General features: G+C 65.1%; 45 protein-coding genes (1 of these 45 running past the window's edge). 23 read left to right on the forward strand and 22 right to left on the reverse strand.

Going from position 1 to position 57,671, the window contains the following annotated elements; genetic code table 11:
* Positions 1-353: the 5' portion of a hypothetical protein gene (locus K9F62_01780; protein ID UJX41456.1), read on the reverse strand. Its footprint begins 289 nt before the window's first position; the window shows 353 of its 642 coding nt (coding positions 1-353); it begins with the start codon at positions 351-353; its stop codon lies off the left edge, out of view.
* A gap of 101 nt (positions 354-454) precedes the next feature.
* Positions 455-1,552 (reverse strand): SPASM domain-containing protein, encoded by a 1,098-nt coding sequence (locus K9F62_01785; GenBank protein UJX41457.1) that lies wholly within the window; start codon positions 1,550-1,552, stop codon positions 455-457.
* Positions 1,553-1,807: 255 nt separating this feature from the next.
* On the opposite strand from K9F62_01785, the gene K9F62_01790 reads away from it, so the two are divergent.
* Entirely contained in the window at positions 1,808-3,256 is a 1,449-nt protein-coding gene (locus K9F62_01790; protein UJX41458.1) for an anion permease, read from the forward strand.
* A gap of 181 nt (positions 3,257-3,437) precedes the next feature.
* Here K9F62_01790 and K9F62_01795 read toward each other — a convergent pair whose 3' ends face one another.
* A complete protein-coding gene (locus tag K9F62_01795; protein ID UJX41459.1) occupies positions 3,438-4,262 on the reverse strand; it encodes a TatD family hydrolase in 825 nt (274 codons plus the stop codon).
* A gap of 141 nt (positions 4,263-4,403) precedes the next feature.
* On the opposite strand from K9F62_01795, the gene K9F62_01800 reads away from it, so the two are divergent.
* From K9F62_01800 to K9F62_01810, 3 genes are all read left to right on the forward strand, one after another.
* A complete protein-coding gene (locus tag K9F62_01800) occupies positions 4,404-5,846 on the forward strand; it encodes a mechanosensitive ion channel (protein UJX41460.1) in 1,443 nt (480 codons plus the stop codon).
* Positions 5,843-6,949, forward strand: coding sequence for a hypothetical protein (locus tag K9F62_01805; GenBank protein ID UJX41461.1), 1,107 nt, complete (start codon positions 5,843-5,845; stop codon positions 6,947-6,949). Before K9F62_01800 ends, K9F62_01805 begins: the two co-directional genes overlap by 4 nt.
* 78 nt (positions 6,950-7,027) lie before the next feature.
* The gene (locus tag K9F62_01810; protein ID UJX41462.1) at positions 7,028-8,122 is read left to right on the forward strand and encodes an NADH:flavin oxidoreductase/NADH oxidase; all 1,095 of its coding nucleotides are present in this window, start codon (positions 7,028-7,030) and stop codon (positions 8,120-8,122) included.
* 85 nt (positions 8,123-8,207) lie between these two features.
* Here K9F62_01810 and K9F62_01815 read toward each other — a convergent pair whose 3' ends face one another.
* Positions 8,208-8,888 (reverse strand): class I SAM-dependent methyltransferase, encoded by a 681-nt coding sequence (locus K9F62_01815; protein UJX41463.1) that lies wholly within the window; start codon positions 8,886-8,888, stop codon positions 8,208-8,210.
* Between the two features lie 185 nt (positions 8,889-9,073).
* Here K9F62_01815 and K9F62_01820 point away from each other — a divergent pair, with 185 nt between their 5' ends.
* The 3 genes from K9F62_01820 to thpR are packed head-to-tail and all read left to right on the forward strand — an operon-like array spanning position 9,074 to position 12,319.
* Positions 9,074-10,531 carry an MBOAT family protein gene (locus K9F62_01820; GenBank protein ID UJX41464.1) on the forward strand — a complete coding sequence of 486 codons (1,458 nt, stop codon included), beginning with the start codon at positions 9,074-9,076 and terminating at the stop codon, positions 10,529-10,531.
* Positions 10,532-10,539: 8 nt separating this feature from the next.
* The gene (locus K9F62_01825; protein ID UJX41465.1) at positions 10,540-11,718 is read left to right on the forward strand and encodes a hypothetical protein; all 1,179 of its coding nucleotides are present in this window, start codon (positions 10,540-10,542) and stop codon (positions 11,716-11,718) included.
* A 22-nt stretch (positions 11,719-11,740) separates the two neighbouring features.
* Entirely contained in the window at positions 11,741-12,319 is a 579-nt protein-coding gene (thpR, locus tag K9F62_01830) for an RNA 2',3'-cyclic phosphodiesterase (GenBank protein UJX41466.1), read from the forward strand.
* 145 nt (positions 12,320-12,464) lie between these two features.
* On the opposite strand, the gene K9F62_01835 is transcribed toward thpR, so the two are convergent.
* Complete coding sequence (locus tag K9F62_01835; protein ID UJX41467.1) at positions 12,465-12,953, reverse strand: hypothetical protein; 489 nt, start codon at positions 12,951-12,953, stop codon at positions 12,465-12,467.
* Positions 12,954-13,246: 293 nt separating this feature from the next.
* Between K9F62_01835 and K9F62_01840 the strand changes: the two genes are divergently transcribed.
* The 4 genes from K9F62_01840 (at position 13,247) to K9F62_01855 (ending at position 16,960) form a co-directional block, all read left to right on the forward strand.
* Positions 13,247-13,696 (forward strand): universal stress protein, encoded by a 450-nt coding sequence (locus K9F62_01840; GenBank protein ID UJX41468.1) that lies wholly within the window; start codon positions 13,247-13,249, stop codon positions 13,694-13,696.
* A gap of 121 nt (positions 13,697-13,817) precedes the next feature.
* A complete protein-coding gene (gene hisC, locus K9F62_01845; protein ID UJX41469.1) occupies positions 13,818-14,927 on the forward strand; it encodes a histidinol-phosphate transaminase in 1,110 nt (369 codons plus the stop codon).
* Positions 14,917-15,585 carry a (d)CMP kinase gene (gene cmk, locus K9F62_01850; protein ID UJX41470.1) on the forward strand — a complete coding sequence of 223 codons (669 nt, stop codon included), beginning with the start codon at positions 14,917-14,919 and terminating at the stop codon, positions 15,583-15,585. The genes hisC and cmk overlap by 11 nt, the downstream gene beginning before the upstream one ends.
* Positions 15,586-15,700: 115 nt before the next feature.
* Positions 15,701-16,960: a DUF362 domain-containing protein gene (locus tag K9F62_01855; GenBank protein ID UJX41471.1), complete on the forward strand. Its 1,260-nt coding sequence runs from the start codon at positions 15,701-15,703 to the stop codon at positions 16,958-16,960.
* Positions 16,961-17,149: 189 nt separating this feature from the next.
* Here the strand turns inward: K9F62_01855 and K9F62_01860 are convergent, their stop codons facing one another.
* The 3 genes from K9F62_01860 to K9F62_01870 form a co-directional block, all read right to left on the reverse strand.
* Complete coding sequence (locus K9F62_01860; GenBank protein UJX43100.1) at positions 17,150-19,180, reverse strand: cache domain-containing protein; 2,031 nt, start codon at positions 19,178-19,180, stop codon at positions 17,150-17,152.
* Positions 19,181-19,795: 615 nt separating this feature from the next.
* Complete coding sequence (locus tag K9F62_01865; protein ID UJX41472.1) at positions 19,796-20,095, reverse strand: peptide-binding protein; 300 nt, start codon at positions 20,093-20,095, stop codon at positions 19,796-19,798.
* 271 nt (positions 20,096-20,366) lie between these two features.
* A complete protein-coding gene (locus tag K9F62_01870) occupies positions 20,367-20,732 on the reverse strand; it encodes a hypothetical protein (GenBank protein ID UJX41473.1) in 366 nt (121 codons plus the stop codon).
* 182 nt (positions 20,733-20,914) lie between these two features.
* Between K9F62_01870 and K9F62_01875 the strand changes: the two genes are divergently transcribed.
* Positions 20,915-21,565: a redoxin domain-containing protein gene (locus K9F62_01875; protein UJX41474.1), complete on the forward strand. Its 651-nt coding sequence runs from the start codon at positions 20,915-20,917 to the stop codon at positions 21,563-21,565.
* 287 nt (positions 21,566-21,852) lie between these two features.
* Entirely contained in the window at positions 21,853-22,872 is a 1,020-nt protein-coding gene (locus K9F62_01880) for an acyltransferase family protein (protein UJX43101.1), read from the forward strand.
* 192 nt (positions 22,873-23,064) lie between these two features.
* Here K9F62_01880 and K9F62_01885 read toward each other — a convergent pair whose 3' ends face one another.
* The gene (locus tag K9F62_01885; protein ID UJX41475.1) at positions 23,065-24,795 is read right to left on the reverse strand and encodes a thiamine pyrophosphate-binding protein; all 1,731 of its coding nucleotides are present in this window, start codon (positions 24,793-24,795) and stop codon (positions 23,065-23,067) included.
* 197 nt (positions 24,796-24,992) lie between these two features.
* On the opposite strand from K9F62_01885, the gene K9F62_01890 reads away from it, so the two are divergent.
* Positions 24,993-25,202, forward strand: coding sequence for a hypothetical protein (locus K9F62_01890; protein ID UJX41476.1), 210 nt, complete (start codon positions 24,993-24,995; stop codon positions 25,200-25,202).
* A gap of 244 nt (positions 25,203-25,446) precedes the next feature.
* The gene (murI, locus tag K9F62_01895; protein ID UJX41477.1) at positions 25,447-26,268 is read left to right on the forward strand and encodes a glutamate racemase; all 822 of its coding nucleotides are present in this window, start codon (positions 25,447-25,449) and stop codon (positions 26,266-26,268) included.
* A 10-nt stretch (positions 26,269-26,278) separates the two neighbouring features.
* Here the strand turns inward: murI and K9F62_01900 are convergent, their stop codons facing one another.
* Positions 26,279-27,097, reverse strand: a complete 819-nt coding sequence (locus K9F62_01900) for a tetratricopeptide repeat protein (GenBank protein ID UJX41478.1) — start codon at positions 27,095-27,097, stop codon at positions 26,279-26,281.
* Between the two features lie 353 nt (positions 27,098-27,450).
* On the opposite strand from K9F62_01900, the gene K9F62_01905 reads away from it, so the two are divergent.
* Positions 27,451-30,738, forward strand: coding sequence for a PAS domain S-box protein (locus K9F62_01905; GenBank protein ID UJX43102.1), 3,288 nt, complete (start codon positions 27,451-27,453; stop codon positions 30,736-30,738).
* Positions 30,735-32,018 (forward strand): diguanylate cyclase, encoded by a 1,284-nt coding sequence (locus tag K9F62_01910; protein UJX41479.1) that lies wholly within the window; start codon positions 30,735-30,737, stop codon positions 32,016-32,018. Before K9F62_01905 ends, K9F62_01910 begins: the two co-directional genes overlap by 4 nt.
* Before the next feature lie 40 nt (positions 32,019-32,058).
* On the opposite strand, the gene K9F62_01915 is transcribed toward K9F62_01910, so the two are convergent.
* From K9F62_01915 to K9F62_01940, 6 genes are all read right to left on the reverse strand, one after another.
* Complete coding sequence (locus K9F62_01915) at positions 32,059-32,421, reverse strand: hypothetical protein (protein UJX41480.1); 363 nt, start codon at positions 32,419-32,421, stop codon at positions 32,059-32,061.
* Positions 32,422-32,525: 104 nt separating this feature from the next.
* Positions 32,526-33,155 (reverse strand): protein RhiA, encoded by a 630-nt coding sequence (locus tag K9F62_01920; protein ID UJX41481.1) that lies wholly within the window; start codon positions 33,153-33,155, stop codon positions 32,526-32,528.
* A gap of 165 nt (positions 33,156-33,320) precedes the next feature.
* Entirely contained in the window at positions 33,321-33,773 is a 453-nt protein-coding gene (locus K9F62_01925) for a hypothetical protein (GenBank protein ID UJX41482.1), read from the reverse strand.
* A 703-nt stretch (positions 33,774-34,476) separates the two neighbouring features.
* Positions 34,477-37,485 carry a glycosyltransferase family 39 protein gene (locus K9F62_01930; GenBank protein UJX41483.1) on the reverse strand — a complete coding sequence of 1,003 codons (3,009 nt, stop codon included), beginning with the start codon at positions 37,483-37,485 and terminating at the stop codon, positions 34,477-34,479.
* Between the two features lie 133 nt (positions 37,486-37,618).
* A complete protein-coding gene (locus K9F62_01935) occupies positions 37,619-38,269 on the reverse strand; it encodes a cyclase family protein (GenBank protein UJX43103.1) in 651 nt (216 codons plus the stop codon).
* Positions 38,270-38,372: 103 nt separating this feature from the next.
* Complete coding sequence (locus tag K9F62_01940; GenBank protein ID UJX41484.1) at positions 38,373-39,323, reverse strand: IS1595 family transposase; 951 nt, start codon at positions 39,321-39,323, stop codon at positions 38,373-38,375.
* A 281-nt stretch (positions 39,324-39,604) separates the two neighbouring features.
* Here K9F62_01940 and purT point away from each other — a divergent pair, with 281 nt between their 5' ends.
* Both purT and K9F62_01950 read left to right on the forward strand, forming a co-directional pair.
* Positions 39,605-40,786, forward strand: a complete 1,182-nt coding sequence (gene purT, locus K9F62_01945; GenBank protein UJX41485.1) for a formate-dependent phosphoribosylglycinamide formyltransferase — start codon at positions 39,605-39,607, stop codon at positions 40,784-40,786.
* Between the two features lie 48 nt (positions 40,787-40,834).
* Positions 40,835-42,046 (forward strand): GGDEF domain-containing protein, encoded by a 1,212-nt coding sequence (locus tag K9F62_01950; GenBank protein ID UJX41486.1) that lies wholly within the window; start codon positions 40,835-40,837, stop codon positions 42,044-42,046.
* A gap of 170 nt (positions 42,047-42,216) precedes the next feature.
* On the opposite strand, the gene K9F62_01955 is transcribed toward K9F62_01950, so the two are convergent.
* Positions 42,217-42,906 carry a Crp/Fnr family transcriptional regulator gene (locus K9F62_01955; protein UJX41487.1) on the reverse strand — a complete coding sequence of 230 codons (690 nt, stop codon included), beginning with the start codon at positions 42,904-42,906 and terminating at the stop codon, positions 42,217-42,219.
* A gap of 174 nt (positions 42,907-43,080) precedes the next feature.
* Between K9F62_01955 and K9F62_01960 the strand changes: the two genes are divergently transcribed.
* Complete coding sequence (locus tag K9F62_01960) at positions 43,081-44,376, forward strand: 4Fe-4S binding protein (protein UJX43104.1); 1,296 nt, start codon at positions 43,081-43,083, stop codon at positions 44,374-44,376.
* On the opposite strand, the gene K9F62_01965 is transcribed toward K9F62_01960, so the two are convergent.
* The 4 genes from K9F62_01965 to K9F62_01980 form a co-directional block, all read right to left on the reverse strand.
* Positions 44,373-44,534, reverse strand: a complete 162-nt coding sequence (locus tag K9F62_01965) for a hypothetical protein (GenBank protein UJX41488.1) — start codon at positions 44,532-44,534, stop codon at positions 44,373-44,375. The two genes, K9F62_01960 and K9F62_01965, sit on opposite strands and share 4 nt — an antisense overlap.
* Complete coding sequence (locus K9F62_01970; GenBank protein ID UJX41489.1) at positions 44,531-47,596, reverse strand: radical SAM protein; 3,066 nt, start codon at positions 47,594-47,596, stop codon at positions 44,531-44,533. Before K9F62_01970 ends, K9F62_01965 begins: the two co-directional genes overlap by 4 nt.
* Before the next feature lie 129 nt (positions 47,597-47,725).
* The gene (locus tag K9F62_01975; protein ID UJX41490.1) at positions 47,726-49,795 is read right to left on the reverse strand and encodes a Cache 3/Cache 2 fusion domain-containing protein; all 2,070 of its coding nucleotides are present in this window, start codon (positions 49,793-49,795) and stop codon (positions 47,726-47,728) included.
* A 684-nt stretch (positions 49,796-50,479) separates the two neighbouring features.
* The gene (locus K9F62_01980) at positions 50,480-52,546 is read right to left on the reverse strand and encodes a methyl-accepting chemotaxis protein (protein ID UJX41491.1); all 2,067 of its coding nucleotides are present in this window, start codon (positions 52,544-52,546) and stop codon (positions 50,480-50,482) included.
* A 326-nt stretch (positions 52,547-52,872) separates the two neighbouring features.
* Between K9F62_01980 and hcp the strand changes: the two genes are divergently transcribed.
* From hcp to K9F62_01995, 3 genes are all read left to right on the forward strand, one after another.
* Positions 52,873-54,489, forward strand: a complete 1,617-nt coding sequence (hcp, locus tag K9F62_01985) for a hydroxylamine reductase (GenBank protein ID UJX41492.1) — start codon at positions 52,873-52,875, stop codon at positions 54,487-54,489.
* A 218-nt stretch (positions 54,490-54,707) separates the two neighbouring features.
* The gene (locus tag K9F62_01990; GenBank protein UJX41493.1) at positions 54,708-55,463 is read left to right on the forward strand and encodes a 4Fe-4S ferredoxin; all 756 of its coding nucleotides are present in this window, start codon (positions 54,708-54,710) and stop codon (positions 55,461-55,463) included.
* 91 nt (positions 55,464-55,554) lie between these two features.
* Positions 55,555-55,872, forward strand: a complete 318-nt coding sequence (locus K9F62_01995) for a cupin domain-containing protein (protein ID UJX41494.1) — start codon at positions 55,555-55,557, stop codon at positions 55,870-55,872.
* Between the two features lie 370 nt (positions 55,873-56,242).
* On the opposite strand, the gene K9F62_02000 is transcribed toward K9F62_01995, so the two are convergent.
* Positions 56,243-57,490 carry a DUF1501 domain-containing protein gene (locus K9F62_02000; GenBank protein UJX41495.1) on the reverse strand — a complete coding sequence of 416 codons (1,248 nt, stop codon included), beginning with the start codon at positions 57,488-57,490 and terminating at the stop codon, positions 56,243-56,245.
* Between the last annotated feature and the right edge of the window lie 181 nt (positions 57,491-57,671).

Below are 57,671 nucleotides of genomic sequence, written 5' to 3' on the forward strand. Positions count from 1 at the left end.
TAGTCCGCCAGTTTCGGGCGCTCCTCGATCAGGGCCACGCCGACCGAGGTGGCCGGCTCGGCCGCATCGCCCAAGCGCACGTCCAGCCTGAGCCCATGCTCGTAGACCGCGCCGGTGCGATGGTAGAATTTCGGCGCGGCCAGCCAGCCGTGCCAGGGCAAGCCCTGGTCCTCGGCGTATTTCGCCGCCAGCCGTTCGTCGAAATAGAGCACGCCCCGAAAGCAGTTGCCCGCGAAATAAGGGGTGTTGTTCTTGCCCCAGCAGTGCCGGTAGATCCGCTGCACGAAGGCGCGGGGCAGCGAGGTCACGAGGATCTGGTCGATATCGCCGCGGGTGGTGATGACAAGGGCCATAGCGGTGCGCCTCCAAGGTGTTGCGGGTTGCCGGCGACCCTACCTCCGGCGCGGCTTTTGGGCAACCCGACGACGCATTGTCCCGGCGCGCCGCCCCCCTCTCAAGGAAAGGAAAACCAGGGCAGATCGCCCGTAACACCCTGATCGCGCAAGATGATCGCCACCAGCCCGGGATCGGCCACGGTCAAAAGCGGTTTGATGTGCTCCGAGACGTTGGCCAGGCACTGGGTGCAAAAGGGATGCTCCGGGGCAAAGGCGTCAAAGGCGGCCCGGATGCGCGCCATGTCCTGCCCGAGCCAGAAGTCGCGCAGGTCCGTTTCCGGGGTGATCCGCCCGGCCGTGGCCCGGGCCGTGGGGTCGCAACAGCAAAAGGCCGCCTTGCCGTCGGCCTGGATCGAGAGCGTCGTATGGCAGGAGTCGCAATAGCCGCGAGGCCCGGCGGCCGCTTCCAGGGGAACGAAGGCGTCGTAGCTGTTGGGCATGATCTTGGTCGGCTGGACCTGGATGACGGTGTCGCCGTCCGCGAAAAGAACCAGGGGCCTTCGCGCGGCGATGTCCTCCCGCCTGGCGTCCGGCGCGGCCGCGTCCGTCACGCCGAGCAGCGCGGCGAGATCCCGCGTCTTGGCGAAGATTCCATCCACGTCGCCGATGGCCTTGGAGTAGTCCAGCCCGTCCCGGAAAATGCCGTAGTCGGCAATCTGCACGGCGATCGTACCGGGCACGCGATGGCGGATGCGGTGGCGCAAAAAGCCCAGGATCTTCTCCCGGTAGGCGGCAAAGGACAGCCGGCCCCCGCGCAGGGCGAAATCCTCCGGCGTGGCGCTGTAGCTCAAAAGCAGGCGCATGGGCAGGTCGTAGGCGCTTTTCCTGATCGCCAGCCCGTTGGTCGCGCAGGAGAAAAGATGCCCTCCGGCCGCGACATGGGCGATCACGGCCTCCACCTCGGGATGCAAAAACGGCTCGTAGGTCTGGCCGAAGGAAAAGGGCCAGCCGTTGGCCAGGCACTGGTCCACGATATGCCGGGCCAGGGCCGTTTCCATGTTGCGCCGCTCCCGGCGGACGTTTCGCGTCGAGCAGTAGGCGCAGGCCAGATTGCAATGGCCGGTCAGGGCGATGAAGACCGTGGGCCGCGCCAGACACGCCTCCCGCCGGCGTCTGTAGCGCGGATCGTCGATCAACCTTCTTTTGATATGGTCCATGCACCGTTCCTTGGATTCTCCGAACCGCCCCAATGCAGTCCCCGCCCCGGCCGCCGCCGTTATACCGGGAAAATCCCCGGCACCTCAATGCGGAAAACCGACGAGGCACTTCGGGCCGGTTCGCTTCGCAGCCCGCCCGCCCAGGTTTTCGCCGTTTTGCTAACTATATGCCATAATTTGATTGTATCCCCGGGATGGACCCGTTATTATGGGATCAACCTCCCGAATAATCGGATTCGGGTGGCCCCAGCCAACATGAGGAGGCTCCCCGTGAAGTTGCCCCTTAAAGCCCTGCTCCCCGTCGTCGTCGGTCTGGTGCTGGCCGCCCTGCCGGTTCCGGCCGGCCTGGCCCCGTATGCCTGGTACTACTTCGCCATTTTCGCCGCCGTGGTGGTGGGGCTCGTGTTCGAGCCGATTCCGGCGGCGGCCATCGGCGTCATGGGCGTGACCCTGGCCGCGCTGTTTCGGCTGGTGCCGGTTACGGCCCCGACCCCGCCCACGGCGTCGCAAGCCATCAGCTGGGCTCTGTCGGGTTTTTCCAACGGCACGGTCTGGCTGATATTTATCGCCTTCATGTTCGCCCTGGGCTACGAAAAAACCGGGCTCGGCCGGCGCATTTCCCTGACGCTCATCAAGGTGCTCGGCAAAAAGACCCTGGGACTCGGCTACGCCGTGGCCTGCGCCGACGCCGTCCTGGCCCCGTTCATGCCGTCCAACACGGCCCGAAGCGGCGGCACCATCTTTCCCATCATCAAGAACATTCCGCCGCTGTACGGCTCCACCCCGGACAACGATCCGCGCAAGATCGGCTCCTACATCATGTGGGTGGCCCTGGCCACGACCTGCGTGACCAGCTCGCTGTTCCTCACCGGCCTGACCCCAAACCTGCTCGCCGTGTCGGTGATCGAAAAAACGGCCAACATCCGCCTCGATTGGACCACCTGGTTCGTGGCCATCGCGCCGGTGGGCATCATCCTCTTTCTGGCCGTGCCGCTTCTCTCCTACATCATCTATCCGCCGACCCAGAAGGAAAGCGCCGACGCCCCGATCTGGGCCGGCAAGGAACTCGACGCCATGGGCCCGATCAGCCACAAGGAGTTGACCATGGCCGGGCTGGCGCTCTTCGCCCTGCTGTTGTGGATATTCGGCGGCAAGTACGTCAACTCCACCACCACCGCCTTCATCGCCCTGTGCCTGATGCTCCTTTTCAAGGTCATCACCTGGGACGACCTGCTCGCCAACAAGCAGGCCTGGAACGTGCTCATGTGGTTCGGCACCCTGGTGGCGCTGGCCGGGGGGCTCGCCAAGACGGGCTTTCTCACCTGGTTCGCCCAGGGCGTGGCCGCGCACCTGGCCGGCTACTCCCTGACAACGGTCATGGTGGCGCTGGTGGTGGTCTTTTTCGCCATCCACTACATCTTCGCCAGCGTCACGGCCCACGTCACGGCACTCATGGCAGTGTTCCTCACGGCCGCGGCGGCGGTACCGGGGATGAACATGAAGGTCATGGCGCTGATGCTCGGCACGAGCCTCGGCATCATGGGCATCCTGACCCCGTTCGCCACCGGCCCCTCGCCCATCTACTACGGCAGCGGCTACATTCCGGCCAAGGACTTCTGGCGGCTGGGATTCATCTTCGGCCTGATCTTCCTGGGCGTGTTCCTGGCCGTCGGCATCCCCTGGATGCTGACCATGGGGGGATAAGAGCCGGGGGGAAACTTTTCTGTAGAAAAGTTCCCCCCGGACCCCCTTTCCAAAGACTTTTAGCGACTACAGAGTATTGCCATTATCCACCAGTAACCGTTGAAAGTTTTTGGGAGGGGAGAGCGCGAGAGGGGGACCCTTTTTTCAAAAAGGGTCCCCCTCTCGCATCTTCTCCCCCTTCCTATATCCCAAAAAACTTACGCGCGTTGTCGCCGGTCGTGAGCCAGACCTCGGCCGGGTCGCGTTCCATGAGCGCGGCCACGCGCTGGGCGGTGAAGGCGATCAGGGCCGGCTCGTTGCGCTTGCCGCGCCAGGGCTCGGGCGCGAGGTACGGCGTGTCGGTCTCCAGGAGGATGCGGGACAGATCCATGGCCGCCACCGCTTCGGCCAGATCGGTATTTTTGGCATAGGTCACCGGGCCCGGGATCGAGGCCAGCCAGCCCCGGGAAAAGACCTCCCCGGCCAGCCAGGCCCCGCCGCCGAAGCAGTGCCACACCAGCGGCCGGTCCCGAAACCCCATGTCGTCGAGGATGGCCAGGGTGTCCGCTTCGGCATTACGGCTGTGGATGACCACCGGCACGTCGAGTCCCCTGGCCAGTTCCAACTGCTCCCGAAACACGCGCTGTTGCGTCTCGGCCGTGGACGCGTCCCAGTAATAGTCGAGCCCGATCTCGCCCACGGCCCGCAAGCGCGCCTCGTCGCGAAAGGCCGCCGCCATGGCCGGCAGGTCGTCGACCGCCATCGTGGCCGCGTCGCAGGGATGCACGCCCAGGATGTAAAAGACCTCCGGCCGGTCCTTGAAATAGTCCCGGTGGGCCAGATAGGCGGCCGGTCCCAGAAACACGTTGCCCACGGCCGACACTCCGGCCGCCGCCGCCCGGTCGAGGGCAGGCCCGATCTCTTCCGGGGCGAACTCCTCCACGTCCAGATGGGCATGGCTCTCCACCCCGCCCGCCGGCAGTCCGAGGGTCGCCGGATCCTGCCGCTCACGTTTTTTTCTCGACACCGTATACACTTCCTTGTCGTTTGCGCGCCGCGTTGACGCCGGAGCACAGGCCACGTAGGACATGCCAACGCCAAAAAGGAGCCGTCCACTTTGCCCGCGCCTGCCGTTTCCCTGCCTGCAGCATTGCCCGAGCTTGGTCGCATGACCATCGGCGTCGGCTGGCGACTGGGCGCGGCCGTGGCCGTTTTTCTGGCCATAACAGCCCTTCTGCGGCTGCTGTGGCGCCGGGGCGTCATTAGCCGTCCGCTGGGGGGCCTCGTCAAGTGGCTCTGCGGCCTGGCGATCCTGTGGGGCCTGTCCTGGCTGTTGCCGGCCAACGCCGCCGCCTCCGGGGAAACCGCCATGACCATGGCCGCGCTGGTCATGATCTGGCTGGCCGCCTGCCATGGCGTGGACTTCGTTTACACCCACCTCGTGCCCTCCCGGGGGACCGGCCGGCCCGGCCGCCATATCCTTCAGGACCTGCTCAAATTCTGCATCCTGGCCGTGCTCGTGGGCTGGGGACTGCGGCAACTGCTCGATATCCAGCTCGGGTCCCTGCTCACCTCCTCGGCCATCCTCACCGCCGTCATCGGCCTGTCCATGCAGGACACCATCGGCAGCCTGTTTTCCGGCCTGCTGCTCCAGGTGGAAAAACCCTTTGTCGAGGGAGACTGGATCAAGCTCGGCGATGTGGAAGGCCGGGTCACGGAAGTCACCTGGCGCTATACCAAGGTGATGACCCTCGCCGCTTCCGAAGTGTTTTTGCCCAACAATGCCGTGGCCAAGGAACGCCTCGTCAACTACAGCCGCCCGGACGGCACCTTGTGCCAGATCGTCTATGTGCCGGCCCCCCCGGACGCGCCGCCGGTCAAGGTCAAATCGGCCATCCAGACGGCCCTGACCCGGGCCGAAGGAGTCCTGAAAAATCCTCCGCCCCGGGCCCGGCTGCACGAGATCCAGGCCGACCGGGTCGTGTATGCCGCCGTGTATTACATCCGCGGCTTCCATACGCGCCTCAACACCGCCGATGCCGTGCTTTCCACCGTCTGGTACCAGTTTGTCGAGCGCGGCATCGAAATACCGCCCCCGGCCCGGCGCGTCATCATGGACGCCCCCGACCCCGATCGCGGCCACCCCGAGGGACTGGCCGCCTTAAGCGAGGTCGAGCTGCTTTCCGGCCTCACCGACGCGGAAATGGAGATGCTGGCCCGGGTGTCCGTGATCCGCCAGTTTTCCCCGGACCAGACCATCGTGGCCAAGGGCGAACAGGGCACGACCATGTGCTTTATCCTGTCCGGGCTTGTGGCCGTGGTCATCGACGGCAAGGAAGTGGCCCGGCTGGCGGCGGGCCAGATTTTCGGCGAGATGGCCCTTTTGACCGGCGAACCACGCCAGGCCGACGTGCGCGCCGTGGAGCCCACGCGGGGCCTGGAGGTGGACCGGGAGGGATTTCGCATGGTCCTGGCCCGCCATCCCGAAATCATCGACCGCGTACGGGCGATTTTTACCGCCCGCGCCGCCGCCAACCGCTCCGCCCAAGCCCCCGGGGCACCGGACGAAGCGACAACCCTGTTCGCCCGCTTTTGCAAGCTCTTTTTATGACTAGCCAAACGCTTCATACCGGACGGCCCCTGCCCGCCGCCCTGGCCCTGGGATTCGCAGGAGCCGGCGCGACCTGCCTGCTTTTGCGCGAACTGCTGCTGGCCTACTGCGGCAACGAAGCCGCCATGGGCGCCGCCCTGGCCCTGCTCCCCCTGGCTATCGCCGCCGGCGCGACCCTGCCCCGCCGGCTCTGGCCCGAAAGCGATCCGGCCAACCTCCTCGGGCCGGCGCTCGGCTTTTTTGCCATCAGCCTGCCCGTTTCCCTGCTGCTGCCGCGTCTGGCCCGGCCGGGCATGATCGTCGGCGACGCGGCCGCCCTCTCGCCCCTGGCCGTGGCGGGGTCCGCCCTTGGCGCCTTCATCCCCCTGGGGCTGTGCCTGGGACTCGTCTGGACGCTGACCGGAGCCGTCGGTTGTCGCCAGGAAGGAAAAAAGGGAGCCCGCCTGCCCGCCGCACTGGCCAGCGCGGCCGCCCTCGGCGCGCTTTTCGTCCAGTTTGTCGCCATCCCGAAGCTCACGCCGCTCAACGCCAGCCTGGATATGGGACTTGCCTGCTGCGTGGCCGGCATCCTCTGCGCCGCCGGATCGCCGGGCGGCCGCGCTCCCGAAACCTGGCTGTCGGTCATGGCCCTTGGCTTCGTGCTGCTGCTGCCTATGTCGGGACTTATCGAGCTGCGCCTTGCCGCCTGGCAGTGGCGATGCCCCGTGACGGCGGTCCCCGCCGTACCGGCGGCCATCGGCACGGTCCTCGGCGGCGGCGCCAGGGCGCTGTCCACGGCGCTCACCTATCTGGCCCTGTGCATCGCCGTGCTCGCGGCCCTGGCCGGCCGCGCCAGCCTGCCGGGACTGCGGGGGGACGAGTCCCGAAACCTGGCCGCCGGCATGGCCGAAGCGGGCGTGTTCCTGGGGCTGCTGTTGGCCTATCAGGGAATGACGGGAAACCTCTTTCCCCATCTGCCGGCCCTGGCCGCGGCCTGGCTGGGCGGGGACGCCCTGGCCCTCTATCCAGGGCGAGAGGCCGGACGCAGCCTCGTTCCCAGTACGCCCGCCCTGTGCGGCGCGGCCCTGGGGCTGGCGCTCCTTTCCGCCCTGCTCATTTTGTAGTGCCGTAAAAAACGCCGCCGCCCCTTGTTGCCCGCCGCCGCCGGCGCTACAAAATGGCAAACATCCGGAGGCGTACCCATGAGTGTCCTTTTTTCCCCCGTCAAAATCGGGCCGCGAACGCTTAAAAACCGCATCATCGTCGCGCCCATGTGCCAATACTCGGCCGAAAACGGCCACCCCACCTACTGGCACGCCATGCATCTCGGCCATCTGGCCATCTCCGGAGCCGGGGCCCTCGTCATCGAAGCCACGGCCGTGGAGTCCCAGGGGCGCATTTCGGCGCAGGACCTGGGCTTGTGGTCCAAACCCCACGAAGACTCCCTGCGCCGCACGTTGACCGTTGTGCGGGCCTGCGCGCCCATCCCCATCCTGGTGCAGCTCGCCCACGCCGGCCGCAAGGCGTCCACGGCCACCCCCTGGGACGGCGGCGCGCAAATTTCCCCGGCCCAAGGCGGCTGGGTGCCCGACGCCCCCTCGGCCATCCCCTACGAACCGGAAGAAATCACGCCCCACGCCCTCGACGCCGCCGGACTCGGCCGCATCGAACAGGCCTTCGGCGACGCCGCCAAACGCGCCGACGCCCTGGATCTGGCCGGCGTGGAAATCCACTGCGCCCACGGCTACCTGCTGCACCAGTTTCTTTCGCCGCTTTCCAACACCCGCGACGACGACTGCGGCGGCAGCCTCGAAAACCGCCTGCACTTCCCGCTGCGCATCATCAAAGCCGTGCGCAAGGCCCTGCCCCAAAACCGCATCCTCGGCGTTCGCATCTCGGCCACGGACTGGGTCCCCGGCGGCTGGGACATCGAGGACAGCGTCGCCTTTGCCCGCGAAATCAAGAAATGCGGCGGCGACTACATCCACGTTTCCTCCGGCGGTCTGTCGCCGCAGCAACAAATCCCCGTCGCGCCCGGCTACCAGGTCCCCTTCGCCGAACGCATCCGCCGCGAAACCGGCCTGCCCACCATCGCCGTGGGGCTCATTACCGACCCGGCCCTGGCCGAAACCATCGTCGTCACCGGCCAGGCCGATATGGTCGCCCTGGCCCGGGGCATGCTCTACGACCCGCGCTGGCCCTGGCACGCCGCCGCCGCCCTGGGCGACCAGGTCGACGCGCCGAACCAGTACCTGCGCTGCGAACCGCATGGGCTGAAGGGACTTTTTCGCCGGTAAGGGGGGGTCCGGGGGACATCAAGTCCCCCGGCGGGTCCAGGGCAGCGCCCTGGCGGGGTCGCAGGGGCAGAGCCCCTGCTCCGCCTTACCCGACTCGCGTAAAAAGCAGCGCCGTCTTGACCCGGCCGCTGCCGGTAAGGCGTTGTGGCGACCAATGGGGGCCGAGCTGTTCGGCCAGGGCATCGGCCAGGTGAAAATGCCCGTCGCGCACATGGCCGGGGTAGAGGCGTTTCAGTTCGGCCGGGGATGCGGGCAGATCGTCAAGCCGGTAGGCGGGGCGCAAGGTGAAAAAAAGTTCATCCGAGGCCCAGGCCACGGCGGCGGCGGCCACGCTTTGGAGCCGGCCCTTGGTGATGACGCCGCGCCCGATGAAGTCGATGAGCATGGCCATTTCGCAGGGGGGCGTGTCGGGTGGTTCGCACAGAAAGTCGCAGGCGGAAAATTCCACATTGTCCAGCCCGTGCAGGCGGGCCAGCTCCCTGGCGGCGCGGATGACACCGGGGTCGACGTCGCAGCCAAGCACCCTGGTCGCGCCGCGCCGCGCCGCCCGGAAGGCGAAGTAGCCCAGGTTGCAGCCGAGGTCGACCACGGATTTGCCGGCCACATCGAGGTTGCCGACGTAGCTTTCGAGCTCGTCCGGGCCGGGGCCGTGCCCCGAGGCGAGGAGGGTTCCATCGGGGCTGTACACCGGACGCCAGACGCAGGCGGGATCCAGGCCGGCCAGCAGCCGGCGGGCGGCCTCGAGGTGGGGGATTTCCGTTGGCATGACCTGTTGTAGCGGAGTTGCCGCCCAAAGCAAGGGGGAGAGGAGCCGGGAGTTGTCAAACCTCGTCTGCTTGGGTAAGAGCGAACACCCACGTGAGGACGCGCGGGCGTGACGCGCTTTCGCCTTCCGCGCCGACGCCACGATTTGGCGGCCGCGTCGCAAACCCCCTACCCCAAAACCCAATCATGGTATTTAGCTCCGCTTCATTTCTGTTTTATTTTTTGCCGCTCGTGCTGGCGCTGTATTTTTCCTGTGTGACCTTCGGACGGTTGCGCAACTGGATTCTACTGGCGGCGAGCCTTTTTTTCTATACCTGGGGTGAAGGCGAATATGTCGTCATCATGCTGGTTTCGATCCTGGCCAACTATCTGTTCGGCATATGGATCTACAAAGCCCACGAGCGCAACAACGCCAAGCGCCAGATGGCGGTGGCCATCACCTTCAACCTGCTGCTCCTTGTCATTTTCAAGTACACGAATTTCCTCGTGGCCAACTGCAACCTGGTCTTGAGCGAATTCGGCCTGCCGACCATGACGGTCGGCGCCGTGCATTTGCCCATCGGCATTTCCTTTTTCACGTTCCACTGCATTTCCTACCTGATGGACATCTACCGCCGGCAGACGCCGCCGCAGATGTCACTGCCCAACACGGCCCTCTACATTTCGCTTTTCCCCCAGCTCGTGGCCGGCCCCATCATCCGCTACAAGGATATCGCCTCCCAGATTACCCACCGAACCGTGGGTCTGGAGCGGTTTTCCCAGGGCATCAACCGCTTCATCATCGGCCTGGGCAAGAAAGTGCTGATCGCCAACGTGGTGGGGCTGCCGGCGGACAAGATCTTCGCCATCCCGGCCGAGCATCTGACCACGCCCGTGGCCTGGCTCGGCATTACGTGCTACACGCTGCAAATATATTTCGACTTTTCCGGCTACTCGGACATGGCCATCGGCCTGGGCCACATGTTCGGGTTCAAGTTCATGGAAAACTTCAATTATCCCTACGTGTCGCGCTCCATCCAGGAATTCTGGCGGCGCTGGCACATCTCCCTTTCCACCTGGTTCCGCGATTACCTCTACATTCCGCTTGGCGGCAACCGGTGCAGCACGTCCCGGATGTATTTCAACCTGGTCATGGTTTTTTTCCTGTGCGGCCTGTGGCACGGGGCCAGTTGGAACTTCGTGATCTGGGGCATGTTCCACGGGTTGTTCTCGGTGATCGAGCGCTTTCCCCTGGCCAAACGCGTGACCCAGGGCCCGCGGCTCATCGCCCATATCTACACCCTGCTGGTGGTGATGGTGGCCTGGGTCTTTTTCCGGGCCGAATCCCTGCCGGTGGCGCTGAACTACCTGAAGGCCATGGCCGGCTTCGCCCAGGGATCGGGCGTGGAATGGCACGTGGGCCTTTTCCTCAACCCCAAGGTGGCCATCGTGCTGGTGGCGGCCGTGATCGGCGCGACCCCGGTCATCCCCTGGATCAAGGGCGTACGCGGCCGCCTGCTGGCCCTGCGCCGGTTTGGGCCCGTGGCGCTCGACGATGGCCTGGAGGCCGTCGTCAGCCTCGTCGTGATGCCGGCGGTTTTCATCCTGTGCGCCATGTCCCTGGCCAGCGGCACGCATAATCCGTTCATTTACTTTCAGTTCTAAGGTCTTGCATGAGCGTGGCCCCTACGTTTACCCATAAGGTCATTGTCGTCCTCGGCGTTGCCCTGTTCGTGTGCCTGATCTGCCTGCCCGTGGCCGACCATATCTTCGACCTGGCCCCGGACGTGTATCTGATGGAGAACGATCCCAACCAGCTGCCGGACTTCTCGCTGTCCCAGCTTTTCAAATCCTTCAACGTGCTCCAGCGCGGCTATCTGGAAAAGACATTCGGCTTCCGCCGGGAGCTGGTCCGCCTGGAAAATATCCTCGACATCTTCCTGTTGCGCTCCTCCAACCAGTACCAGACCGTCATCAAGGGCCAGGGCGACTGGCTGTTCCTGTCCCAGGAAAACAACGAGCTCAACGTCATCCAGGACTTCCGGGCGGTGAAGCTTTTCACCCCGGCCCAACTGGCCCGTTGGGTCAAGGTCTACAAGGACCGGCAGGACTGGCTGGCCGAGCGCGGCATCCGCTACCTGATCGTGGTCGCGCCCAACAAGCACACCGTGTATCCGGAATTCCTGCCGCCGCAGTATAACAAGGTGAGCCCCATAAGCCGCACCGACCAGATCGTGAACGCGCTGACCGGGGCGGGCGTCGAGGTCCTCGATCTGCGGCCCATCATGGCCAAGGTCAAACGCCAGGCCCTGGCCTACTACCGCACCGACACCCACTGGACGACGTTCGGGGCCTTTGCCGGGTATGTGGCGATCATGAAGCGCCTGGACAAGTGGTTCCCGCAGTTCGAACCGGAAATCCGGGGGGATTTCGACATCAGCATCACCCCGGACCTCAGCGGCGGCCTGGCCAGCATGCTGGCCCTCGGCGACTTTTTCCCCGAAAGCCGGGTGACCTTCACGCCGCGTTTCACGCGTAAGGCCGTGGCCACCACCGAGGCCCGTCCCACCCCGCCCTACTTCCAGCCCACCGTGATCATGGACACCCATGATCCCTCCAAGCCCACGGCCGTGATCTTCCGGGATTCCTTCGCCCACGAACTGGTCCCCTTCCTGGCCGAACATTTCAACAAGTCCATCTTCCTGTGGCCCTACCCCGCCACGTCACGCGATATCCGCTTTTTCGACAAGAAGCTGATCGAAAAGGAAAAGCCGGCCCTGGTCATGGACGAATTCGTGGAACGCTACTTCACCGAATTTCCGCCCACGCCACAAAAGCCCGCCAAGAAGTGACCGGCCGCCCGGGAGCCCGCCTATGGACCATGTCCGCGCCTTTGTGGGCCTTGCCCTGCCGCAGTCCTGCCAGGATATGGCCGGCAGGCTCGGGACGGCGCTCGCGCCGCTGTGCCGCGGCCGCATGAGCCGGGTGCGGGCCGGACAAGCCCACATCACCCTCAAGTTCCTCGGGGAGACGCCCGTTACGGGGCCTGCCGGCATCGAGGCCGTTGGCGAGGCGCTGGCCGGCATACGGTTCGCGCCTTTTCGTCTGGACCTTGCCGGCGGCGGTTTTTTCCCGGGCCCGAAACGGCCCCGGGTGGTCTGGGCCGGACTGCGGGAAGGGGCGCCGGAATGCCGGGAACTCGCCGCAGCCGTGGACGCGGCCCTGGCCCCGCTCGGCATCGCGCCGGAAGACACCCCCTTTGCCGCCCACCTGACCCTGGCCCGGATAGGCGAACCGGAACGCGGCGGCGACTGGCCGGCCATGCTGGCGCTGCTGACGCAGGCGCAGTGGCCGCCCGTGCCCGTTGCCGCCGTGACGCTGTGGCGTTCGGTGCTTTCGGAGCATGGCGCGCGCCACGAGGTGCTGCGGGAATTTCCGGCCACGGCGGCCTAAGCGGCTGCGGCCCCTCGCCCACAAAAAAACCGCCTCCGGGGAAGCGACGAAAACGGGCGCGAGCGCGCGACGTCTGGAGGCGGAGCGGAGCCGGCGGCGGCACGCCGGCCCCGTCCTGCAGGGGAATACGCGCCGGTGCGAATTATTAGATGTAATCGCCCCGGTTGAATTTGATCTTTTCGGTTACGGTCATGACTTCCAGTTCGTTGACCAGGGAACCGAGCCCCGTGTTGGCATCGCTTGGCAGATCGTCCTTGAGCTGCTTGACGCCGGTTTCAATGTTTTCCAGCACCCCATAGGCCTGCTTGAGGGAATCCCCCCCGGAGCCCGAGGCCAGCTGATCGGCATAGTCTTCCCACTTGGCCAGCAGGGAGTCCATGTTTTTCATAACCGCCTGCTCTTCTTCGCTGAGTTGACCCGAAGCCTCGGCAGCGTCCGTGCCTTGCGCGGCGGACACATCCAGGGCGGCATAGCCGGCCAGGGGAGGCGCCGTAAGCCCCGAATCCTGGGTCGACTGGCCATCGCCGACTTTCTTGGCCAAAAGCGCCGCGAAGGCGTCCGAACCGTCCTTCGTCCCAGCGGACTTGGCCGCAGTCTGCTGCAGGGCGGTCAATTGGTCATTTTGGATTTTCATCGGCCTTCCCCCGCGTTAACGTTTCTTTTCGGCATGCAAGGAGCCTGCCAGCTCCCGATATTCCATGAACATGCTGATATTACTAAAAATTATTTTTTCGTAACCAGGCAAATTTTGCCCCGTCGCAGGTCTTGCGCGTTGCTCGGCGTTTGATTGCATAAGACAGGTGAAACGCCTTGTCTATTGCCATCCACTTTGGCATCTTTGCCCGACCGGGCTTGTCCCATACTTTTCGGACAATATCGCCGGGACTTAAGCGGAAGCAAGCCTGGTCAAACCAAGGAGGCGCTGCCATGCCAGCCCTGAAAAAAATTCTGTGCGCCGTGGATTTCTCCGAGGGCTCCCCGCTCGTGGCCGAATACGCGGCCACGCTGGCCCGGGCCGCCAAGGCCGAGATCATCTGCGTCTACGTGGCCCCGTCCCTGGCCGAATACGTGGGCTTCAACGTGCCCCAGGCCGCGCTCGACACCTTTGTCGGCGACGTGGTCGCCTCGGCCGAAACCACCATGAACGATTTCACCACCGAGAACTTCAAGGACCTGCCGGCGCGCGGCCTGGTGCTGACCGGCTACCCGGCCGAGGAGATCCTCAAGGCCGCCGACAGCCAGCATGCCGACATGATCGTCATGGGCACCCACGGCCGCACCGGCATCGACCGGATCATCTTCGGCTCCGTGGCCGAAAAGGTGGTCAAAACCGCCACCTGCCCCGTGCTCACCGTCAAGCCGCACGCGGCAGCCTAGGGTTACGCCCGTTAAAAATTAAGTATTCGAGCATATCGCCCTCGAGATCCGTCTACGCTGATCTCGAGGGCACGACCCGAGCAACCACTATAGAGCCTATCGCAATACGGAGCCGTCGTTCATGCAGCCAAGCGACCGTGTCCGCGAGGCGGTGCGGGGATTCACCCCGTACGCTCCCGGACTATCCATGGAAGAGATCAGGGAGCGCTACGGGCTGACCCGCGTGGTCAAACTCGCCAGCAATGAAAACCCCCTTGGGGCCTCGCCGCTCGTCAAGCGCGTGCTGGCCAGAAAGGGCGACATGGTCTTCCGCTACCCCAGGGCCGGCAATCCGGCCCTGGTGGCGGCCCTGGCCGCCCATCACAAGGTGCCCCGCGAATGCGTGGTGGCCGGCAACGGCTCGGACGAGATCATCGACCTGCTCGTGCGCGTCACCTGCGAGCCGGGCAAAAGCAATGTGGTGGCCTTTTCGCCCTGCTTTTCCATCTACGTGCAGCAGACCAAGCTGTGCGGCGTGACCTTGCGCCAGGCGCCGCTCAAGGCCGATTTCAGCTTCGACCTGCCGGGGCTTCGCGCGGCCTGCGACGACGACACCGCCCTGGTCTTTCTGACCAATCCCGACAACCCCTCGGGCCATGCCGTGCCGGCCGAGGAGGTGCTCGCCTTTGCCCGGTCCCTGCCGCCCAGGGCGCTGCTCGTGGTCGACGAGGCCTATGCCGAATTCGCCGAGCCGGCGGCCGAATATTCCGTGCTGCCCCGGTTTGGCCAATGCGACAACGTGGTCGTGCTGCACACCTTTTCCAAGCTCTTCGGCCTGGCCGGGCTGCGGCTCGGCATCGGCGTCATGCCGGACTGGCTGGCCGATTACCTGCTGCGGGTGCGGCTCCCTTTCAGCGTCAACCTGCTGGCCGAGGCCGCCGGCATGGCCGCCCTCGAGGACACCGCCTTTTTGCAGGCCAGCCTCGATACCGTGGTCCGGGGCCGCAAGCTGCTGACCGAAAAGCTCACGCAGCTCGGCTGCCATGTCTATCCGTCCCAGGCCAACTTCCTGATGTTAAAGCCCCCGGTCCCCGCCCTGGAACTCTTCGAGGCGCTTTTGAAGCGCGGCATCATCGTGCGGGCGCTCAAGAGCTACGGCCTGCCCGAACTGTTGCGCGTGAGCATCGGCAACGACGAGGAAAACGCCATGTTTCTGGCCGCAATAAAGGACGCCATCGAACATGGCTTCTGATATGCGCCGCATCGTGACCATCGACGGCCCGGCCGGGGCGGGCAAGACCACCGTTTCCCGCCGGGCCGCCGGGGCCCTTGGCGTGGCCTACCTGGACACCGGGGCCATGTTCCGGGGGCTCGCCCTCGCCCTGGGGGAAGGCGGGCATGCGCTGCCCGAGGCGACCATCGACGCAAAACTTGCCGCCATGGTCTTCGCTCTCAAGGGCTCCGGCGCGGACACCGTGCTGCTGGTCGACGGCGCGCCCCTGCCCGATGCCGCCCGCACCGAGCAGGTCGGCGGCTGGGCCTCGAACCTGGCCGTTTTGCCCGTGGTCCGGCGGCGGCTGCGGCTGGCCCAGCAGGCCCTTGGCGCGGCCACGGACCTCCTGGCCGAAGGCCGCGACATGGGCACGGTGGTCTTCCCCGAGGCGCGCCACAAGTTTTTCCTCACCGCCAGGCCCGAGGTCAGGGCCGAGCGCCGCGTGCTCCAGCTTACCGCCCTGGGCAAGCCGGCCGACTACGAGGCCATTTTGGCGGCCATCCGCCGCCGCGACGCGAAGGACCAGGGCCGGGCCGAAGCGCCGCTTGTGGCCGCCCCGGACGCCCTGGTCATCGACACCTCGGAGCTGACCGAGGACGCGGTGGTGGCCCGCATCGTGGCCGCGGCCGCCGTCTGACGCCCGCCGGCAGGACACGCCCCCTTCCCCCTGGCGCTCCGGCCCCGCCATGGCCTATGATCGGGCAGCGGCCTGCCGCCGTCCCTGCAACGCCAACCCCTGCCCCGGAGCGCCCATGACCGCATTCCGCCTGGATATCCGCCGGGCCGCATCCCTGGCCCAGGCGGCCCGGGCCCTGGCCGACGTCCTGCCCGCCTATGCCCACGTTTTTCCCGCCGACCGGGCCGCGCCCATCCTGGTCAAGCCCAATCTCAACGCCAACATGAACGCGCTGACCGGCAACACCACGGATTTGCGCCTGCTCTGCGCCCTGCTCGGGTACCTGCGCGACGCCGGCTACAGCGACGTCACGGTCGGCGAGGGGACCAATTCCGGCTTTTACCGCAACAGGATCGGCGTCATCGGGCGGCTTATGGTGGACAAGGCGGCGGCGCGCTTCGGCTGCCCGGTGCTGGACCTCAACGACGCCCCGGGCCGGCCCGTGGCCTTTGAAAACGGGGTCACGGCCATGGTGGCCGCGCCGGTGGTCGATGCGGCGCTGGTCATCAACCTGCCCAAGCTCAAGACCCATTTCGAGGCCGGCATGTCCGTATGCCTCAAAAACCTCATGGGCTGCCTGGTCGGCCAGGAAAACAAGAAAAAGACCCACCAGAGCCTGGCCGCCAACATCGTCAACCTGAACCTCGCCGTGCGCCCGGGCCTGCATATCGTGGACGCCCTCGTCGCCATGGAGGGGCTCGGCCCCACGCGCGGCACGCCGCTGCGCCTGGACACGCTGATTGTCGGGGAAAATCCCTACCTGATCGACCTGGCCTGCGCCAAAATGGCCGAATTCCCGGCCGAGAAGGTGCGGCCCCTGGCCGAGGCCCGCCGACGAGGCCTGGTCACGCCGGCAATGGACGCCTTTTGCGACGGACGCGCCCTGCCGCTTCTAGCCGGGCGTCCGTTCGCCCCGCCGGTCGCCGGCAGGATCGCGAGCTTCATCCACAGCCCGGTCCGGCAGAAGTATTTCCTGGCCGTGCGCAACACGGCCCTTTTCCGCTACCTGGCCGGCACGGACTGGTTCGGGGCGCTGCTTTTCAAGACGGGCCTGCGGCAGGACGTTTTTTGCCGCGAGGAGATGCGCTGCGACGGGCTCAGCCTTGACCGGGCGGCCTGCGACGACTGCGGGGTGTGCCGGGATTTCTGCCCGTCCGGCCTGGACCCGGCAGAGGTTGCCGCGCAGGGCGGGCATCCGGACTGCCTGGGCTGCCTGTACTGCTTTCTGACCTGTCCGCGAAAGGCCCTGGCCTTTCATGGCGAACAGGGCTTTCTGGCCGAACAGCTGCGCCAATACGACGCCCTGGTCCGGGCTCTCGGCCGCCCCGGGCGGTGACGCGCCGCCCCGGTTCGGCATTCCCCCCGAAGCGGGGGGGCTTCCCCGTCCTGGCCAGGGCACGGACGAGGCCTCCCGATCGGGACTGGACCGCCCGGCCGTCGAAGCGGACGGTCCAGTCCGACAAGACGTAAGAAGGGGACCTTCCAGGGAAAGTCCCCTCCGCCGGCGCGGCGTTCCGCTGCCTTCTCAGGCCTTGCGCAGCTTTTCGATAATCTGATCCATGTCGCCGGACAGGTCGGCCAGGGCGTGCACGGCCTGGGCGGATTCGTGCATGCCGGAGCTGGTGGATTCCACCACCTCGCTGACCTCGTTCATGGCCTTGTTGATCTGCTCGGCCGCGGCCGACTGTTGTTCGGCGGCGGCGGCGATGCCGGCCACCTCCCGGGCGCTGGTCTCGGCCAGATCGAGAATCTCGCGCAACACGCCGCCGGACTTCTCGGCCAGCCCGGTGGCCTCGGACACGGCCACGGCCGCCTTGTCCACATTCTCGATATTGCCGGCCACGGACTGCTGGATGCTGACAATGGCCTGCCCCACTTCCTTGGTGGCGGTCATGGTCTTTTCGGCGAGCTTGCGCACCTCGTCGGCCACGACCGCGAAGCCGCGTCCGGCCTCGCCAGCCCGGGCGGCCTCGATGGCGGCATTTAAGGCCAGCAGGTTGGTCTGGTCGGCGATGTCGGAGATGACGGACATGACGCGGCCGATGGCCTGGGTCTGTTCGCCCAGCGCGCTCATGGCGGTCTTGAGGTCCGTGGACACGGTGTTGACCCGGCCGATGGAACGCACGGAATCCTCGACCACGGAGCTCCCGGCCGAGGCCTTGGACTTGGTGTCATCGGCGGACTGGGCGGCCCGGGAGGCGTTCTTGGCCACGTCGAGCACGGTGGACGTCATCTGGGAGATGGCTTCCACCACCTCGCGCAGGCGGTCGCGCTGTTGGTCGGCGCCGCTGCGCACATGATCCACCTGGTTTTCCAGCTCGCCCGAGGCGTCGATGATGCTCTCGACCACATGGCCGAGCTGATCGGCCGCCTCCAGCATTCCTTCCCGCTTGGCCACCTCGGCCTGTTCCCGGGCCTGTTCGGCCTCCTTGCGGGCGATCTCGGCCTGGGCCGCCTCCTCGCCGGCTTCCTGGCTCATGATCTCGGCCTCGGCGATCTTGGCCTTAAGGCCCGACACCATCTTCTCGATGGCGCCGACAAGGTCGCCCATCTCGCCGGAAAAACGCCCTTGTGGCTTGGCCTCCAAGTCGCCCTTGGCCACCTTGCGGGCCAGCTCGATGACTCGGCGCAACGGCGAGGTCATGCCCCGGGCGGTGAAAAATCCCACCACCAGCACCACCAGGGCCACCACGCTGGACGCGGCCAGCACGGAATAGAAGATGGTGCGTTCCGTGGCCGCGATACCGTCGCGCTCGCTGCCGATAAAAAGCATGCCCGTGATCTTGCCGTCGGCCCCGACCATGGGCCAGTAGGCCGTGTTGTAGTCCCGGCCGATGATCTTGTTGATCTTGAGGAAGCGATTGCCCTTGGTGATGACCGTATCGAGCACCTCGGGGTTGTCCATGCGGGTGCCGATGGCCCGCTTGCCGCCGCGCTCGATGGTGGTGGCCACGCGGGTATCGCCGTAAAAGATGGTGCATTCCGTGCCGAGCACCTTCTTGATCTCATCCACGAAGGCATTGCTGGAGGAAAGGTTGATGCCCGTGGTCACGGTGCCGATCACCTTGCCGTCCACCCTGACGGGACACCCGGCACGCAGCGAAAACTTGACGGCCGTGCCTTCTTCCAGCCCAAGCGAGGCCTGTCCGGTCAGAGCCTTTTGCACGTTGATCTGTTTCTTGATGGAATCGCCCGATTTCGGCGAATGGCTGCGGGCCAGGACCACGCCCTGGGCATTGGCGATGGTCACGAACTGAATGCGCAATTCCCGTTGGGCCTCTTTGGCGATCTCCACCAGCTTGGCCTTGTCCCCAGCCGCAACGGCCGCCACCACATCGGGGCGCGTGGCCAGCATGAACGTCGCGCCCTTGACCTCCTGCCCGGCCTGCTTGAGCATGAAGTCCACGGCGTCGGCCTTGCTGTTGATCTGCTGCTGGCTGATGCGGTTGAGCCCGGCGGAGAGGTAATGGTGTACGGTCAGGGAGATGGCCGCCGTGAGCAGGAGGACGGTAAAAAGGAGCAAGGCGATGATCTTGCCGGTGAGGGACAGTCGCAGTCGCATACGCACCTCCGATGGCCGCCGGGAGGTCCCGGGAGAGTCTTTTGTGAAAAAGGGAACCATCCATTGTTACAACATGAACGGACAGTAAGTGAAAATATCTTTCTTGCAAAGCCGCTTCGCGACGCGACAGGCGATTTGCCACTGTTTCGGCGCTTGAAAAATAATATTTTCACAAATCCCGACAATCCCAGTCCGCAACGGCACCCGGGCGAGCGCCATTGCGACAAAGGCAACAGCCCGGCATGTCGATAAAAAACGACACACCTGGCGGGAGAAAGAAAAAGTCGTATTTTTTGAAACACAAGACGATTGCGGACGGCCGCGTTGCGGACAAAAGCGCAACACCAACCAGACGCGGCCGGCAACACTGCATGCCGCGCTTTGCCGCATCAGGATGCGGTCACAGCAGTGACGCCGCCGCGGGCGTCATCCGGAGAAAGCCTTACTACGGCACAGGCCGACCCTCCGCCCAGCCGGCGTCATCCGTCCGGGCGCGCCCGAACCTTTCTCTCTGCCGCCTCCCCGCGTGGCGCTCCCACGCCTGCCGCAGGGGAGATATTCTGCTCCAGTATTATAAAAAACACTATTTCTTTTTTTGACAATCCCGCCCTAACGGCCGAGAAACCGCGCCTGCAAATACCCCTCCCGGCCGTCGCCCAGCACCCGGACCTGATACCAACCGTTGATCTCGGGGGTGAGCAACGCCACCTTTTCCCCGGCGTGCAGGTCTTCGACCACCGAACAGGTCACACTCGGACAGGACAGCAAATTGAGCAGCGCCGCGCGCACCGTGCGCACGGACTGGGGATCGACAGGCGCGGCCGGGGCCGGACGCCCGGCACAACCGGCCAGCCCCAGGCTTGCGGCCAACAGGACGGAGACAAGCAGACGCAACGCGACAACACGCATGATTCCTCCGACGAACGGGAACGACGACGCCGACGCCACGCCGTTCCCGCTACAAAAAAATGGTCTTTAGATGAAAATAGGAATCAATCCTATTGCCTTTTCCCGAAAACATGGCCATGGTGTGCCCATGAACGACACCCGACCGGCCGGCCCATTTCCGGGACGAACCGGCTCCGACTCCAGGCAACGACAGCGCAAAACCTGGCATACCATGTCACAACACGTTATTTCTGTTGACAAAACACCGAACTCTTTCCCAAAGCACCTCGGGCTAGTTGCCCTCGAACGTCCGCATCTTCTTCTCCCAGGCCCGGCGAGCGTTCTGGGAGGGACAGCGGCAGATGGCCACAGCCGCGTCATACGGACTGCCGGCCGAAACCCCGTTCGGCCCGAGAAAAACAAGCTTGGCCGGGTCCGGCTGGGTTACGGTGTAGCGGCCGGGATTGGTCGCGCAGGAACCGCAGATGACGGTCCAGGAGTTGGCGGAGTCGTTGTCCATGGTCACCTGGGCCACGCAACAATTCCCGTACGGATTGACCTGCTGGGCCGGGGCCGACGACGGCGCGGCGAAAAGCGCCAGGGCGCACAGAATCGCCGCGAACAAAACACGCCTTGGCGACAGAAGCGGATGCAACATGGTTCCTCCCTGAGGGGTAGGCCCGGAGTGGTGTATTTTCAAAAACTAGCGGCTCGGGCGGACCTTGTCCAGAGACGGCCCCGCCCGTAACCGACGCATATTGCCTTTTGTCCCCGGCCGGTCCATAAGCTGCAAAGAGAACCGGACCGATTTCGGCAACCCCAAACATGAAGGACGTCCCCATGCACGATCACGAACATGAACACGAATACGACGAGGAATGCTGCATCGAAGTGCCCGAAGCCACCGTCGGCCAGGAAGTGGTCGACTTTTCCATGAAGGTCTACGACCCGACCGAGGGCGGGTTCGGCGAGATGTCCATGGAAGAGCTCCAGAAAGCCGGCAAATGGACCATCCTGGTCTTCTACCCGGCCGACTTCACCTTCGTGTGCCCCACCGAACTGGCCGACCTCGCCACCAAGCACGCGGAACTGTCCAAGATGGGCTTCGAGGTCTTCTCCGTGTCCACGGACACCGAATTCGCCCACCTGGCCTGGCGCAACAGCGAAAGGCTGCTGGAAAACGTCAAATTCAAGATGGCCGCCGACCCCACCGGCCAGGTCGCGCGCTACTTCGGCGTCTACGATCCGGAATCCGGGCTGGCCCTTCGCGGCACCTTCATCATCAACCCCGACGGGGTGCTGGTGTCCAAGGAAGTCAACTTCTACAACGTGGGCCGCAACGCCGACGAACTGCTGCGCAAATGCCAGGCCAACCTGCACCTGCGCGAACACCCGGCCGAAGCCTGCCCGGCCAAATGGACCCCCGGCGAAAAGACCCTGACCCCTTCGGAAAAAATCGTGGGCAACGTCTACGACGCGCTCAAGGGATAGTTTAGGATAGGACAGGATAGGATAGGATTAAGGAAGACAGTGCGAGAGGGGAAACCCTTTCAAGAAAGGGTTCTCCCCTCTCGCGCTCTCCCCTTCCTAAAGTTTATAACGGGGCGAGCCTTACGCACCCAACTATTAGCTATTATTAAAAGTCTTTTGGGAGGGGGGTCCGGGGGGAACCCTTTTCTTCAGAAAAGGGTTCCCCCCGGCATCCTCATCGCTTCCCTCCCCCTCCTCATTTGACGCCTCGGCAGCCATGCCCTACCGTGCGCGGCGTGCAGCCACTCATTCCCGTCGCCCCGACCGCGCCTGCGGCCGGACCGAATAAGCGCCTGTGCTCTTTGGACGCCCTGAAACTCATCGGCTGCGTCAGCGTCGTGCTGCTGCACGCCCTGGTGCCGAACGTCGAGCGGGTGGATGATTCCCTGACCTGGATGGCGGCCGACCTTTTAAGCGCCGCCACGCGCCAGGCCGTGCCGCTTTTTTTCATGATCAGCGGGGCGCTGATGCTGCGCCGCGATTTCCCGTCCCTGCCGGCCCATTTCGGCCGGGTGGCCCTGCGCTACGGCCTGCCGCTTCTGGGGGGCCTTGTTGCCTACAAGGCGCTGGCCATCAGCCAGGGCGACCCGACGGGGCTTTTCAACACCGTCTTTTACAATGTGCGGGCCAACCTGGGCTTTCACCTGTGGTTCATGTGGGAATTTCTGGGGCTGGCGCTTGTCGCCCCGATCCTGCGGCCGATTGCCGCCGACAAACGCGCGGCCTGGCTGTTCGTGGCCCTGTGGGCGGCATACTGCGTCGTCGCGCCCTGGCTGCGCTTCCTGGATGTGACGATTCCGGTCGCGAACATGCTTTTTTTCCCGCACACCGGCTATTTCATCCTGGGCTACCTGCTTGCCGCCTCGCCCCGGCGCGTCCCGCCGCTCTTTCTCGTATGCGGCATGGGCGTCGCCATTGTCGCCACGGCCGGGCTCACGGCCGACTTTTCCCTGCCCTTCGGCCGGCTGGACGTGCGCTTTTACGATCCCGCCTCGCCGCTGGTGCTGCTCCTGTGCGCCTGCCTGTTCAAGCTGTGCCTCCAAGGCCTCACCGGGCCGTCGCCCAAGACGCTGCGATTTCTGGCCGGCGCGACCTTCACCGTCTACATCTACCACGTCCTGGCGCTTTCCCGACTGACCCACTTCATCGGCCCGACCAGCCTCTTCATGAGCGTGTGCGTCCACACGCCCCTGGCCTTCGCCGCCTGCCTGCTCCTGTACGCCATCGGCAGCCGCGTCCCGGGGGTGAAGTATTTCTTTCCGGGATGAGATGCGAGAGGGGGACCCTTTTTGAAAAAAGGGTCCCCCTCTCGCGCTCTCCCCTCCCAAAAACGTTTAACGGTTACAAATGGATAGTGACAATATCCTGTAATCGCCAAAAGTCTTTTGGGAAGGGGGTCCGGGGGGAACCCTTTTCTTCAGAAAAGGGTTCCCCCCGGCGCCTTTTCCACTCCCCATCCCCTAATCGTCGTCCACCCATTCCTTCTTGGCTTCGGAGTAGGGCGTGACGGGGGTGGTGAAGCGTCTGTCGCAGCGCACGTCCACCACGCATGGTCCTTCTCCGGACAGGGCTTCGGCAAAGGCCGGGGCCAGTTCCTCGGGCCTGGTCACCGTGAGGCCGCGCGCGCCCATGGCCCGGCCGAAGGCGGCAAAGTCGTGGCCCGGCAGTTCGGCCAGGGATCCAGGGCCGGGGCCTTCCTGGATGGCCCGCAGCCAGACGTTGCCCAGGGCGTTGTTGTTGACCACCACGAAAAGGATCGGCAGGCCGTAGCGGGCCGCCGTGGCCACCTCCATGCCGTGCATGAGCATGCAGCCGTCGCCGGTCACGCAGGCGACAGGCGTTTGGCCCAGGGCCGCCTTGATGCCCACCGCCGCCGGGATGGCCCAGCCCATGGGGCCGAGGTTGGACGCCGTATAATAGGTTCTCGGACCGTAGGACTTGAAATAATGGGCGAAAAAGGCCCGATGTGCTCCCGAGTCCACGGCCACGGCCGCCTCCCGGGGCAGGGCCCGGCGCAGTTCGGCCGCCACCCGCGCCGGGTGCAGGGGCACGGCGTCGCTTGCGGCATGGTCGGGGTCGTACTCGCGCGGCCCGGCCGCCCGGATGGAGGCCAGCCAGGCCGCCCGCGACTGGTTGCCGGCCCGCAGGTGCATGACCCTGGCCGAGCCCCCCTCCATCATCAGGGACAGCGCCGCCCGGCAATCCCCCACAATGGGCACGTGGGTATGGAAGGTGCGGCCGATGGTCGTCGGGTCCACGTCCACATGGACCAGGGCCCGCGTGGGCAGCATCTTCCTGTCCCAGAAAAGGGTGTCGCGCTGGGACAGGCCACTGCCGAGCACGATGAGCACCTCCACCTGGCCGGACAGGAACGTCTCGATGGCGTAGCGGTGGCCGGCATAGCCGAAGATGCCGAGCGAAAGACGGTGGTCCTCCGGGAACACCCCCTTGGCCCGCAAGGTGGTGGCCACCGGGATTTGGAACTGCTCGGCAAAGGCGATCAGGCAGTCCGTGGCCCCGGATTTCTCCACCCCGGCCCCGGCCAGGATGGCCACCCGCGTGGGGGCCTCGCCGCCGCCGTCCGGCACCAGCACGCGCCACAGCCGCTCCACGGCGCTGCCGTCGACGAAACGCGGCCGATAAATCGAGGCGTCGAGCGGCTCCCAGGGCGAGGCCACCTCCGCCCGCTGCACGTCCAGGGGCAGGCTCATGTGGACCGGGGCCTTGGGGCCGGCCAGCATGCGCGTCAGGCAGGCCCGCAGGTGATGGTGGGCGAGGTGCGGATTTTCCACGGAAAGGGACAGCGCCGTGACCGGAGAGAGCAGCTCCACGTCGTTGAGCGAAGCCGGCGAGGAGTCCTGGAACCCGCCGCGTCCTTCCCAGTCGGTCGGCACCTGCCCGGTGACGAAAAGCACCGGCGAGGCGTCGGCCCGGGCCGAGGCGGCGGCCGTCACCATGTTGGTCACGCCCGGGCCGCCGATGGCCAGGGCCACGCCGAAGCGGCCCGAGGCCCGGGCATAGCCGTCGGCCATGTAGGCCGCGCCGGATTCGTGGGCGGCCACGATGGGCGTCATGCCCGGCGTGGCGGCGAGATCGGGCAAAAAGGGATCGACAAGACCGCCAGGGACCAGAAACGTGTGCCCCACACCCTCGGCGACAAGGCTTTCAAGCAGATAGGCCGTGGTCCGCATGCCCCCTCCCGTGTTGGGATTGCATCACATAGGCCATGATGCTTCGAGAGCGCACAGGCGTCAAGGATGCGGCCGGGTTGCGGTCGGACGGCGGCGTGCATTGCCTCCGTCCGGGATCGGGTGCTACCCTTGGCGGCGATGCTTGGCCTGAAGCCCGGGGACGGGCCGGGCGGAAAAACCTGTCAAAGGAGTCCGACGTGGCGGAAAAGAAAGCGAAATTCACGGCCGTGTGCCCGAGCTGCGGGGAAAAGGTCACGGTCGAGGCGACCGAGGCCGACGTCAAGGCCGGCAAGGTGGCCGTGGCCCAAAAATGCCAGCGCTGCTTGAACGAATTCGAGGCCATCACCGACCTCGACTGCCTGGAATGGGACGACGCCTGCAAGACCGATATCAGTCGTTTCGGTTAAAAGAGACTTTGTAAAAAGAGTACTGGGGGAAAACCTTTCTTGCAGAAAGGTTCTTCCCCCAGGCCCCCTTTCCAAAGACTTTTAGCGATTACAGAGCGTTATCATTATCAGCCTGTAACCGTTAAACGTTTTTGGGAGGGGAGAGCGCGAGAGGGGAACACTTTTTTCAAAAAGGGTCCCCCTCTCGCATCCTCCTCGAAAAACTCCTTGACGACACACCATCTCCGCGCCCAAAGGCTTCGTTGTGCATTGTGACAGTTCCTGCCCCATCGGCATCTTCGACTCCGGCGTCGGCGGCCTGACGGTCGTCCGGGCCGTCATGGACCGCCTGCCGCGCGAATCCATCGTCTATTTCGGCGACACGGCCCGCGTGCCCTACGGCGTCAAGTCCCCGGACACGGTGGCCCGCTACGCCGGCCAGATCACGAATTTTCTGCTGGCGAAAAACGTCAAGCTCCTGATCGTCGCCTGCAACACCATGGCCGCCGTGGCCCTGCCGGCCATCGCCGCCCTGTCCCCGGCCCCGGTCCTCGAGGTCATCTCGGCCGGAGCGGCCAGTGCCCTGGCCGCGACCAGGACCAAACGCATCGGCATCATCGCCACGCCCTCGACCATTGCCAGCCGGGCCTACGAATCGGCCCTGGCCGCCCTGGGCGGTCCGGAAGTCTTCACCGCCTCGAAAGCCTGCCCGCTGTTCGTGCCCCTGGTCGAGGAAGGCTGGCTGACCCACCCGGCCACGCGTCTGGTGGCCGAGGAATACCTGACCCCGCTTCTGGCCGAGAACCTCGACACGCTCATCCTTGGCTGCACCCATTATCCGCTGTTGGCTCCCCTTCTGGCCGAGGTGGCGGGACCGGGCGTGCGCCTGCAAGACTCGGCCACGGCCGTGGCCGAACGCGCCGCCGCCGTGCTGGGCTACCTGGGGCTGGCCGCGCCGGACGGCCCGGACACGCCAGACGCGCCGCACCATGTGTTCCACGTCACGGACGTGCCGCGAAAATTCCGGGAGATCGGCGAACGGTTCCTCGGCCGTCCCATGGAGGACGTGCGCCTGGAAAAGCTGTAGCCGGCGGCGGCTACGGCATTGCCGGAGCGGGGCTCGTCACGGAAGGCTGGGAGACCGCCGGGGGCTGGGTCTTGGCCGGCAAGGCTTCCGGCTCGGCCGAAGCCTGCCCCCCCTTGCCGGGAGCTGTGGCCGGAACGGACTTGGCGGCGGATGCCGGCTTGGACGCGGGCGCGGCCTTGTGGTTGGGAGCGGGGGTGGACCTGGGCGCGGGTTTCGGCGTGAACGGAGCCGGGACTTTGGGCGGCGTCTCGGCCCTGGCGCAGGCCATGCGGGCGCTTTGGTATTCCACCCCGGCGGCGGCAAAGGCCGGGTCGAGGCGCATGGCCTGGCGATAAGCGGCCAGGGCATGGCGGCAATCGCCGGCGGTCATGGCCAGGTTGGCCCGGTAATAGAAGGCCTGGGCGTTCTTCGATCCCCGGTCGATGGCCGCGTCGAGTGAAGTGCGCGCCGCCTGGCGCTCACCGGCCCCGTATTGCAGGATGCCCAGGGCCTCGAGCGGGCGCGGATCGGCGGCATCGGTCGCGGCCGCCCGCGAAAGTTCGGTCACGGCGCGCGCGGCGTCGCCGGTCTTGGCGGCGCAAAGTCCCAGATAGAAATGGGCCTCGGCCAGCCCCGGGTCCTGCCTGGCCGCGGCGGCCAGATCCGGCAGGGCGGCCTTGTATTTTCCGGCCGAAAAAGCCTTTTTCCCGGTGGCCAGACGTTCGGCGGCCGAAGGGACGGGAGCGGCGGGAACCGGCGTCGGGGCTTTCCTGGCGCAGCCCCCGAAGGACACGGCCAGGCACCACAGGGCCAGGACAAGGATCACACCCCGAACGGAAAACCGGTTCATGCTGCCAACCTCCTGCCGTCACGGCGTTTTTCCCCGCCCCGGACGTCCGGCCGAAAAATTCCGATCGCCGGCGCAGTAACGCCGTCGCCAGCCCGTGTCAATTCGGGTCCCCTGTCGTGAGTCGTGACCGCCCACCTTGACGCGGGAACGGCGCAATCGTACATGGTAAGGACTTGTCCAGGCGGCACGCTTGGTCGCCCCACCCCGCATGGAGTCTCAGTGAACCGCCTCGAGCCCTCCGATCAAGCCAAAGCCAGTCGTTGCGCCGGCACCCGGCTGACCGAATCCGTTCCCGCATGAGCGCCGTAAAGCCCGACGCATCATCCGCCTTTCCGGCCGGCGGCCGGACCTCCATGGCCCTGTCCGTTGCCGCGCTCTGCGTCATTGCCGTCTTCGACCTCCCGCTGTTCCACGTCCTGTCCGAGCTGACCTGCGTGATCGCGGGAGTTGCCGCCTTTCTGGTCATCTGGAACGCCAGGGCCTTTGTCGAGCACGCTTTTTTCCTGGTCCTCGGGCTGGCCTTCCTGGTCGCCGCCGGCTTCGACGCCGCCTATTTGCTGCTAAACGCCGGGCTGGTCCGACTGCCGCTGCCGCCCGGGCTGGCCGCCGCCGTTTGGACCGGCTCCCACATCGCCTTTGCCTTGTCGCTTTGCGTCGGGGCCTGGACGCTGCGCGGCACCAACACCTCGGTCGTCGGCGGTCCCCTGGCCCTGGTCGGGGGCCTCAACGTATTGCTGGTGCTGACCTTCGCCGCCGTGGCGATGCTGTCGCCGGCCGCCGGGGCGCTTGACCTTCCCGCCTCCGATGCGTCGGTGGACCGTCTGATCCCGATGCTGCTTTTCGTCGGGGCGGGCCTTGGGCTGCTGCGCTCCCGCGACCGGCTGGCCAGCCCCGTGGTGCGGCTGCTGCTTGGAGCGACGGCCTGCCTGGCCCTGTCCGACGCGGCCTTCGCCTGGCCGGCGGATGTCGTCGTGTCGCGCATTCTGGGCCACGCGGCCAAGGTGCTCGGCTATGCCCTCAGTTGCCAGGCCATCGTGGTCACGGGCATAAGCCGCCCCTATGACCTGCTGTTTCGGGAAATCGGGCTGCGCGAACAGGACCTCAACAATCGTCTGGTACGTCTGGGTGCCCAGGCCCAGGCCATCTTCGAGCTCAGCAGCCTCGACTCCCTGGAAAGCGGCCAATTCAAAACCTTTGCCGCCACCCTGCTCAACCGAGCCACGCGCGTGCTCGGCGTGGCCAGAGCCGGCGTCTGGCTCCTTTCCCCCGATCGACAGCGCCTGCTGTGCCTGCTCGACGGCGGACCGGGACAAGCGGACACGGGCGTCGAGCTGAGCCGGGCCGATTATCCGGACTATTTCGATGCCATCGCCCACGAACGCGTCATCGTGGCCGAAAACGCCGCCGTCTCGCCCCTGACGCGGGACCTGGCCGCCACCTTTCTCGACAAGCGGGGCGTCGCCTCGCTGCTCGATGCGCCCTTCCGCTTCTCCGGCCGGCTGGCCGGGGTGCTCACCCTGCACCATGTCGGCAACCCGCGCCGGTTCGCCGACGACGAGCAGGCCTTTGCCGGTTCCCTGGCCGACACCCTGTCCCTGGCGCTGGAGACCTCGGAGCGCCGCCGCGCCGCCCGGGACCTAGCCGCCAGCGAACAGCGCCTGCGTTCCCTGCTCGACGCCATGCCCGATCCGGTCTGCTTCAAGGACGCCGGCGGCCGCTGGATCGTGGCCAACCCGGCCCAGATCGAGGCATTCGGACTGGCCGGCGTCTTCTGGAAAGGGGAGACCGACGCGGCCCTGGCGGTCCAAAGCGCCGGCGACCGGCAGGCCCTGGCCGACGCGGCCGCGACCGACGCCGAAACCTGGGCCGCCGGCCAGACCCGCGTCTTCGCGTTGTCCCTGACCGGAGTCGACGGCCAGACCCGCCACTTCGACGTGATCAAGGCCCCGCTTTTCCACGACAACGGCCGGCCCAAGGGACTCGTGACCCTGTCCCGCGACATCACCGACTACCGTGAGGCCCTGTCCCGGCTGCGGGAATCCAACGAGGAGCTGGAGGCCATCTACAACGAGACCTCCGACGGGCTGATCATCGTCGACGTGGCCAACCAGGCCGTGATCAGGGTCAACACCGCCGCCTGCCGCATGTTCGGCTATGACCGCCGACAACTGACCGCACTCTCCCCCTGGGACCTGCATCCGGAAGACGAGCGGGAAACCTCGATTACGCGTTTTGGCGAAATTAACGCCGGGAGACTGCACCTGATGGAGGGCATCCCCTGCCAGCGCAAGGACGGGAGCGTCTTTTACGCGGACATCGCGGCCCAGCCCATCACCTACGGCGGCCGGCCGGCCATCCTGGGCTTTTACCGCGACATCTCCGAGCGCCGGGCGGCAGGGCAGGCGCTGGCGGCCTCCGAGGAACGCTTCCGCAAGGTCTTCAACAGCACCTATGACGCCATTTTCCTCCACGACGTGAACGGCGACATCCTGGACTGCAACGACAAGATGCTCGAGCTTTACGGCGTGCGTCGCGACGAAGCCCCCCAGTATTCCATCGAGCACGACTACTCCGCCCCGGGCAATCCGTCCGGGAAAATCGTCGCCTACTGGCAGGAGGTCATGGCCGGCGAGGAGCACTTTTTCGAATGGAAGGCCAGACGCCCCCATGACGGCAGCGTGTTCGATGTGGAAATCTATCTGCGGCGCTTGAAGCTCCCCGAACGCGACGTCATTTTGGCCAACGTGCGCGATGTCACGGAACGCAAGCGGGTCCTGGCCGCCCTGGCCGCCCGGCAGGCGGATATCTCGGCGCTCAACCGCGACCTGGCCCGGCGGGTGCGCGAGGAAACCGAAAAGAACCGGCAAAAGGACATCCTGCTCCTCAATCAGACCAGGCTCGCGGCCATGGGCGAGATGATCGGCAACATCGCCCACCAATGGCGACAGCCTTTAAACGCCCTGTCCATCGTCTTGGCCAACATGCGCTTCGAATACGAGAACGTCTGCGAGGGCGACACAGCAAGCCTCATCGCCGCCCACCGCCAGGCCGGCGAGATCCTGCGCAAGATGTCCTCGACCATCGACGACTTCCGCAATTTCTTCCGCCCCGACAAGCAGCGCGGCCCCTTCTTCGTGGTGGCGGCCGTAAGCGACGCCCTGCTCCTTATCGAGGCGAGCCTGGCCCAGCACGGCGTGGCCGTGCGCTTCACGGCCCGGCACAATCCCCGGGTCACCGGTTTTCGCGGCGAGTTCTCCCAGGTCGTGCTCAACCTGCTCGGCAACGCCAAGGACGCCATCCTGGCCTCGCGGCAACAGGGCGGGGTCATCGCCATCCGGGTCATGGCCCGCCAGGGCCAGGCCGTCATCCACGTGACGGACAACGGCGGCGGCATCCCGGGGGCCATCCTGAACCGCGTTTTCGACCCCTACTTCACCACCAAGTCCGACAGGGGCGGCACGGGGCTCGGGCTCTACATGTCCAAGACCATCGTGGAGGACCACCTGCGCGGCCGGCTCACGGCCCAAAACCTCGGCAACGGGGCGCGCCTGACCATCCGCATTCCCCTCGACCCGCCGGAAGGGACCGCCCCGTCCGCCGCCGACATTTCCCAATCACCCCCAGGGAGTTTCCGCCCATGACCAAATCGTCCAAAGATAAATACCGCTCCCTGTCCAGGCTCCACATCATGGTCGTGGAGGACGATCCGTTCGCCCGGGAACATATGGGGCTTTTGCTGTCACGCTTCGCCGCCAGACTGACCACGGCCGGCGACGGGGCCGAGGGGCTGGAAACCTTTCGCCGCGAGCGCCCCGACATCGTCGTCACCGACATCAGCATGCCCCGGATGGACGGCCTGGACATGGCCGCGCGCATCAAAACGGAGGCGCCCGGCGTGCCGGTGGTCCTGGTCACCGCCCACAGCGACACGGAATATTTCCTGCGCTCCATCGACATCGGCATCGACGGCTACGTGGTCAAGCCCGTGGACGCCGACAAGCTGCTGGCCAGGCTTGGCCAGCTCGCCGCCGGCCTGCTGGAGACCCGGGCCGCCTCCGCCCGGGCCCGGCTTTTCCAGTTCACCCTGGATATCAACCCCAACTTCATCCTGACCCTCGGCGGCGGCGAGGTGGACTACGTCAACCGGACCTTCCTGGATTTTCTCGGCGCGGCCAATCTCGAAGCCCTCAAGGACGGCCACCACGCCGGCCGCGTGCTGGAACTCGACGGTCGCCGCCACGAAGCCGCGGATTTCGACTGGGCCGGTCGCATCGACGCCCGGCCGGACGTCACGCATCAGGCGGTTTTCTCGCGACTGCCCGACGAACCCGGCCAGGAGCGCACCTTCCTCGTCTTCTCGGCCGCCTTTCCGGAACTCGACCGCCGCATCCTGACCTTCACCGACATCACGCCCCTGGCCGAGGAGCGCCGCCAGCTCATCACCCGGGCCACCACCGACGCCCTGACCGGCATCACCAACCGGGCCGGCATCGACGAGGCCCTGACGCGCGAACGGCACCGGGCCGTGCGCCACGGCACGCCGCTTTGCGTCATCATGTTCGACATCGACCATTTCAAGGACGTCAACGACAGCCTCGGCCACCAGGCGGGGGACGCGGTATTGGCGGGACTGACCGGACTCGTGTCCGGACTCGTGCGCGACCACGACATCCTGGGGCGCTACGGCGGGGAGGAATTTCTCATCGTCGCGCCCGAGACGGACATGGAACAGGGGCGACTGCTGGCCGAACGGCTGCGCGCGGCCGTCGCGGCCCATGCCTTCCCGGCGGCGGGAAAGGTGACGTGCAGCTTCGGCCTGGCCGAGCTCGACGCCGACGAGCCCGCCCATGAACTGGTCGCCCGGGCCGATGCCGCCCTCTACCGGGCCAAGGAGACGGGCCGCAACCGGGTCGCCGGCTGAGGCGGGAAATCTCCCCGGCCCGGCCGGGACCTGTCGTCGCTTACGGCAAGGTGCCGTCCAGATGCCAAATGGTGCCTGTGTCGAGACTCTGTTCCAGCACGGATATCGCGCCGTTGGCACCGCCGACCTGGTTTACCGGGTCAGTGATCTGCAATACCGTGAGCGCCACCAAAGCTGCGGCGACCGAACTCCCGGCGATTTGAACATTAAGATCCACGCCTCGGGGCGAAACGCTTTGCACGTCCACTCGCGCGCAGCCGGAAATATGCAGTGTCCCGGGGCCACGCCCCAAATCGGCAAAGACAATTTGGCCGATCGCCTTATGACAGTCTTGACGTTGGGTAGCGTTAAGCGGAAATATTCCAGGAATGATATTTCCTGTGTTCGTTTTCTGTAACGGCATTATAGGCCTCCTCGCTATTGCACCTTCCGAGTGTCTGTAGGTAGACACTCGGAAGATTATTTGTTTTGCAATCAAAACAACTTGATTGCCCTAGTCTGACTGCCCTAGTCGGAGAGCATTCCGTTCACCTTGATGGTATTGTTCGGCTGGAGCGTCGCGTAGATTGTGTATTCATTCGGAAAGAATTCAATTTCCTGGGCCGCCGTCATCATGTTCAAATCGATCACCTGCCCCTGGATATAATTGCCGAAGCAAATCCAATACCTGGGGTGAGGCTTGAATATGAAGTCAAGATTCGGCCCGGCCTGGACCACAAGCGCCGGCGATCCCCCCATGGAGATTCCGACCGCCGCCTTGTTTACCGGCACCGTATCGTCCGTGAAAATTCCAAGCGTTCCCATAGGAGCAGTCTTGGAGGCACCAGTAAAGTTGTACCCGAAGGCGTTGTGCGTAAGGTTGGTGGAATTCTGGTCGATCCGGCTCGGATCGCCATCCTTGGTTTCGGAGGCGGCAAAAGTCACGCCGGGAACGAGTGTTTCGGTTTCGCCCCAGCAGAACCCATAATCAATGCTCCATCTGAAGCTGACCTGAGTGCCGGGATTGCAGCCCTTGCTGAACCAAGCCAGCGAGAAGAGATTGATCATGACTTCCTGTTCGTCAAACGTCTGGTAGATGCAAAAATACCCCGGACGGGCGGAACTGTTGCTCACGTTGAGCGTGTACTGGGTAGACATGATTCCCTCCCATGGGTTGATGGTTTCGGCCGCGTGGCGCCTACGCCGGCCATGCGGTAAACACATGCCCCAGCGGGCCGGACGGAAAACGGAGCGGACCCGGAAAGTTTCCGGAATCGTCTCCCGGCCCGCGCCGGTCACGATGCGCGATGCGACGTCCGGACCCTAGCGTCCACCCGTCATATGCGTCCCCAGCTTGCTCCTGTAATAGGCAGCCTTTGCCGCATTGCCGTCTTTCCCGTAATGCTCGGCAAGAAGTCTGAGCATTTCAAGATAACGGATGTCGTAATAGGCCTCCCAGGCATTACTCCACTCGTAACAATTCTCGGCAAGTAATGGTCCGCGATAGAGTTCCACAGCCGCCTCGCACCGTGCAATATCCTGACGTGCGGCATAGTGCCCCCGAAATTCAACGAGATCACAGCGCATATCGGCAAGGGAGACACGCATCTCCCCCTGCGACATATGAATAATGGAAGAGAATGGAATTTCTCTCAGATGACGGCAGGCTTTATAAAGACAATCAAGGGATTGTTGCGACTCGGCGGATGGCCATATTTCTTCGGAAAGATGCAACTTGCTGACTGACCTTCCCAATTCGCATGTCAGATAGGCCAACACCTCGGCGGACTTCTTTCGAAGAAACGAAAAAGGACTCCCGTTTACGCGTAAACAGAATTTCCCGAAACAACATATCTCGAGGACGGGTTCCGATGCGGTCCGGGAAAAAGGGGGATTTGCCGGACACACTGCGACGCGTTCGCGTCTTCCACAGAGTCAGTTACGGACTGCGGCAGGGGTACGAGGCGTAGTTCCCGCTTCCCCGGCAGACATTCCAGTTTATCCCCTTTGCGCAGCTTCAAGGAATGGACCAGGGAAGCGGGAAGCGAAATGGAATACTGGTGTTCAAGGGTTACGATCATGAACGTCTCCTTTGGCCTAACGCCTTTCAATGATTCGACAACACGCCATACTTCAGAAAAGGACTTGTGCGGGGACCCGCGACTTGCGTCCCCGATCCCATGGCGGTTGCGCGCGACGAAAACGCGCGTAAGAAACATTGAAATCAAAATAAGGATATGTACAGACTGATTTTTGATATAGGTCAATACGGAGAACGGACGAGACTCCCGCCTCCGACGATGGAGGTTCCACCAGCACCCAGCCGGCATGCCTGCCCCGGCCCACGACCCAGCGCCGTTTTCCCCGGCCCCGGGCTAGTGTCGCGTTCTCAAAATTCGTGCATACGAATTTTGAGAATAATATATTTAACTAATTATTTTTTCTCTAAAAAATATTATATTTTTTAGAGAACGCCGCACTAGCGGGTTTGCCAGACCTGGCGCAGGGGGAGCGGGCTTCCCGAGAGCCACAGCCGCATGGGCTCGCCCGTCTCGGACCGCTGGCCAACGGTCGTGGGCGAGGTATCGGCGGCGATGGACGGCAAGGCGGCGGCGTCGAGCAACACTTCGATGCGCATGGGATATTTGGCGTTGGAGCGGATGGACGCGCCCGGCCCCGACAACTCGCAGCCCACGAACAGGATGTGCACGGGCGTCTCGAACCGCACTTCCCGCAGCACCCCCTCGTAGGTCGAAGAGACATCCAACGGGCCGCGTTCGGAAAAATCCAGGAACACGCGGCGGGCGTCGATAGCGTTTATGCCGTAGAACACCCGGGCATAATTGGGCTTGTCCGTGCGCAGGGCCGGGTAGATCATGGCCCGCACGCCCTTTATGGGAAGCTCGGAAGCGAAGACGTATTCGGCCAGGCAGGGACGGTCCTCCAGACAGGTCAGGGCGTCGCCCAGGATGTTGAGGTTGTCCCGGCGGACCATGTTGTAAAGGTTGAAGTCCTTGGGCGTGAACCGGGGCGAGAGGTGGACGAGGCCCTCGCCGCCGGGATTGAGCTCCACCAGGGCCCCGGCCGGCACGGACAACGGGATGGGCAGGGTCTTCCCGCCCAGGCGCACCACCGGCCGGGAAGTCGCGCCGGTATAGGCCAGCCCGCGCACGGGCCAGGGCGTCGTCGCCGCCACGGCGGCCGTTTCCTCCCGCCCCTGGGGCAGGGAAAGGGCCGCGTCGGCAAGCCGGGCGTCGTAAAGGTAAAAGGCCGGCGCGCCGTCCGGATCGCGGAGAACCGCCACCGGCGGCAGGCCGGGATGGGCGGCCACGAACCGTTCCCTGTCGGCAGCCGACTGCCAGGAAAGAGTCCCTCCCCCTTGCGGATGCCGGGCATCGTCGGCGCTAAAGACATGCAGGACTTCGCCGCCAAGGGTTTGTTCCCCGGCTTTCCAGGGCGCAAGCCGCGTGTGGGCGGCGATGTTGCGCAGCACGGCCGGGGCCGCCTCGCCGGGAGTGTCACCGGCCTCGCCGTCGACGCGAAAAGACAGACGCTCCAGGTCGATGGAGGCCGCGTAATGGCCCGGCACGAATTCCAGGCGCACGTAAAGCGGCTGGTCCGAACGCGGCCAGGGGACGGTCGCGGCCGTGGGCAGCTTGGCCGTTCCCGTGGCTCCGGGCTGGCCGTAGGCCGGGTTGGCCGCGACGAATTTCGCGTAATCGATGTCCGCGACCAGCGTCATCCTGTCCGGGTCCTGGCCGGCCAAAAGTCGCAGCCGGGCATCGGGACGCATAACGCGGATCTTGCCGCGCATGACCGCGTCGAAGCGCACGGCCACGGACCGACAGCGCGCCCCGGGAGCCGAGACAAGCTTCCAGGTGGCCCGGCCGGGTGCGTCGAGGCTGAATTGCGACAGGGCGTGGAGCCGGTAATCCGGAGCCACGTTGTGGGCCTGCCACACGGTTTCGTAAAACCGCAGCGTGGTGAAATCATCGGCATAGACGTCGGCGCCGCCCGGCGAGGCCATCAGCGGGGCCTGGCCGACCACGCCGCCCCGGAAAAAAAGCACCACCTCGTCGTCCTGGGGCATGTCCTCCACGAGGGTCAGCCCCGGCGGCACGAAGTCGCCCTTGCCGATGACATAAAAAAACTTGCGATAGCCCTGCCCGGCCACGTCGCCGAAAAAGCGGTAGGCCCCGTGCAGCTCCCGCTCCAGGATGACCTTTTTGGCCCGGTTGGACGCGAACATGACGGAGTCCGCATCCTGCTTGTGCAACAGCAGATACCGGGCCCAGCGCTGGGCGTTGTGCTGCCAGCTCCGGTACAGGGCCGCGTACTGGAGATTCGGGCCGAGGATAAAAAGGATGCCGGCAAGGCCTAGGGCCAGGGTCAGGGCCCGGTAGGCCCGGCTTCCCGGAGCGAGCCCCTGGCCGATGACGGCGCGGGAAAGCGTCATGGCCCCGGCCCCGGCCAGCAGCAGCACGGCATAGAGCAGCCCGACCAGATACTTGGCCGTGATCTGGGTCTGCACATTGATGACAAAGGCGGCCAGGGTGGGCACCGCGCACCAGACCAGGAACAGCCCCAGATTCCGGCCGGCCTTCCCCCGCCAGCGCCAGACCAGGCCGGCCAGCATGAAAAGGGCCACCCCGCCGGTGCCGGCGAAATCCGAATCCCGGAAATAGAGCGTGATTTCCCGAAACGCCTTGGCCACGCGGTAGAAATCGAAGGCGTGGCCGCCGCTGTGGTAAAACGTGTAATAGGCCACGAGCTGGCCCTTGACCTGGGGCAGGTAGAAAAGCGCGGCCAGACACAGCCCGGCCCCGTGGGCGAAAAGCAGCTTTCGGACCTCGGCGCGGGCGGCGCGGTCGGTCAGGGCCGGCAGGCACAAAAGCCCCGTAAAAAGCATCTGGGCCAGGACAAAGGGCGCGGCGAGGTAGGAGCTGTAGAGCATCAGCGCCGTGGCCACGGCATAGGCCAAAACCGCGCGCCAGGTTTTGTTGTCGAGGAGTCGCCGGTAACAGTACAGCGACAGCAGGGAAAAGGTGTAGAAAAAGACGTACCAGCGCATATAGCGGGAATAGGCCACATGAAATTGCAGCAAGGCCCCGTACAGCGCGGCGCAAAGACCGGACTCGGCGTCGAAGAACTGCCGGCCGACCAGAAACACCATCAACAGCGAAGCCAGGCCGAACAGCACGGACGGCAGGCGCACGTTGAAATCGTTGTCGCCGAGGAGCCTCGCAACGTGAATGCAGAGATGGTGCAGCGGCGGCGAAGTGTCGAGGGAGACGTCCGAGGCGGACTGGTTGTCGAGGCTGTCCAAGAGCTGCGCGACAGGCATGGAAGCCCGGTGCAGGGCCAGCCGTTCGTCCCATTGCAGCTCGGGGATGCCGAGGTCATGCAACCGGATAAAGGCCGCGATGCACAAAATGATGCCGAGCAGGGCCCATGTCCAGCGGCCGCCACGATCCCTTGCGGTCGTCATGCCGCGCCCGTCCTCTTGTCCACACCCCGCCCCCGCTTTGTCGCACAATATGAAAATGGCCCTGACGCTATCCCGCTCCCTTCATGCGTTGTCAAGTTAGGGCTCGTCGGCGCAAGCCGCGGGGAAACGGAAATCAGGCACGGCGGCCGACCGGGCGCACCAGCGCCCTGGCCGGCGCGCCCTCGGCCCCGGCCAGCCGCAGCGGCAGGCAGACCAGATCCACCGGCCCCGGAGAAACGCCCGACAGGTCGAGCCCTTCGAGAATCCAGATTCCGGCCTCAAGCAGCGGGCGGTGGATGGCGGCCGCGTCGGCGCGATGATCCGACACGGACAGGTAATCCACGCCGACGAGCCGGACCTGCCGCGCGGCAAGGTAGGTCGCTGCCTCGGGGGAGAGGTCCACGAATTCCTCCACGAACTCTGGCGAGGCCCAACAACGTTCGGAATTGGCCGTCTTGAAAAGAATGCGCTGGCCGGGACGGATGCGGTGGCGGCGCAGTTCCCCGGGCGTGATGACACGCGGGTCCGTGAGGGCGATGACCCGGGCCGGGCCCATCACCACGTCGAAGGGCAGGTCGTCCAGGGTATCGCCCCCGGGCAGATAATGGGACGGTGCGTCCAGGTGGGTGCCGGCATGGGCGCACATGTCCAGGGCCGACACCGTGCACGGGTCGCCCCGGTCCAGGTCCAGCACGCGGCGGACGCGGGTCGGCGGATCGCCGGGCCAGGCGGGCAGGCCGGTCATAAGGGGCACGGAAACATCGATCCAGGCGGCTTTGGACATCGGCATATCCTCCACGGAGGCCCGTCTCACAAAAGGCCGCCGGGGGGAACCCTTTTTGAAAAAAGGGTTCCCCCCGGACCCCCCTCCCCAAAAACTTTCCTGGTTACGCACAATCCTCAGCCAGTTTGAGCAGTCTGTAAGGCATGGGCGGCGTCCGCAAGGAGACCCAGGCCAACCGCGTGAGCATTGTCGCCAAGTCATAACGGCGATTGAATCGATATCCGAACGAGGCCAGATAGCGCGACACATGTTTGCCTCTCACGGCACGATATGTTCCCAATAATGCTGACTTCACATTGCCAAGCATGGTGTTGACCCACTTAAATACTGAGTCCTGCACAGCCTTGCGGCCACTGTCTTGAACGGGTTCGTGCCGACAGCCCGCAGCCTGGACCTCGGAAAAACATGGCAACCGGTCCGTCACCACCAATGTCCCGGAACGCAAGATTTTCTGAGATGCCCGCTGCACCTCATTACGCCGAAAACCTTTGACTCGGCACAGCTTCATCTTGTGTGGTTGTCCACTTTTTGTCGTTTCAACTGCCGCAATAAACGGAATTTTTCCTGGGGCACCACGTCCACGTTTCCCACCACGTCGTTTACCGCCAAGGTAAGCATCGTCCATCTCTACGCGGCCGGTGAGACGTTGCTGGTGTTCACGTTCGAGCATGACCTGCATCAGCTTGTGAGACATTTTCCAGGCCGTCGTTTGCGTGACACCAAGTCTGCGGGCTAATTCGACACTGGAGATGCCGCCCTTGCTTTGAGTGAGGTGATAAATGGCGCGGAACCACTTCTTGAGGGGAACTTTGGTGGAAGCGAAGATTGTGCCAGCGGTCACCGAAGTCTGCGTACGGCAATGTGAGCACTGAAAGAGCCGTCGCCTGCCAACAATAAGCAGCGAGTACTTATCCCTGCCGCAAATTGGACAAACGAATCCTTCGGGCCAACGCCATTGCACGAGGTGTGCCCAGCATTTCTCCTCGGTGCCGAATTGCGCCTCAAACGCATCTTCGCTCATACCCTTCTGGAATTGCACAATGTTTCTTGCCATATCCAGCGCCTCCAACCCCCAGAAAATACACAAAACAATGACCGCTGACAATTAGCTGATGATTGTGTGTAAGCAGGAAAACTTTTAACGATGACAACCCATTAATCACCACACAGTTGTTTATTATAAAATTTAGGAAGGGGAGAGCGCGAGAGGGGAGAACCCTTTTTAAAGGGTTTCCCCTCTCGCATTCTCCTCTCCCTCATTCTTTCCTCTTGTCCTTGACGTCTCTGGTCTGTAGCTTGCTGGTTTTGTGAGCATATTCCTTGAGGAGGCATCGTATGACGCGCATCGGCACGCCCCTGACCCCTTCGGCCACCAAACTGTTGTTGCTTGGCTCCGGCGAACTCGGCAAGGAGGTGGCCATCGAGGCCCAGCGTCTGGGCGTCGAGGTCATCGCCGTGGACCGTTACGCCAACGCCCCGGCCATGCAGGTCGCCCACCGCTCCCACGTCGTCAGCATGCTCGACGCGGCCGCCCTGCGCCGCATCATCGAGGCGGAAAAGCCCGATTACATCGTGCCGGAGATCGAGGCCATCGCCACCCCGGAGCTCCTGGCCCTGGAAGCCGAGGGCTACACGGTGGTGCCCACGGCCAAGGCCGCCCGGCTGACCATGGACCGCGAAGGCATCCGTCGGCTGGCCGCCGAGGAGCTGGGCCTTGCCACCTCGCCTTACCGCTTCGCCGACACGAAAGAAGAATTTCTGGCCGCCTGCGACGCCGTGGGTTTTCCCTGCGTGGTCAAGCCGGCCATGTCCTCCTCGGGTAAGGGCCAAAGCGTGGCCCGGGACGCGGCTTCGGCCGCGACGGCCTGGGACTATGCCCAGACGGCCGGACGGGCCGGGGCGGGACGCGTCATCGTGGAAGGTTTCGTCGCCTTCGACTACGAGATCACCCTGCTCACCGTGCGCCATGTCGGGGGCACAAGTTTTTGCGCGCCCATCGGCCACCGCCAGGAAAAGGGCGACTACCGCGAGTCCTGGCAGCCCCATCCCATGACCGAGGCGGCCCTGGCCGAGGCCAAACGCATGGCCGAAGCCGTGACCGGGGCGCTTGGCGGACGCGGCATTTTCGGCGTGGAGCTTTTCGTCGCCGGCGACAAGGTGCTCTTCTCGGAAGTGTCCCCCCGGCCCCACGACACGGGCATGGTCACCCTTATTTCCCAGGACCTGTCCGAGTTCGCCCTGCACGTGCGGGCCATCCTGGGGCTGCCCATCCCGGCCATCCGCCAGTACGGCCCGGCCGCCTCGCGCGTCGTCCTCGGCCAGGGCGACTCCACCGCGCCTGCCTACGAGATCGCCGCGGGGGCCCTGGCCGCGCCGGATACGGCCTTGCGCCTTTTCGGCAAGCCCGAGGTGCACGGCCTGCGCCGTCTGGGCGTGGCGCTGGCTTTGGGACGGGACGTGGAGGAGGCCAAGGCCAAGGCCATCGCCGTGGCCGACCAGGTGAAGGTCGTCTGCTGAAGCCGCAGCGCCCTTGATGATTCGCCCCAACTCCTCTACAGGTGTGTCATGCCCTTTTCCCGACACGCCGTAGACGCGTTGCCGACCGACCACTTCAAGCGCACCATCACCGTGCGCTACGTGGTCGCGCTGTCTCTCGTGGCCGGGCTGGCGTTGCTGTCCTATGGCGTGTTTCACCACGTCATGACCACCATTGACCATTCGGCCGAGATGACGGCCGTCACCGGCTCCCAACGGCTGCTCATCCAGCGTGTCCTGGCCCAGTGCCTGCTTTTGGCCGCGGCCGACGACGAGGAGGCCAGGCGCGACATCCGCGCCCATCTGGCCCGCTCCGTGGACACGCTGGAAAAAAACCACACGCGCCTTCTCTCCGATCTCAACGACCCCAACTCCTTTGCCGCCCACGCTCCGGAATTGATGTCCATCTACTTCAAGCAGCCCTTCGAGCTGGACAAGCGGATGCGCTTTTTCATCGCCAGCACCCGGACCCTCTACCACGCCGACGCCAGCCGACCCTCCCTGTCCGATCCCAAGTTCCAAAACGTGCTGGTTTTCGGGGAGCAGGAACTGCTGCGCGACCTGACCGCCGTGGTCCAGGCCTACCAACGCCGGGCCGTGTCCCGGCTGACCATCCTGCGCCAGGTCGAAGCCTGGGCCACCGGCGGCATGCTGCTGCTGCTCGCCGGCGTGGGGGTCTGCATCCTGCGGCCCATGGTGCGCCGCATCTGCGCCGACCGGGAACGGCTGCAAGGCGCCAACGAGGCGCTGACCGAGCTGGCCGTCACGGACCAGCTGACCGGCGCTTACAACCGGCTCAAGTTCAACCAGGTCATGGACCACGAACTCAAGCGCATCGACCGCTACGAGCAGCCCTTTTCCGTCATCATGTTCGACATCGACCATTTCAAGATCGTCAACGACACCCACGGCCACGCCGCCGGCGACGCCATGCTGCGGGAGCTTGCCAGACGGGTGGCCGTGGCCGTGCGCGGCGTGGATTGGCTCTTTCGCTACGGCGGCGAGGAATTCGTGGTGGCCGCGCCGCAAACCGATCTGGAACAGGCGCGCGTTATGGCGGAAAAGTTGCGCAATCTGGTCGCCGCCACGCCCTTCCCCCACGGCATCTCCGGCACCATCAGCCTCGGCGTGGCCCAGGCCCACTCCGGCGACACCCCGGAGAGCCTCATGCAGCGGGTCGACGCCGCCCTCTACGAAGCCAAGAACGCCGGCCGCAATCGCGTGGTGGTGGCGCGGCAATAGTGCAGGTGGAGTGAGGGAGCCTCCGGCGGCCAGGAGGGGCGCTGCCCCTCCTGGACCACCCTGCCGGGGGGCGGGCGCGCCCCCCGGTCCCCCCTTCACCGGGTATGAATTATTTGCCCGTAATCAGCTGCAAATACTGATTATCGTGGTTGGAAGAGACGCACGAGAATCTAGAGCTTGCCGGCAAGCGCGCGGCCGCCGGCTTGTGCTTCCAGGCGAGGCATGTCGAGGAGCTCCACCGTGCTGCCGGAAAGGGCGATCAGGCCGTCGTCGGCAAAACGCCGCAGCACCCGGGAAAGGGTTTCGGGGATGGTGCCGAGATAGGCAGCCAGCTGGCCCTTGGGCAAATCGAGGGTCAGCCGGCGCGTTTTGCTCTGGGCCTCGAGCAACAGCAGGTGGGCGGCCAGCCGGGCCGGCACCTCGCGCAGGCTCAGATCCTCGAGCTTGTTGACCATCTGCCGCAGGCGCACGGCCAAAAGCCCCAGCATGCCCATGGCCAGGTCCGGTTCTTCGGCCAAAAGCCCCCGGAAACGTTCCCGGGGGAAAAAGAGGTATTCCCCGTCCTCCAGGGCCTGGGCGTTGGCCGGATAGACACGGCCGGAAAAGACGGCCACCTCGGCGAACACCTCGCCCGGGCCGAACACGTGCAGGATGTGCTCCTTGCCGGCAAGCGACATCTGGTAGATGCGCACCTTGCCCGTGACCACGGAGAAAAAACCGGCCGCCGGCTCGCCGGTGAAAAAGATGTCCTCGCCCCGGGCATAGCGCCGCGTTTCGGCCACCGCCGCCAGGGCGTCCAGCTCCTTGTCGCCAAGGCCGGAAAAAAGCCCGATACCGGCCACGGCCTGTTTCTTGTCCATATCCGTCCCGGTTTGACTTAGGTCAAAGCCATATGCTCCCGGGCGGCGTAGAGGCATCTTCAATTGCCTTGCCGCCAAAGGAGTGCGTCCATGTCCGCCACGCCATGCATACGGGAAACCCGCCCGGGGGTGAAGCCGGCCGGACGCGGCCGTGGGGCATGGAACGCCGCCGGCCTGGCTCTGCAACTGACGGGACTCTCGATCTTCGCCGCCCATGCGCTGCGGGTGGGCCGGCCCGGGTTGGCCATGGCGGCGGCAACGCTTTTCCTTCCGGTTCTCGTTTGCCGTCGCGACGCCCGGTACATTCTCGGGCCGGCATTGCTTGCCGCCGGGCTCGTCCTGGCCCGCGCCGCAACGGACATCGTGCTTTTTCGCCTGGCCGCCGGCGAACCCTGGCTGCGGGCGTCCGGCATCATGGGGCTCGTGGTCGCCGTCTGCCTCGGCGGCGGACTTGCCGCGTTTTCTCCCGGAAAGGCTCCGGACGCGGCGGAAACCCCGGATCATGCCCCGGCCCGGGGCGTCGCCTTCTGGCTCACGGCCGGCCTGCTCTGGCTGGCCAGGGCCAAATCGCCCTTTCCGGTGTTTCTGGCCAACCGCTTTTTCCCGGGCTGGGGGGACCTCGAAATCGTGGCCCTCGGGCTCTACGCCGCCTGGCTGACCGGACGCATGGTCACGGCCTCCCGCACAGGCCCCTTGCGGCTTCGCTACTGGACGGCCTTTTCCCTGGTCTTCTTCGGCCAGCTGGCCCTGGGACTGGCCGGGGTCGGGCAGTGCCTCATGACCGGCACGTTGCACCCGCCGGTGCCGGCGCTCATCGTCGCCGGTCCCATCTACCGGGGCGGCGGCTATTTCATGCCCATCCTCTACCTGTCCACGGTTCTTCTCGTCGGGCCGGGCTGGTGCGCCCACCTGTGCTACGTCGGAGCGCTGGACGGCCTTTGCGCCGCCGCGTCTGGAAAAAAGCCCGCCCGCCTGCCCAGTTCAACCACACGCTGGCGCATCGCAACCCTGGCCCTTTGCATCGGCGCGGCCGCCGGGCTTCGGGCCCTGGGCGCGGACACGGCCGTGGCCCTCGCTCTGGTGGCCGTCTTCGGCCTGATCGGGCTCGCGATCATGGTCGTGGCCTCGCGCCGGACCGGCGTCATGGTCCACTGCGTAAGCTACTGCCCCATCGGGCTCGTGGGCAACGTATTGGGGAAAATAAGCCCCTGGCGGCTTCGCATCGCACCGGACTGCGACGGCTGCGGCCGGTGTTCGCGCGCCTGCCGCTACCTGGCCCTGCCGCCGCAGGCTCTGGCCGAGGGAAGGCCGGGCGGTTCCTGCACGCTTTGCGGCGACTGTCTCGGGGCCTGCCCGGCCTCGCGCATCACCTTGCGCTTCCCGGGACTTTCCCCCGTGGCGGCCCGGACCGCCTACCTGACCCTGGTCGTCAGCCTGCACGCCGTCTTTCTGGGCGTGGCCAGAATCTAGGGACGTTTTGCGACAATCTTCCCGGCCGCAAGCGCCTTTTGGTAGCGCTTCCAGCCCGGACACCAGCCCGTGTGCCAGCGCCACAAACGCGCCCAGAGAGATGCCGGGCGTTTGTCGGCCAGAGCCCGAAAGCGGCACGTCTCGCAGGGATACTTCATGACGTTCCTCCCGCCAGCCGCTTTTCCCCGGCCTGCTCGCCGGACAGGGCGAGGCACGAGGCGAGCAGCATGTCGATCAGGGTGGCCCCGCTGTGAAACGCGGTGCAGCGCGGAGCCGCCGCGACCGATTTGCTGGCCAGTTCGTCGTGGTTGTCGATGAACCGGGCCACGGCCCCGGCCACTCCGGGCGCGTCGTGGCTGCCGATAAGCGTGTAGCCGGCGTTAAACTGCTTGACCTCGAGGGCCAGGGACGTGCCGCGCGGCACGATCAGCGGCAGCCCGAGGGCCATGGCCTCGATGACGATCTGGGAGGACCGCTCCACGTAGTTGCCCGGCCGGTACGGCAGCACCAGCGCGTCGAAGGAGGCCAGCAGCCGGTGAAAATCCGCCCCCACGTAGCAGTTCTCGAGCACCCGCACCCGCTCGCCGAGCCCGTGCAGCCGGGCCATGGTGGCGGTGCCGGTGTAGCGGCAGGCCAGCTGCACCACGAACGTCACGTCCGGATAGCTGGGCAAAAGCGCCTCGATGACGTCCGGCAAAAGCGACACGCCCTGCTCCTCGCGTCCCTCGCCGGCATAGCCGATGACGAGCCCCCCCTTCTCGGCCCGGCTCTTGTAGGGCTTGGCCGGCACCTCGAACTGGAGCGGCACCGGAAACACCGGGCACGGCTTCTCGGCCACACGCCGGATCTGGGAGGCGATCAGCCGGTTGCTGGCCGCGCAAAAAACCTTTTCCTCGTCGAGGAAGGGCTTGAGCGCCAGCCGGAAGATGGAGCGCATGAGCGCCCGGTACTCCACGGCCACGTACCGATAGCAGTGGTTTTGAAACTTCAGGCACAGATACGGCCGCCTGTCCCTGGCCAGGGACTTGTACCAGGCCGCGATCCCCCGCACGATCTGCGGATGGGCCGTGTGCACGAACACCACGTCCGTGGGCTCGAGGTCGTTTCGCAGATTCTTGAACAGGTTGTATTCCGTCATGGTGCCGGACAGCAGAAAGTCCTCCAGGCAGGAGCAGTACTCGTCCGAGGATTGGGACGTGTACTGGCAGGGCATAAGCACCGCCTTGGCCCGAAGCACCTGGACAGCCTCGGGCTGGCAGTCGGCGTAGACGTAGAATTCGACCGGCAGCTCCCGTTTCATGCATTCCTTGAGCACGCCGAGGTCGTAGGCGAAATGGTGCCCGGCCAGAAAACGCAGGCCGTGGTCGAAAACGATGAGCCGGCTGGGGGGGGTGCCTGTCGCGGCGGCAAGGTGGGCGGAGGCGCTCGCCTCGATGATGTGTTCCTTTTCCCGCAGGGCGAGCTGCATGCGGCGGCCCCAGGCCGTCACGGGCAGCGCCCCGAGCTTTGTCGCCAGGGCCGCCTGGTCCGCCGCCTCGGCCGGCGTGTCGTCGTTGGGATCGGCGCCGATGGCCACGAGCCCCTCACGGGCCTTTGCGTCGCTCCGGTCGATGGCCAGGGCCCGGCGCAAACACGAAGCGGCCTCCTCCAGCATCCCCTGGTCGCGCAGCAAAAGCCCCAGGTTGCGGCAGGCCACGGCGCAGTCGGCATCGGCCTTGATGGCCCGGCCGAAGTAGCGCACGGCCACGTCGGTCTTGCGGGCCGTAACCGCCAGCTCGCCGAGCAGGTTGAGCACCGCCGCGTCCTCGCCGCCGGTTTCGAGCAGATTGAGGCAGATGGTCTCGGCCAGGGGAGCCCGGCCAAAATTTCGGCATCGCTCGGCATCGGCAAGGTCGGCATCGCCCAGGGCCACCAGGCGCATCTTGCGGGTGCCGTCGTTTTCCCCGACATAGCCGTCCAGGTTGGCCCCGGCGTATTTCTCCAGACTGCCGGATTTGCGCAGCGACGCCAGCGGCGAGCCCTCGATCTCGGCCGTGCCGGATTCCTGATAGGTGTCGAGGGGCAACGACTTCCGGTAGCGCTCGGTGTCGGCCATCTGCTCGGGCGTTTCGCCGGGCAGCCCCACGGTGAACGTGCCGTGGACGGTCATGCCCAGGGACTTGATATGCTGGACGACCTCCCGGGCCTTTTCCAGGTTGAGGTTCTTGCGCACGATGTTGTCGATGACCCACTGGTTGCCGCTTTCGAAGCCGATCTTGACGCCGAAGCAACCGGACTCGCGCATGAGGCCCCAGGTTTCCCGGGAGATGGTGTCGGCCCGGCACATGGCCGACCAGGGAAGTCCTATGCGCCGCATGACCCCGCAGACCGCCTGCACGTGGCGATCGCCCAGATTGAAGGTGTCGTCGTCGAAATAGACGCTCTTGTAGCCGTAGCGGCCGACAAGGTCGGTGAGGATGCCCTCCACGGCGTCGGCCGAAAGCTGGCGCACCAGGCGCACGCCCGTGCCGTCGGGATCGTCGTTGGACATCACGGCCGGCCAGACGCAAAAAATGCACTTGAAGGGGCAGCCGCGGCTGGTGAGCATCTGCAACTGCGGGAAAAGCTGGCCCTTGGGATTGGAATCCCAGTAGCGGTGGGCGTGCAGCTCGTCGAAATAGGGCGCCGGCGCGGCGTTGAGCTCCTCCTCCGTCAACAGGTCGAAGGGCACAAGCCCCGACACGCCGTCGGCCACCACCTTGACCAGCCCCTTTTCGTATTCACCCCGGATGGTGGCATGCAGCGGATGCTCGGCCAGGAGCTTGTCGCCGAGGCTGGTGATGGGGCCGGCCACCACGATTTTCGTCCGAGGATTTTCCCGTTTGATCTGGGTGATGAGCCCCGCGTCGTGCTCCCAGCTCGGGGAGGCCGACTCGATGACGATGTAATCGAAATCCTGTTCCTTGAGGTAGGCGAAATAGGCGGCGTAATCCTCGCGCAGGGCGATGGAGTCGCGGAAGGCGACCTTGGCCCCGGTCTCCCGGGCAAGGTAACTGGCGGCGGAGCCGAGGAAAAAAGGATATGGCAGATAGTCGCCGAACCGATACTCGCCGGGCTTGGAACGCACGGCACTGGTAAACGGCCAACGTGAGCCGGCCCGCACCCCGGCCAGCACGCCGGGCTCATAGATGGCATCCGGCTTTTCGATCCACCACGGCGGATTACTGCACAGTACCTTCATGCCCCCCCCTTTCCGGGGCCATCTTGCTTGATTTTACTGCCGGCGTCACCCCTGCGCGGGCAACCGTTCACGGAAGCACGTCCTGTCCGTTGTCGTGTCGCCCGCGCGGGAAATGGAGGGGAAGCCGCGTTACGCCGACAAAGCCCGCGGCGTCGTCGTTCCGGCATCCTCTTTCAGATCCTCGATAAGGGCCGTCAGGCTTTGGGCCTGATCGACCAATTCGGCCACGGCATTGGCCGACTGGCGCATGGCGTCGGACGTCTCGGACGAAACCCGGCTTATGCCCTCGATGGAACGGTTGATCTCCTCGCAGGTGGCCGACTGTTCCTCGGAGGCCGTGGCAATGGAGGTGACCTGTCCCGACGTGGACTCGACCAGGGCCACGATTTCGCTCAGGGCGTCACCCGATGTGGACGAAAGCCCCGTGGCGGCCTGGATTTTCTCCACGGCCTGCTCGACGTTGCCAATATTTTTGCGTGTGCCGGACTGGATGTCCCGGATGGCGTCGCCCACTTCCTTGGTGGCGGTCATGGTCTTTTCGGCCAGCTTTCTGACCTCGTCGGCCACGACCGCGAAACCTCTGCCGGCCTCGCCGGCCCGGGCGGCCTCGATGGCGGCATTTAAGGCCAGCAGGTTCGTCTGGTCGGCGATGTCGGAGATGACGTTCAAAATCTGGCCGATGCTCTCCGCCTGGCCGCCAAGGACGGTCATGTCGCTTTTCAGTCCCAGAGCCTGGTCCTGGGCCTCGCCGATGCCGGCTATGGCCTGGGCCACGATCCTGGCCCCGTCCTCGGCCTTGGCCTTGGCGTTTTGGGCGGACTGCGCCGCCTCGGAGGCGTTCCTGGCGATCTCCACCACGGTGGAGGTCATCTCCTCCATGGCCGAGGCGGTCTCGCCGACCCGGGCGCTTTGTTCTTCGGCCCCGCGCGTGGACTGCTCCACCTGGGCCGAGAGCTCCTCGGAAGCCGAACTGACGATGGCCACCACGCTCTCGAGCTTGCCCGCCGCCTGGAGCATGCCCTGGGCCCGGGCCTGTTCCGCCGCCGCCTTGGCCTCCTCGGCCTCATGCGTGGCCTTTGCCGCCCGCGCGGACTCCTCGTTGGCCAGTCGGGTCTTGTCGTCGGCCTCGTTGATCTTGCCCTTGAGGCTCGCCACCATGGTCCGCAGGCTGTCGGCCAGCGTGCCGATCTCGTTTTGCGCGCGAAGCGTCAGCTTGCTGTCCAGATTCCCGGCCGCGACCTCCGAGGCATAGCTCCCCAGCCGCTTGATCGGCCGCACGACAATGCGCTCCAGGGAAAAAAGCGTCACGAGGAGGAGCACCACAATCGAGCCCGCACCGGCAACGCCCATGGAATTGCGCAGTGTCTTGGCCGGAGCCTCGATCTCATCGGTGTCCATGGCAAAGCCGAGGACCCAATTCCAGTTGGGCACCCGCGTCCAGACGACGCGTTTTTCCTTGCCGCCGCGCGTGAAGCCGCCCGTTCCCTTGGGCTGGTCCAGCATCGGCGCGATGCCGGGTTCGCCGGAAATGTCCTTGAGCAGCCGCGCCCGGTCGGAACTGGCCACCACCACGCCCTTGGGCGAGAGGATGAAGGGCGCGCCGGTTTTGCCGACCCGGATGGCGTCGATGTAATCCTCGATCAGGCCGTCGAGCACGTAGGACATGCCGACGCCGCCGATCACCTTGCCCGAGGCGTCGCGCACGGGCGAGGTGACGCTGACGATGAGCTTGCCGGTCACCATACTCATGGTCGGCGTGCTGCTGTAGCCTTCCTTTCCGGCCAGGGCGGCCTGGATATATTCCCGATTGGCCAGGGGACTGTGTTTGCCGGATTTGCCCTGGGCCATGGTGATGACCTGGGTGCCCTTATCGTCGAAGAGATAAAGCGTATTGATATCTTCCGAGGCCTGGGACAGGGCGGCGATGGCCGATTGGGCCACATCCGCGTTCTGGCGCGACTCCAGGTACTCCCGCATGACGGCCATTTTCGAGGCGCCACGCACGATCTCCATCTGCTGCTGGCCGAAATCCGAGGCGGACTTGGCGATGGTGGCCGACATCGTTTCCATCTCGTGGAGCTTGGTGGCGATGCTTTCGTCGTAACTCAGATCTGAAACAATGAAGATAAGAGCAGCTTGAACGAGAATAACGACTACCCCGATAAGAATGGTTATGGTCGTACGGATGCTCTTCTTCATTTGCGCCGCCTTGTGTTTCAAGTTGAAGTTTCAGGTTTTTTTTGCATTACGCTGAGAGGATCACCCTGTCCACACGTCTATGCCCGATTCCTTATGGCTTGCCTTTCGTATCATCCGGGTTCTATCCTGAAACAATCCCGTTTCTTCCTGATTGCCGCCGCGGCATAGCTGTGACGCGCCCGGGCCTCGAGCACGCGGCGGAAAAAACCGAGGCCGAAGAGGAAGCAAAAGAAGTCGTCCCTTTTGACGGAGGTCAACGTAGTCCCGGCCCGGCCCGCGTAAAGCCGCAATCAAGGCAACGCGAACCGAAACCCCACCAAACGGGGGACTATAGAAGGTGAGGCAAGGGAGCTAGCGGCGGAACCGAGGAAAAAAGGATATGGCAGAGAGTCGCCGGAGCGGTACTCGCCGGGCGCGGTACTCGCCGGGCTTGGAACGCACGGCACTGGTAAACGGCCAACGTGAGCCGGCCCGCACCCCGGCCAGTATTTCGGGTGCATGGATGGCATCCGGTTTTTCGATCCACCACGGCGGATGACTGCACAGCACCTCCATGCCCCCTCTTTCCGGGGCTCTATTGCTTGATTTTACTGCCGTCATCCCCCCTGCGCGGGCCACCGTTCACAGAAAACACGGCCTGTCCGTTGTCGTGTCGCCCGCGCGGGGAATGGAGGGGAAGCCGCGTTACGCCGACAAAGCCCGCGGCGTCGTCGTTCCGGCATCCTCTTTCAGGTCCTCGATAAGGGCCGTGAGGCTTTGGGCCTGATCGACCAATTCGGCCACGGCGTTGGCCGACTGGCGCATGGCGTCGGACGTCTCGGACGAGACGCGGCTTATGCCCTCGATGGAACGGTTGATCTCCTCGCAGGTGGCCGACTGCTCCTCGGAGGCCGTGGCAATGGAGGTGACCTGTCCCGACGTGGACTCGACCAGGGCCACGATTTCGCTCAGGGCGTCACCCGATGTGGCCGAAAGCCCCGTGGCGGCCTGGATTTTCTCCACGGCCTGCTCGACGTTGCCAATATTCTTGCGTGTGCCGGACTGGATGTCCCGGATGGCGTCGCCCACTTCCTTGGTGGCGGTCATGGTCTTCTCGGCCAGCTTTCTGACCTCGTCGGCCACGACCGCGAAGCCCCGGCCGGCCTCGCCGGCCCTGGCCGCCTCGATGGCGGCATTTAGGGCCAGCAGGTTCGTCTGGTCGGCGATGTCGGAAATGACGTTGAGGACCTGTCCGATGCTTTCGGCCTGGCGACCGAGGACGGTCATGTCGTTTTTCAGTTCCAGCGCCTGATCCTGGGCCTCGCCGATGCCGGTGATGGCCTGGGCCACGATCCTGGCCCCGTCCTCGGCCTTGGCCTTGGCGTTCTGGGCGGATTGCGCCGCCTCGGAGGCGTTTTTGGCGATCTCCACCACCGTGGCGGTCATCTCCTCCATGGCCGAGGCGGTCTCGCCGACCCGGGCGCTTTGCTCCTCGGCCCCGCGCGTGGACTGCTCCACCTGGGCCGAGATTTCCTCGGAGGCCGAACTGACGACGGCCACCACGTTCTCGAGCTTGCCCGCCGCCTGGAGCATGCCCTGGGCCCGGGCCTGTTCCGCCGCCGCCTTGGCCTCCTCGGCCTCGCGGGTGGCCGCGGCCGCGAGGCGCGAGTGTTCGTTGGCCAGCCGGGTCTTGTCGTCGGCCTCGTCGATCTTGCCCTTGAGGCTCGCCACCATGGTCCGCAGACTGTCGGCCAGCTTGCCGATCTCGTTATTGAGCCGCAGGGTCAGGGAACTGTCCAGGTTGCCGGCGGCGACTTCCGAAGCATAGCCCTGCAGGCGCTTGAGCGGCCGCACAACGATACGCTCCAGGGAAAGCAGCGTCACCAGCATCAACGCCACCACGGCCACCAGACCCACGACGAGCATGGAGTTGCGCAGCGACACGGCCGACGCCTCCATCTCGGAGGTGTTCATGGCAAACCCCATGATCCAGTTCCAGCCCGCCACCCGGGTCCAGACAACCCGCTTTTCCTGGCCGTTGTGCAGCATCACGCCCTCGCCCGTGGCCGCGACCAGCATGGGCGCAACGCCCGGCTCGCCGGAGATGTCCTTGAGCAGCATGTCGCGGTTGGAATCGCCCACCACCACGCCCTTGGGCGAAAGGATGAACGGCTCGCCGGATTTGCCGATGCGGACGGCGTCGATATAGTCCTCGATCAGCCCGTTGAGGACATAGGACATGCCGACGCCGCCGATAACCTTGCCTGCTTCGTCGACAACCGGGGCCGTCACGCTGACGATCAGTTTCCCCGTCTTGCTGCTCCTGGTCGGCACGCTGGCCATACCCAGCTTCCCGGCCAGCGCCGCCTTGACGTATTCGCGATCCGCCAGGGCGTTGAGCGCGGTCGCCTTGCCCTGGGTCATGCTCACCACCTGTGTCCCCTCTTTATTGAAGATGTAGAACGTATTGATGTCTTCGGAACTCTTGGACATGGCTGCGGCGATCCCCGCAAGCGCCTCCTGTCCCTGGCCGGAAACGAGAACCTGCCGCGTTACCGGCATGAGCGAAACGCCCTTGACCAGTTCCAATTGTTGTCGCCCGAACGCGGCGGCTGTCTTGGAAATCGTGGAACCCAGGGAAGTCATCTCATGCATGCTTGCGGAAATACTCGCGTCATAGCCCATGCGTGTGACGATGGCGAGCAGTGTGGACTGTATCAGTACAACGACTATTCCGATAAGGATAATCATGGTCGTTCGTATACTTCGCATCTGTCCCTCCACCCCCTGTTATTTCTATGAATAATCCAGGAATACTTGTTAGCGTCTAACCTCTTTCCAAATATACTGTCCATCGTTTTCAGATCCTTCGACGCGGATGGCTTGACCTTTCTGGCCGAACACGGTCTAGAGTGACTATCTCCATCCCGGTCAGCCTCTCCAGAACATTCCCCGCGACCGGGACGACTGGAGAGGACTTGGCCTCTCCGCAAAAGAAGTCGTCCCTTTTGACTTAGGTCAAAGTGATCCCGGCCCGGCCCGCGTAAACCCGCAATCAAGGCAACGCGAACCGAAACCCCACCAAACGGAGGACACATATGTTTTGCTACCAGTGTGAACAGACGGCCAAAGGACTCGGCTGCGACAAGCTCGGCGTGTGCGGCAAAAGCCCCGAGGTCTCCGACCTCCAGGACCTGCTCGTCTACGCCCTGACCGGCCTTGGCCAGGCGGCCGTGGCCGCCGCCGCCGAAGGCAAGGACGTTCCTCTGACCACGGGCCGGTTTTTCGCCAAAGCCCTTTTCTCCACGCTGACCAACGTCAATTTCGACGCCGCCGATTTTGGGCCCCTGATCGAAAAGACCGTGGCCGAGCGCGACGCCCTGGCGGCAAAGCTCACGGCCAAGCTGCCCGAGGGCCCGGCCACCTTCGTCCCGGCCGCCGATCTGGACGGCCTCGTCAAACAAGGCGGCCAGCACGGCCTCAAGGATATCCCCGAGGCCGATCCCGACATCAAGTCCCTCAAGCACACGCTGCTCTTCGGGCTCAAGGGCGTGGCCGCCTACGCCGACCATGCCGCCATTCTGGGCCAGGAAGACCCGGCCGTGTACGCCTTCCTCTACAAGGGACTGGCCGACACCTTCACCACGGACAAGAACCTCGGCGACTGGGTGGGGCTCGTGCTCAAATGCGGCGAAGTGAACCTGCGCACCATGGAGCTCCTCGACACCGCCAACACCGGGGCCTACGGCAATCCCGTGCCCACGGTGGTGCCGCTCGGGGCCAAGGCCGGCAAGGCCATCCTGGTCTCGGGCCACGACCTCAAGGACTTGAAGGACCTGCTCGAACAGACCGCCGGCAAGGGCATCAACATCTATACGCACGGCGAAATGCTGCCGGCCCACGGCTACCCCGAGCTCAAGAAGTACCCGCACTTTTACGGCCACTACGGCACGGCCTGGCAGAACCAGCACAAGGAATTCGCCGCTTTCCCCGGCGCGATCCTCATGACCACCAACTGCATCCAGAAGCCGGCCGCCAGCTACCTGGACAACATCTTCACCACCGGCCTCGTCGGCTGGCCGGGCGCGACCCACGTCAAAAACGGCGACTTCGGCCCGGTCATCGAAAAGGCCCTGGCCATGCCGGGCTTCCCCGAAGACACCGACAAGGGCACGGTCATGACGGGATTCGGCCACAACGCGGTCATGGGCGTGGCCGGCACGGTCATCGACGCGGTCAAGGCCGGCAAGATCCGCCACTTCTTCCTGGTCGCCGGCTGCGACGGAGCCAAGCCCGGCCGCAACTACTATACCGAGTTCGTGGAAAAGGCCCCGGCCGACACGATCGTCCTGACGCTCGCCTGCGGCAAATTCCGCTTCTTCGACAAGAAGCTCGGCGACATCGGCGGCATCCCGCGCCTTCTGGACATGGGCCAGTGCAACGACGCCTACTCGGCCATCCAGGTGGCCGTGGCCCTGGCCAAGGCGTTCAACTGCGGCGTCAACGAGTTGCCGCTGTCCATGGTCCTGTCCTGGTACGAGCAAAAGGCCGTGGCCATCCTTTTGACCCTGCTGCACCTCGGCATCAAGAACATGCGCCTGGGACCCACCCTGCCGGCCTTCCTCACCCCCAACGTGCTGAACTTCCTGGTCGAAAACTACGACATCAAACCCATTAGCACCCCCGACGAGGACCTGAAAGCGATCCTTGGATAGGAAGGGAAGAAGAAAAAGAGGCCGGGGGGAACCCTTTCTGTAGAAAGGGTTCCCCCCGGACCCCCTTCCCAAAGACTTTTAGCGATAACAACATGTTATTTTTAACTTTTTCCGGTAAAAAGGTTTAGGAAAGGGAGAGCGCGAGAGGGGAGAACCCTTTGCAAAAGGGTTTCCCCTCTCGCAATCCCCTCCCTTCCTGTCCTCTCCAGGAACTCCTCATGAAGCGTAAGATCATCGAAATCGACGAGGCCTTGTGCAACGGCTGCGGCCAGTGCGTGACGGGCTGCGCCGAGGGGGCGCTCGCCATCGTGGACGGCAAGGCGAGGATCGTGGCCGATCATTTTTGCGACGGTTTGGGCGCCTGCATCGGCCACTGTCCGACCGGAGCGTTGCAGATCATCGAACGGGAAGCCCCGGAATTCGACGAGGCGGCCGCGATGGCCCATGTGGCCCAGGCCGGCCAGCCCGGCGGCAAGCATGGCGGCTGTCCCTCGGGGCAGCCCCTGACCCTGACGCCGTGCCAGCAGGCCAACGTCCCGACCGGGCAGACGCCGGTTGCCGGCTCGGCCCTGTCCAGCTGGCCGATCAAGCTGCGGCTCGTGCCGCCGACGGCCCCGTTTTTAAAGGGCGCGCGCCTGCTTCTCACCTCGGACTGCGTGCCCCCGGCCTTTCCCGCCTTCCACAGCGCCTTTCTGCCCGGCCGGGTGGCGCTGCTCGGCTGTCCGAAGTTCGACGACGTCCAGGCCTATGTGGACAAGCTGACGGCCATCGTGCGCGACAACGCCGTCGCCGACATCACCGTGCTCCAAATGGAAGTGCCCTGCTGCTCGGGCATGGCCCGCATCGCCGCCATGGCCGTGGCCGCCTCGGGCCGGGACATCCCCATCACCCGGGTGGTGGTCGGCAGGCAGGGCGCGATCGTGTCCATGGGGCCGGTTTCCGAAAGGGGAAATGCGAGAGGGGAAACCCTTTAAAATGGGGGTCTCCCTTCTCGCGCTCTCCGCTTCCTAAACTTTTTACCTTAAAGAATTGGATAACATTTCGTCGTTCAACAAGGAGGCCCCCATGAAGAAAATCAACATCTTCGAGGAAGGTCCGTTCAAGGATACGGGGTACGGCATGCTGTGGGTGCACGATTCGGCCGACTTTCGCATCATCAACTTCAACTTCAAGGCCGGCCAGACCCTGCCCGTGCACAACCATGAAGTGGACGGCGAGCTGTCCATCGTGGTGCTCGAAGGCGAAGGGGAATTTCTCGGGGCCGATAATGCGACGTCGCCGGCCAAGGCGGGCGACGTGCTGGTGTGCCCCATCGCCACGCCCCATGGGATTCGCGCCATCACCGACATGCGCGTGCTGGTGACCATCGCGCCGCCGCCCTGATCGGCCGCCCGAAAAAAAAACGCACCATGTGAAATTTCCATGGCGCGGGCACGCGATTTCAAGGTGTTGCGGGGCCGGCCCCTCTTGCCAGAAACGCGGTTATGTGAAAAAAATCGCAAAATACGACCGCGATGCGGGGTCGCGGCGCGGCGAGGCACTTCGCCGGCGCGAAACGCCAACCACGCGCCGACGAAACGGTTCGCTCCAAGCCAACGCCATAAGCGGACGCGAACCCGCCGGCCTCCTTATTCGGACCCCAAATCACAAGGACTTTGGCGAACCAGCTTCGTCGCGCCACGCCCGGCATCGCGGTTTCGTATCGGCACGGGGCGCAGGATCGGCCCCTGACGGAGGGCGCGGAAAACCCGCCTCACCCGACGACTTTTGGCGCGTCCTTGGCCGGCTTATACCCGGGAAAGACCTCGCCGAGCCTGCCCTCGGGCAGGCCCAGATGGCGCACGGCGATGCCGGCGACCACGTCGCGCCAGTCCGTGGCCACGGGAATGTCGCGGCCCCCGGCCAGCCTGTGCCCGGCGAGCCCGGGCCAGTCGCCGTACAGACGGCCGCCGGCGACCGGACCGCCAAGCACCAGCATCACGCCGCCCTGGCCGTTGTCCGTGCCGCCGAATCCGTTTTCCCGGGCCGTGCGCCCGAATTCCCCCACCGCGACAATGACCGTGTCCTCGACATGCTTGCCGAGGCCCTTCACCATGTTGGCGAGCCCCTGGCCCGTCTCGCGCAGCCGATCGGCCAGATAGCCCTTGGCCACGCCCTGGCAGGAATGGGTGTCGAAGCCGCCCACGGCCAGATAGGCCAGGGCCGCGTCGCGCCGATGCGCCAGTTCGCGGCCGAACCGCTCGGCGAAATCCGGAAACGCGGGGGCAGTGATGGCGCCGGCCGCCGCCCGGTGCGCCTCGGCCAGCAGCTTGGCCAGGGCTTCCCGGCGTTCGTTCCGGCCGACCGCAAAGGCCTTGGCCAGAGGTTCCTTGCCGGAAAAAAGCCGCCCCGTAGCGTCGAAAAGGGTCTGATCCTCCACCGGCAGCGCGGGCAGGGACGGACCGCGCCCCGGAGCGATCATATTGTAATGGGGCGCACCGTCGTAGACGTCACCCCGGCAGGCGACAAGCATCTGGCCCCGGCTTCCGCCAAGCGCCACGGACAGCCGGCCGAGCCAGCCGGACCGGCCACCGCCTTCCCCGGCCGTGCCCCGGGCAAAGGCGGCCACCGCGGCGGCATGCTGCGGCCTGACGCCGGGCAGGCCACAGGCCGGGATAAGAGCCAGCTTTTTCCGTGTGAAAAACGGGGCCACATCGGCCAGAGCCGGATGCAGCAGAAAGCCGCTGCCCAGGTCCAGACCGCCGCAATCGGCCGGCAGGGCCAGGGTCGGGCGCAGGTAGCGGTAGAGGGGATCGCCCGCCGGCGCGACCACGGACAGGCCGTCCGGGCCGCCCTGGAGCAGCACGACAACCAACTGCTTGCCGGCGTGCCAGGAGGGCTTGGCCTTCTTCTCTTCCTGCTTGCGCCCCTTTCGGCCGCGCGCGGCCAGGACCGCGGACGGACAGGCCAGCCCGGTCGCGCCCAACATGGCCAGAAATCGCAGCGCCTCGCGTCGTCGCACCCTCGCCCCCGATCCGTCGATACGTCAGTTGGTTATTATGCCTTCGGCGACCAAAGGGCTCCGCCCTCTGGACTCCCGAACCCGAAAGGCCCCCGCACCAATCCGTTGGTTGGCCGGGGCAGGCTGGGCGGACGCGTGCGGCGCATATTTGAAGAATACGCCTTCGCGTCCGCCCAGCCTG

The sequence above is a fragment of the Desulfovibrio sp. JY genome (assembly GCA_021730285.1).
Lineage (GTDB): Bacteria > Desulfobacterota > Desulfovibrionia > Desulfovibrionales > Desulfovibrionaceae > Solidesulfovibrio.

Excerpts from the sequence above, each read along its gene's own strand:
- K9F62_01855 (UJX41471.1), top strand. The coding sequence starts at position 15,701 with ATGACCGCATTCCGCCTGGATATCCGCCGGGCCGCATCCCTGGCCCAG.
- K9F62_01955 (UJX41487.1), bottom strand. The coding sequence starts at position 42,906 with ATGGACAAGAAACAGGCCGTGGCCGGTATCGGGCTTTTTTCCGGCCTT.
- K9F62_01785 (UJX41457.1), bottom strand. The coding sequence starts at position 1,552 with ATGGACCATATCAAAAGAAGGTTGATCGACGATCCGCGCTACAGACGC.
- K9F62_01825 (UJX41465.1), top strand. The coding sequence starts at position 10,540 with ATGAGCGTGGCCCCTACGTTTACCCATAAGGTCATTGTCGTCCTCGGC.
- K9F62_01800 (UJX41460.1), top strand. The coding sequence starts at position 4,404 with ATGACCATCGGCGTCGGCTGGCGACTGGGCGCGGCCGTGGCCGTTTTT.
- K9F62_01875 (UJX41474.1), top strand. The coding sequence starts at position 20,915 with ATGCACGATCACGAACATGAACACGAATACGACGAGGAATGCTGCATC.
- K9F62_01790 (UJX41458.1), top strand. The coding sequence starts at position 1,808 with ATGAGGAGGCTCCCCGTGAAGTTGCCCCTTAAAGCCCTGCTCCCCGTC.
- K9F62_01965 (UJX41488.1), bottom strand. The coding sequence starts at position 44,534 with ATGAAGTATCCCTGCGAGACGTGCCGCTTTCGGGCTCTGGCCGACAAA.
- K9F62_01995 (UJX41494.1), top strand. The coding sequence starts at position 55,555 with ATGAAGAAAATCAACATCTTCGAGGAAGGTCCGTTCAAGGATACGGGG.
- K9F62_01885 (UJX41475.1), bottom strand. The coding sequence starts at position 24,795 with ATGCGGACCACGGCCTATCTGCTTGAAAGCCTTGTCGCCGAGGGTGTG.
- K9F62_01805 (UJX41461.1), top strand. The coding sequence starts at position 5,843 with ATGACTAGCCAAACGCTTCATACCGGACGGCCCCTGCCCGCCGCCCTG.
- K9F62_01840 (UJX41468.1), top strand. The coding sequence starts at position 13,247 with ATGCCAGCCCTGAAAAAAATTCTGTGCGCCGTGGATTTCTCCGAGGGC.
- K9F62_01940 (UJX41484.1), bottom strand. The coding sequence starts at position 39,323 with ATGGCAAGAAACATTGTGCAATTCCAGAAGGGTATGAGCGAAGATGCG.
- hcp (UJX41492.1), top strand. The coding sequence starts at position 52,873 with ATGTTTTGCTACCAGTGTGAACAGACGGCCAAAGGACTCGGCTGCGAC.
- cmk (UJX41470.1), top strand. The coding sequence starts at position 14,917 with ATGGCTTCTGATATGCGCCGCATCGTGACCATCGACGGCCCGGCCGGG.
- K9F62_01980 (UJX41491.1), bottom strand. The coding sequence starts at position 52,546 with ATGCGAAGTATACGAACGACCATGATTATCCTTATCGGAATAGTCGTT.
- K9F62_01815 (UJX41463.1), bottom strand. The coding sequence starts at position 8,888 with ATGCCAACGGAAATCCCCCACCTCGAGGCCGCCCGCCGGCTGCTGGCC.
- K9F62_01970 (UJX41489.1), bottom strand. The coding sequence starts at position 47,596 with ATGAAGGTACTGTGCAGTAATCCGCCGTGGTGGATCGAAAAGCCGGAT.
- K9F62_01990 (UJX41493.1), top strand. The coding sequence starts at position 54,708 with ATGAAGCGTAAGATCATCGAAATCGACGAGGCCTTGTGCAACGGCTGC.
- K9F62_01975 (UJX41490.1), bottom strand. The coding sequence starts at position 49,795 with ATGAAGAAGAGCATCCGTACGACCATAACCATTCTTATCGGGGTAGTC.
- K9F62_01835 (UJX41467.1), bottom strand. The coding sequence starts at position 12,953 with ATGAAAATCCAAAATGACCAATTGACCGCCCTGCAGCAGACTGCGGCC.
- K9F62_01930 (UJX41483.1), bottom strand. The coding sequence starts at position 37,485 with ATGACGACCGCAAGGGATCGTGGCGGCCGCTGGACATGGGCCCTGCTC.
- K9F62_01935 (UJX43103.1), bottom strand. The coding sequence starts at position 38,269 with ATGTCCAAAGCCGCCTGGATCGATGTTTCCGTGCCCCTTATGACCGGC.
- K9F62_01820 (UJX41464.1), top strand. The coding sequence starts at position 9,074 with ATGGTATTTAGCTCCGCTTCATTTCTGTTTTATTTTTTGCCGCTCGTG.
- K9F62_01810 (UJX41462.1), top strand. The coding sequence starts at position 7,028 with ATGAGTGTCCTTTTTTCCCCCGTCAAAATCGGGCCGCGAACGCTTAAA.
- hisC (UJX41469.1), top strand. The coding sequence starts at position 13,818 with ATGCAGCCAAGCGACCGTGTCCGCGAGGCGGTGCGGGGATTCACCCCG.
- K9F62_01900 (UJX41478.1), bottom strand. The coding sequence starts at position 27,097 with ATGAACCGGTTTTCCGTTCGGGGTGTGATCCTTGTCCTGGCCCTGTGG.
- K9F62_01905 (UJX43102.1), top strand. The coding sequence starts at position 27,451 with ATGGCCCTGTCCGTTGCCGCGCTCTGCGTCATTGCCGTCTTCGACCTC.
- K9F62_01870 (UJX41473.1), bottom strand. The coding sequence starts at position 20,732 with ATGTTGCATCCGCTTCTGTCGCCAAGGCGTGTTTTGTTCGCGGCGATT.
- K9F62_01915 (UJX41480.1), bottom strand. The coding sequence starts at position 32,421 with ATGCCGTTACAGAAAACGAACACAGGAAATATCATTCCTGGAATATTT.
- K9F62_01920 (UJX41481.1), bottom strand. The coding sequence starts at position 33,155 with ATGTCTACCCAGTACACGCTCAACGTGAGCAACAGTTCCGCCCGTCCG.
- K9F62_01865 (UJX41472.1), bottom strand. The coding sequence starts at position 20,095 with ATGCGTGTTGTCGCGTTGCGTCTGCTTGTCTCCGTCCTGTTGGCCGCA.
- purT (UJX41485.1), top strand. The coding sequence starts at position 39,605 with ATGACGCGCATCGGCACGCCCCTGACCCCTTCGGCCACCAAACTGTTG.
- K9F62_01950 (UJX41486.1), top strand. The coding sequence starts at position 40,835 with ATGCCCTTTTCCCGACACGCCGTAGACGCGTTGCCGACCGACCACTTC.
- K9F62_01910 (UJX41479.1), top strand. The coding sequence starts at position 30,735 with ATGACCAAATCGTCCAAAGATAAATACCGCTCCCTGTCCAGGCTCCAC.
- thpR (UJX41466.1), top strand. The coding sequence starts at position 11,741 with ATGGACCATGTCCGCGCCTTTGTGGGCCTTGCCCTGCCGCAGTCCTGC.